The following is a 57,481-nucleotide window of genomic DNA, read 5'->3' as shown; positions in this document are numbered from 1 at the left end:
GGCCGCGCGTCGTTGGCGAACGTGCAGTCGATCGCCGCGGTGCCGATCCCCGAGGGCACGGCGATCGTGCCGGATGACCCGGTGCCGGTCGAGAGCGTCGTCTGCACGCCCGTGACGCGATCGGTGCGCACGCACGTCCAGGTGCTCGCGTAGGCGGCGAGCGCCGAGCCGGAGCCGGATGCCATCGCCTCGCGGAACGCGTAGGTCGATCCCGGCGTCACGACCACGGGACCGGCTGCCTGCGGCTGGACCCCGTTCGCCTGGCCGCTCGTGGTGGCGCTCGCAAGGGTCGACGAGCCCTGCGCCGCAGTGAGGACGAACTGGTCGGCGGCGACCGCGCGTCCGCCGACGACATCCTTGTGGACGGTGAGCGTCGGTCGGGGGCTGTTGGAGAAGGTGCACGTGATCGGCAGTCCCGACTGCGACGACGCGATCGTGAGCGTGCCGCTCGCGCCGCTTCCTGTCGCGAGCGTCTGCGTCGAGCCGGCGAGCGTCGTGACGGTGCAGGTCCACGACGACGCGTACCGCGCGAGAGGCGTCGTCGAGCCGGACGCCATCGTCTCGGAGAAGGTGTAGGTCGTGCCGACGGTCACGGGCACGGGCCCTGCAGACTCGGCCTGGACCCCGTTGGCCGACCCTGTCGTCGTCGCCGAGGTGATCGACGTGGAGCCGGCGGCGATGCCGAGCGTGAACTGGTCGCTCGCGGCGGAGCGCGCGACGACGTCCTTCTTGACGGTGAGCGTCGGCGGCGTCGCGCAGCTCGAGAGGTCGGTGCTCGACGTGCCGTTCACGGTGAGGCCGGTCGTGACCGTCGCGAGGTACTGCCAGGTCGAGGGATTGTAGCGCACCATGGTCGTGCCGTTGGAGAGCAGGATGTTGCCGTCGGTGTCGAAGGCCACGCCGTTGACGGACGTGATGCGCGACGACACGTCGCCCGAGTTCAAGCGCGTGGCGGTGAGGGTGCGGGTGGCGGAGGGCGTCGCGACGGCGGTCGCGATCGTCGCGGACGTGATCGTGAAGATCGTCGTCGAGGTCGTCGATCCGACGACGTAGAGGTTGCCCTGCGCGTCGAACGCCATGTCGCCGTTGAGGGATCCCGTGATGCCGGTGTCGAAGCCGCCGAGCGCCTGGTAGGCGGCGGTGGTGGGGTTGAAGCTGTAGAGCTGGAAACGGCCGTTGTTGAAGAGGCCGAACATGAACAGCCCTGTGGCGGGGTCGACGGCGCCCGCGACCACCTGGTACGACGACTGGTTGGTCGTCATTCCGCCCGTGGCTCCCGAGCCGTCGGCCCAGGTCCAGACGCCGGTCGACGCGGTGTAGACCATGGCGCGGACACGGTGCTGACCGCCCACCGTCCAGCGCTGCAGGGCGTACGCCCTCGATCCGTCGGAGACGATGCCGAGGCCGTTGGCCTCGTCGATGCCGGTCTTCGTCTGGCTTCCCACCGTCCACGTGAGAGAGCCGGGCGTCGCGACCTGCGTGATCGTGCCCGTGGACGACACGGACTGGAGCGCGCCGTTGGCGCGCAGCGAGTAGCTCGTGCCCGACGAGCACACGAGGTTGGCGGCGGCGGATGCCGGCGCCTGCGGTACGACGACGAGCAGCGTCACCAGCAGTGCGAACGCGGCGATGGCTGCCGCGACCCGTCCCCAGACGAGATCGTGAAAATGGCACGACAATTTACGCCCTCCCCTCCCCAGAACAAGGCGACGTGGGCCGCCGCGTGCCCCTCGGGTGGGGCGGATCGACGACCTCGGCCGAAGCTACCTGCGGAATAACGGCAATAGCAAATTCACGAGTCAAATTCACCCGGTATTCCGCAATGGCGGAAAACTTCTTCTCGTTTGCGAGAATTCTTTCTCGACTCGCGTAATGGAAGGGGGTTTCCGGAGTCCTGGAGACGTGACGGTCGCGGGTCGGCGGCCTCGACGGAGGGGCCTGCGGCGGGCTTCCATCGACCCGCGGTCGCCGTGCGGGTGAAGAGCGACGACCGCGATACGCTCGCGCGCGGCCCAGCTGGCGCGTGCGCCCGCGGCGCTTCTGGTCGTCGAACGAGCCGAGCGTCACGGCCCTGCCTTTCCGCTCGATCCCGTACTGCCCATCCGGTCGTCGAGCGAGCGGAGGGGCCGAGGCACAGCGACCCCGCATCCCGCCCCATCGGGTCGCTCGCTCGTCGTTTCAGCGGGCGGAAACGTCGCGGCCGAGCCTTCCCTCGGTCTCCGGCCTCGCCCCATCCGGTCGTTGAGCGAGCGGAGCGAGTCGAACGTCGTGACCGTCCCTCTGGATGCCGCCTCGTCTCGCCTCATCCGGTCGATGAGCGGGCGGAGCGAACTGACACGCCGTGACCTCGCCCTCCCGTGCGGCCATTTCGTGACCGTTCCGTGACCTTCTCGAGTGTGGATGCTCTCGTTCGGGTGTTCGAATGTCGGTGGCCGGTTGGATGATGGATGTATGGCATCACGGAAGCCGCGGTTCGTGGATGGCTCGTCGTGGGAGGCGACGCCGGCGGAGACGCGCACGCTCCGGAATGTGCGGGACCTCGTCTTGGAACTGCGCGCGGACAGGGCCCGACTGGACGGGCTGGAGGCGGGCGCGTTCGCCGCGGCCGCGCAGGTCGCGGACGCGCAGACCGCCCGCTGCGGGGACGCGTCCGAGTACGCGTTCCCGTGGCGGTCGATCGCGCTCGAACTCGCGACCGCCCTGCATCTGTCCCCCGGTGAGGTGGAGGCCCGTCTCCGGCACGACCATGTGTTGACGCACCGGTTCCCTCTTGTAGCGGGTGCCTTGTCGGGTCAGGTAATCACGCGGCGTCAGGCGGACATCATCCGAGAGCACGGAGAACCCCTCCCCGACCAGGTTGTCGAGGAGTACTCGCGTCGGTCGGTGACCTACGCCGAGGATGCGACACCGGGGCAGGTGCGGGTGTTCGTGAAACGCCTCGCCGCGCAGCTCGACCCCGCACCCCTCCCCGAGCGGCACCGGCGTGCCATCGACCGACGCGGCACTCGGGTGCGGGTCCTCGGAGACGGGCTGGCGGAGTTCGTCCTCACCGACGAAGTCATGAAAGTCGCCGCCATCCACGACCGACTCACCGCGATCGCGAAACCCATCGCGGCAGAGGAGAAGCGGATCGCGACCGAGGAACGGAAGCGGCGCGACGCGGAGGAGAAGCAACGGCGTGACGCGGCGGGTGCCAGTGCCGGTATGGGCGCGGCCGGGTCTGCGGGTGCGGTGAACCGCATCGTGCGGAACGCGTTCGGCATGTGGGTCAACGGCGACGGCGTCGCTGTCGACGCCAACGGATACGCCACCCACCCCGACGCCCGCCCCGGCACCGGCACCGGCGCGGATAGGACGACGTATCCGCGCGGGGGCTCTGCCGTGATGCCCGGCACCTCATCACCACGAGACACCGCCCGCAGCAACACCCACGGTCCCGCCACTGATCGCGACGCCCACCCCGACGATGCCGGCCCCACGAATGGCGACCGTCGCATCGTCCGTTCTCCCCTGCCGGGGTGTTCGATGGTCCGGGAGCGCACCGAGGTGTTCCACGACGGCACCTGGTACCCGTATGACCCCGCCCTCCCTCTGAAGCCGACGGATGAGCAGATCGCCGCGTCGGTCGAACGGACCCGGGATGCGCGGTCGCGGGATCAGATCCGCGCCGACCTCGCCACCGACCTCCTCCTCACCGGAGCACCCACCTCTCAAACAGTCGACGGCAGTGCCGAGAAGGCCGCCGCCATCCGCGGCACCGTCGCCGTCGTGATCCCCGCGACCTCGCTCGCCGGACTCGACGACGGGCCGGCGATGCTCGCCGGGTACGGGCCCCTGCCCGCGGATGTCGCACGCCGATTCGCGCGCGACGCCCCCGGATGGGAACGGGTGTTCCAGAACCCCGACACCGGCGCGTTGGTCACCGTCGACCACTACACCCCCACGGCCGCGATCCGCAGGCTCATCAACCTCCGCGACGACACCTGCCGTGCCCCCGGATGCCCCCAACCCGCCCACCGGTGCGAGAAAGACCACACCACCGAATGGGAACGCGGCGGACCCACCTGCGCCGGGAACCTCTCCGCGTTGTGCACACCCCACCACCAGCTCCGACATCACTCGCCGTGGCGCATCGCGCAGCCCGAACCGGGGGTGATCGTGTGGACCAGCCCCCTCGGCTACGAGTACGTCACCGACCCGCCACCCCAGGTCGCGCATACCGCCGCGCACGCACCGCTCCCACCCGACCTGGGCATGCCGGAGTGGGAATACGCACCCGTGACCCAGGCGGACCTCGACGACGCGTGGTGGTGGGAGTACGAGAACGGCCTCACCGACCAACCCCCACCCGGATGGGACCACCCCGACCCCGCCACCATCACCACAGCCACCGGAGAAGCGCCACCCGGAGGACCCCTGTCCGGAGACGCCGACCTCTGATCACCCGCGCACGGATCAGCTCTCCAGAGCGGCCGCCTCCAGATCGGCCGCCTCCGGAGCAGCTGTCTCCAGAGCAGCCGCCGTCGTCCCACGCGCGATGAGCCACGACAGCACCAGGTCAGTCGGCGGAGTCGAAACCGTCCAGGTCAGACATCGAGGCCTAAGTGGCCCAGGTCAGACATCGCGGCCCAAGCGGCCCAGGTCAGACATCGAGGTCGAAGCGGTCCCGCTCAGTCAGCGAGGTCGAAGCGATCTCGTGCCGCCTCGATCTCGGAGAGATGCGCGTCAGCCCAGGCGACGAGCACATCCACCGGGTGGCGCAGCGTCTTCCCGAGGGGAGTGATCCGATACTCGGCGATGAGTGGCCGGGTGCGGATGATCACCCGTTCGACGATGCCGTTGCGTTCCAGCCGCCGCAGCGTCGCCGTGAGCGACTTCTGCGTCACCGGCGGGATCGCGCGGCGGAGCGCGTTGAACCGCGCCGGCCCTTCGCAGAGTTCGTTGAGGACGGCCAGCGACCACTTGTCGAGCACCTGGTCGAGAAGCTCCCGATGCGGTGCAGCGATCTGCACCTCGGCTGGGTGCACGACCGGTGCGGACGGAGTATCGGGCATGAAACCTGGTCTCGTTGAAGTTTCCGGGATCGCCTAGGTATACAGATGATACCTACTCGCCGACCAGAGGAGATCCTCATGACCGTCACCCGCATCGCCCCCGAGGACATGACCCAGAACGTCCCGTATGCGCACGTCGCCGTCGGCACGGGAACCCGCCACGTCCACGTCGCCGGTCAGGTGGCGCGCACACGGGACGGGGCGCCCGTGGCGCCGGGCGATCTGGCCGGCCAGATCGCCCACGCACTGCGCAACACGCACCGGGGTCTGCGCAGCGCCGGAGCCGGTTTCCACGACGTCGTCCGCCTCACCTTCTACGTCACCGGCTGGAGCCCCGAGAAGATGGGCGACTTCATGGCCGGCCTGGCGCAGGTGTCGGATGAGATCGGCCTCGGGCTGCCGCTGCCGCCCGCGTCGCTCATCGGCGTGGACTATCTCTTCGAGCCCGACATCCTCGTCGAGGTGGAGGCGACGGCCGTGCTCGACTGACGCCCGCCAATCCCGCACGGCACAGCCGCCCGCCCGGCTCCGCAAGCCGCCCCGCAGAACGACGAAACCCCCTCTCAAGGAGGGGGTTTCTCTGGCGGTGACGGTGGGATTTGAACCCACGGTAGGGGGTTACCCTACACAACTTTTCGAGAGTTGCACCTTCGGCCGCTCGGACACGTCACCGCCGACAAGCTTAGGACAACTCCGCCGTCAGCGCGAATCGGGCGCCTGCCGGCGCGGCACCCGGGCGAGTCGCAGCGCGTGCGCCTCATCGGCCGACGAGACCCCCGACTGCGCCATGGCCGTCCGCAGCTCCTCCGCGAGGCCGTCGAGCAGCGCGCCGACCCCCTCCGCACCGCCCGCGGCGAGCGCCCACCACACCGGCCTTCCGACGAACACGGCACGCGCGCCGAGCGCGAGCGCGGCGAGCGCGTGCCGCCCGTCGCGAATGCCGCCGTCGACGTACACCTCGGCATCGGCCCCGACCGCATCGACCACCTCGCAGAGCGCGTCGGGCACGAGCACCGATCCCGCCATCCGCCTGTGGCCGTGCGTCGACACGAGGACACCCGCCGCCCCCGCATCCACCGCCCGGCGCGCATCGTCGCCCCGCAGCACGCCCTTCACGACGACGGGCAGGCCCGTCGCCTCGCGCAGCCGCGCGATCTCGTCGAGCCCCGGAGCGGTCGTCGGGCGCCCCTCGATGCGGGCGCGCTCATCCGCCGTGAGGTTCGCGAGCCGCGCACGCGCCCTCCCCTCCGGCCAGTTCACCGGCTCGACGTGCGCCGGAACACGCAGAGCCGTGAGCTCGACGGTCAGCAGGATGGCCGACGCGCCCGCCGAGGCCGCCCGCTCGGCGAGAACGTACGTCAGCTCCCGCTCGGCGAGCACGTACGTCTGGAACCACCACGGCGCCCCCTGCTCCGCGATGCGCGCGAACGGGATGGCCGTGTTCGTCGAGACGCCGAGCAGCGACCCCGATGACGCGACCGCACGCCCGGTGGCCGCCTCGCCATCCGGATGTGCCGCCACCTGCTGCGCCATGGGCGCGACGAGCAGCGGATGGTCGACCGACGTCCCGAGCACCGTCGTCGCGAGCGTCGGGCCCGCCCCGCCCCTCAGCGCCGTCGGCCGCAGCTCGACGGCGTCCCAGCGGCCCGCCTCGGCCTCGGCGACGCCGTCCGCCGTCGCGGCGACGTAGTCGACCACGTGCGAGGGGATCCGCCGCGCCGCACGGCGCCGCAGCATCTCGATCTCGGCGCGGCTCATGCGGCGAGCGTACGCCGGGCGCGCCTCACAGCGCCTCCGCCTCGAGCACGAGCGCCGAGGCCGGAGCGAGCAGCGGCGTGCGCACCCCGACGGTCTCCAGCAGAGCACCGCGCAGCGTCGCCTCGCCCTCGGCGACCCACGGCACCGGCACGACGTCGAGGAACCGCGCGGCCGTCAGCTCCCGCACGACGCGCACGCGGTAGGTCAGCGCGGGGTCGAGCCCCGGCAGCCGCACCGCGGGCGGCACGGCCCACTCCCCCGTCCGCTCGCGGGTGAGACGGTAGAGCCCGTGCCGTCGGTCATCCGAGACGGCACCCGTGAGCACTGTGCCCTCGTCGGCCGTCGCCCGGTGCAGCAGCCGGCCCGTGTGCATGAGCGGCCGCAGCCGCTTGTACGCGGCGATCCACGCGGCCAGCTCGCTCCGCTCCTCCGCGCCGAACCGCGTGATGTCGGTCTCGATCCCCGCGGAGGCGAACAGCGTCGCGGCCATCCGGAACCGCAGCTCCGTGACGCGATCGGTCGTGTGCGCGCGAGCGGGGCCGACGTGGCTCCCGATCAGCTCGGGCGGAAGGAGCGCCTCCGTCCACCGCTGGATGCGCGTCCGCTCGAGCGGGTCGTTCGTGTCGGATGCCCACACGCGGTCGGTGCGCGCGAGGATCCCGAGGTCGACCCTCGCCCCGCCAGAAGAGCACGACTCGATCTCGACGACCGGATGGCGACGGCGCAGCTCGTCGAGGAGGGCGTAGACAGCGCGCGTCTGCGCGTCGACGCCCGCCCGCCCCGCGTGCACCGCCTCGAGCAGATCGCGGTTGTGATCCCACTTGAGGTACTCGATCGGGTACTCCGTCAGCAGGGCGTCGAGCCGGTCGAGCACCCACGCCGACGCCTCCGGCCGCGCGAGGTCGAGCACGTGCTGCTGGCGCCAGGTGCGCGTCGCGCGATCGGATGGCGCGAGCAGCCAGTCGGGATGCGCACGCGCCAGCTCGGAGTCGGGGCTCGCCATCTCGGGCTCCACCCACAGGCCGAACCCCATCCCGCGCTCCTGCACGTGCGCGACGAGCGCGTGCAGGCCGTCTGGCCACACGTCGGGGTCGACGGCCCAGTCTCCGAGGCCCGCGTCGTCGCTGCGGCGTCCGAGGAACCATCCGTCGTCGAGGACGAACCGCTCGACGCCGACCTCCGCCGCGGCGTCGGCGAGGCGCACGAGCGGTTCCAGGGTGTGGTCGAAGTAGACCGCCTCCCACGTGTTGAGCACGACGGGCCGCGGCGAGCGCGGATGAGCCTCGCGCGCCCGGAGCGAGCGATGGAACCGATCGGAGACGCCGTCGAGCCCGGCGTCGCTCCACGCGAACCACGCCGTCGGCGCCGTGAACGAGTCGCCGGGGCCGAGCACGACCTCGCCCACGCGCAGCAGCTCACCCGCGCCCAGCACGCTGCGCCCCTCCGGCAACCGGTCGACGCGGAACACGGCATCGCCGCTCCACGCGAGGTGCACGGCCCACAGCTCGCCCGACGCGTCGCCGAATCCCGGCGTCCCGAGCACCGTCAGCAGCGGCGCATCGTGCCCCGTCCGGCCCCGCCGCGACTCGCGCGCCGTCGACCCCATCACGGCGGCCCGGCGCTGGGGTGCGCGCTCGCGCGTCCACCGCCCGCCGAAGTCGAGCAGCTCGTCCGCCCGCGCCGGCACGGGCAGCGTCGCGTCGAGCGCCGCGAGAGCCACGTCGCCGTCCCCCGCGTTCTCCACGCGGTGGTCGACGTGCAGGATGCCCGCGGCGTCGAACCGCAGCGAGCTCTCGAGCCGCAGCCCGCCGTCCTCCGCCGAGAGCGTGAAGCCGTGCTCGTCCTGCGAGACGGCGACGACGCGCCATCCCGGCAGCAGCGGAGCCCCGTCGAGCGAGCCCGCGATCCCGGGCCGCCCCTCCCACCCGTCGCGCTCGGTCGGGAGGATCGTGAGCGGCCACGGCACGTCGAGCGCGCTCGCCGACACCTGCCGCGCCGACGCGGCGTCGAGCGCCGCCAGGGCCTCCGCATCGACGGCACCGGGATCGGCGCCCCAGTGGAGCACCTCGGGCAGCTCCTCGCCGCGGAACGCCACGACGAGCGCCGCCCCGCCCGCGCGGAAGAGCTCCGTGGTGCGCGGCGGTGCCGCCACGGCGGTGGGGATCAGGGTCATGCGGTCCTCCGTCTCGACGACATCGTCGAAGACAGATTCCCCCGCGGCGGGCTAGTTTGTCAACTTCTGAAACAAAGATCAGGCCAGGAGGGTGCGGATGGCGAGCCCCGCCCCCGCACGCGCCCATTCCGAGAAGTCCCACGTGCGCACGTCGAGATCGACCTCGGCGGCGTCCTTGTCGAGGCGCTCCGCGAGCGAGCGGCGCACGGCGTCGTCGGCGAACTCGAACACGGCGATGCCGTCGCCCGTCACGACGACCTTCTGCGGGTCGACCAGGTTGACGACGGTCGCGATGAGCACGCCGAGCGCGCGGCCGGCGTCCTCGAAGGCGGCGAGCGCGATGGCGTCTCCCGCCCGTGCGGCCGACACGACATCGTCGTAGTCGGCGCCCGGCTGCCGGTAGGCGTTCACGATCGACGCGTTCACGAGCATGCTCGACGCGCAGCCGCGGTGCCTCAGGCCGCAGTGCGGCCCCGCCTCGTCGACGATGAGGTGGCTGATCTGCCCTGAGCGGGCGTGCGCCCCCTCGAGCGGGCGGCCGTTGGCGACGAGGCCGCAGCCGATCCCGACGCCGACCGTGATGAGCGCCATGTCGTCGATGCCCGCGCCCGCGCCGAACCAGTGCTCGGTGGCCGTGAGCGCCTGCACGTCGTTCTCCACGGCGCACGGCAGGCCCGTCGCCTCGCGCACGAGCGCACCGAGCGGCACGTCGGTCCAGTCGAGGAAGGCCGAGCGCTGCACGAGCGCGCCGTCGCGCGTCTGCACGACCTGGCCGGCGATCGCGATGCCCACGGAGACGAGCGAGGGGTGCTCCGCGGCGAACATACGGGCGACATCCGCGATCTCGGCGACGACGTCGGCGACCTCGCGAGACGGCAGCGCCCGCTCGAGCGAGGCGACGGGCTGCGCGCGCAGGTCGGTCACGACGGCGTAGAGCGTGTCGCCCGTGAGCTTGACGCCGAGGAAGTGGCGTGCGGACGCGCGCAGCTGCAGCATCTCGGACGGGCGGCCCGTCTGGGCCATGAGCCGCGTCTCGCCCTCCGCGAGGAGGCCCTCGTCGACGAGGGAGCGCGTGATGCGCGTGAGACTCGCGCGCGAGAGGTGCAGGCGGCGGGCGATCTCGGCGCGCGGCAGCTCCCCGTGGATGAGCACCTCGAGGAGGGCCGCGCGCATGGCGGGTGAGAGCTCGTCGATCGCGATGTTTGTCACTCTCCTGAACATAGTCTCTTGTGCCCGCTCTCGAGCGCTGAGAGGATCACCATATCTTTCCGCGATCAGCGAGGATCCCACCCCATGACGACCGTCATCTGGCACGCCCCGCGCGTCGCCCTCACCCTGTCCGCCCCGGCCGACGGCCCCGTCTCGGTGCTATCGCTCCGGCCTGCCGACGCCGCCGAGCCGGAGCCGCTCCTGCCGGAGGCCCACGGCGAGCAGCCCCTCGTCGAGCTCACGGCGTTCGGCCACGGCAGGTTCCCCGGCAGCTTCCGCCACGTCGACACGATCATCGGCCGCGCCCTGCGCTACGTGTCGCACGAGGAGCTGCCCGGCGAGCTGCGCGTCGTGCAGGAGGACGCGAGCCGGGGCCTGCGCGTCGTGAGCGTCTTCCAGGCCGCGGACGCTCCGGCCATCCGCACCTGGACGGAGGTGACGGCCGCGGACGACCTCGTCCTCGACGCCGTCTCGACGTTCGCGACGGGGTCGTTCCTCGCCGACGCGGGCCTCGGCTCGGTCGACGGGCTCGTCGTCGCGCACGCCGACAACGACTGGATCGCGGAGAGCCGCTGGCAGGTGGAGCCGCTGCGCACCGCGGGCCTCGTCGACGTGCGCCGCGCAGCCCACCACCACCAGCCGCCTCGCACGCGCCTCGTGCTCGGCAACCGGGGCTCGTGGTCGAGCGGCGAGAAGGCGCCCACGGCTGCCCTCGCCGCCGTGCACGGCGGCTACGCCCTCGCGTGGCAGGTCGAGCACAACGGGCCATGGCTCGCCGAGCTCGGCGAGAACGGGCGCGGCGCGTACCTGCTGCTGAGCGGGCCGACCGATCAGGAGCACCAGTGGAGCGTCCGCCTGCGCGGCGGGGAGACGTTCCGCACGGTGCCCGCGTCGATCGCGGTCGCCACGGGCGGAGTCGAAGAGGCGCTGCAGGCGCTCACGGAGCAGCGCCGCGCCATCCGGCTGCCGCGCGGAGCCGACGACGCGCTGCCGATCGTCTTCAACGACTACATGAACACGCTCATGGGCGACCCCACGACCGAGAAGCTCCGGCCGCTCGTCGACGCGGCGGCGGATGCCGGCGCCGACGCGTTCTGCATCGACGCCGGATGGTACGCCGACGGCCACTGGTGGGACGGCGTCGGCGCGTGGGAGCCGTCGGAGCGGCGCTTCCCCGGCGGCCTCGCCGAGGCGACGGGGTACATCCGCTCCCGCGGCATGACGCCGGGGCTCTGGCTCGAGCCGGAGGTCGTCGGCGTGCGGTCTCCGCTCGCGCGGACCCTCCCCGACGAGGCGTTCTTCTCGCGCGGCGGCGTGCGGATCGCCGAGCACGGGCGCCATCTGCTCGACCTCCGCCATCCCACCGCCCGCGCCCATCTCGACGCCGTCGTCGACCGCCTCGTCTCCGAGTACGGCGTGGGCTTCCTCAAGATGGACGAGAACACGATGACGGGTCCGGGAAGCGACCGCGACGGCCTCGCGCCGGGGCACGGCCTGCTCGAGCACGCCAGGGCCCTCCTCGACTGGATCGACGGCGTGCAGGAGCGCCATCCGCACCTCCTCGTCGAGAACTGCGCGTCCGGCGCCATGCGCATGGACTACGCCATGCTCTCGCGCCTGCACCTGCAGTCGACCTCCGACCAGCAGGATCCCATCCGCTACGCCACGATCGCGGCCGCCGCTCCGGCGTCGATCCTCCCCGAGCAGGCCGGAAACTGGGCGTACCCGCAGACGGGCATGAGCGACGAGCTGCGCACGTTCTGCCTCGTGAACGGCATTCTCGGCCGCCTGTACCTCTCGGGCTACCTCAACCGGATGGCGCCGCACGAGGTGGACGCCGTCCGCGAGGCGCTCGACGCCCACCGCGCCGTGCTCCGCGACGTCCGCGGCCGTCTGCCGATCTGGCCGCTCGGGCTCCCCGCCTGGGAGGACGAGTGGACCTCCCTCGGCCTGCAGATGGGCGGCCACGCCTACGTCTCGGTGTGGCGGAGGGATGGCGCGGACTCCGCGCGCCTGTCGCTCGCGTGGGCGCGGGGCCGCGCGCTCGAGGTCCGGCCGTTCTTCCCCGCGACCGCCGGCGGATGGTCGTGGTCGTGGGACGCGGACGCCGGCGAGCTCGAGATCACGGCGCCGGCCGACGAGCCGTCGGCGCGCGTGCTCGAGCTGCGGGCGGGATGACGCCGGGGCGCCCGGGCATCCGGGCGCCCCCGCATCCTCAGGCCGCCGCGGCGGCCTTCGCGCTCTCCCACTCTCCCGTGAAGTGGTTGAAGCACACCGTGTTGTCGAGCGTGGCGCGGTCGGGCGGCGCCTCGCCGCTCACGACCTTGCCGATGCGCTCCGGATCGGGCGCCGCCATCGCGAGCAGTCGCGTGTAGTCGTGATGCGGATCGAGGATGACGGCGTCGGACGGCCCCCGCTCGACGACGCGCCCCTTGTAGAGCACGAGGATCTCGTCGGAGAAGTGGCGCGCCGTGGCGAGGTCGTGCGTGATGTAGAGCACGGCGAGGTCGTCCTCGCGCTGCAGCCTGCCCAGCAGGTTCAGCACGCCGAGCCGGATGGAGACGTCGAGCATCGACACCGGCTCGTCGGCGAGCACGACCTGCGCACCCGGCGCGAGCGCTCGCGCGATCGCGACGCGCTGCCGCTGCCCGCCCGACAGCTCGTGCGGCCGGCGCGACGCGAACGACGCGTCGAGGTTCACGCGCTCGAGCATCTCGACGACGCGCTCGTGCGTCTCGTCGGCGCCGCGCGTGCGCTTGTGGATGCGCAGCGGACGGGCGATGTGGTGCTCGATCGAGTGGAACGGGTTGAGCGACGCGAACGGATCCTGGAAGACCATCTGCACGTGGCGGCGGTACTCCGCCGGCGGTACGGGGCGCCCGTCGTCGTGCGTCACCTCGATGACGCCCGATGTCGGCGTCTCGAGCTTCGAGAGGATGCGCGCGATCGTCGACTTGCCCGACCCCGACTCGCCGACGAGCGCGACGGTGCGGCCCGGCACGAGGTCGAACGACACCCCGCCCACGGCACGGAAGCGGCTGCGGCGCAGGCCGTCGCGCACGCTGAACTCCTTGACGAGATCCTTCACGCGGACGCCGGTCATGCCCGCACCTCCGCGTGGTCGATGCCGGATCGGATGAACGCGCCGCGCGAGCCGCTGAGGCTCGGGAACGAGCCGAGCAGCTTGCGCGTGTACTCATGGTGCGGGTCGCGGTACATGTCGTCGGCCTCGCGCAGCTCGACGATCTCGCCGCGCAGCATGACGGCGATGCGGTCGCTGATCTCGAGCAGCAGCGGCAGGTCGTGCGTGATGAAGATCACGGCGAAGCCGAGCTCGTCGCGCAGGCGCACGATCTCGCGCAGGATGTCGCGCTGCACGACGACGTCGAGCGCCGTCGTGGGCTCGTCCATGATCATGACCTGCGGCTCGAGGATCATCGCCATCGCGATCATGACGCGCTGGCGCATGCCGCCCGACAGCTCGTGCGGGTACGACGCGAGCCGCGACGGGTCGACGCCGACGCGGCGCAGCACGTCGGCGGCGCGCTCGCGCCGCTCGGCCTTCGCCATCTTCGGCCGGTGAGCCTGCAGCACGTCCTCCAGCTGCGCGCGCACGGTCAGCACGGGGTTCAGGGCGTTCATGGCACCCTGGAACACCATCGAGAGCTTCGACCAGCGGAACGCGCGCAGGCGCTCGTCGCCGAGCGAGAGCAGGTCGACGTCGTCGCCGTCGCGGTCGTGGAAGACGATGCGCCCGCTCGCGATGCGCGCCGGCGGCTTGTGCAGGCGGTTCACGGCGTAGGCGAGGGTCGTCTTGCCGCACCCCGACTCGCCGGCGAGGCCGAGGATCTCGCCCGCGCCGAGCGTGAACGTCGCCCCCTTCACGGCCGTGACGGGCTGCTCGACCTCGTAGACGACCGAGAGGTCGTCGACGGTGAGCACGGGGCGTTTCGTCGCGCTCATGCGGCGCGCTCCTTCCTGCGCGCCTCGCGGCGCGCACGGCGCTCGCGGCGCGCGTGCAAGCGCACGTTCTTGAGCTTGGGGTTGATGATCTCGTCGATCGAGAAGTTCACGAGCGAGAGGCCCATCCCGAACAGCGCGATGATGAGCCCGGGCGGCACGAACCACCACCACGCGCCGAGCGACAGCGCGAAGCCGTTCTGCGCGTAGAAGAGCATCGTGCCGAGCGTCGACGAGTTCGACGCCCCGAGGCCGAGGAACGACAGCCCCGCCTCCCCGAGGATCGCGGCGATGACGGCGAAGACGAACTGCGAGGCGAGGACGGGCAGGAGGTTCGGGAGGATCTCGACGGCGATGACGCGCCACGCGCGCTCGCCAGCGACCTTCGACGCCGAGACGTAGTCGCGGCTGCGGATGGACAGCGTCTGCGCGCGCAGCACGCGCGCCGACCCTGCCCAGCTCGTGATCGCGAGGACGACCGCGATGGTCCAGAGCCCGCGCGCCTCGGCGGGCACGAACCCCGAGATCACGATGACGAGCGGGAGGCCGGGGATGACGAGGAAGACGTTCGAGAACAGCGAGAACGCCTCGTCCGCGAACCCGCCGATGTAGGCGCCGAGGATGCCGAAGAAGGCCGACAGCACGGTCGCGAGCACGCCGACGATGAGGCCGATCTCGAGGGACCCGCGCGTCGCGAAGGCGAGCTGGGCGAAGACGTCCTGGCCCGTCTGCGTCGTGCCGAGGAGGAACTCGGCGCTCGGCGGCGTGAGCCCGATGCTGCGGATGGCCGCGGGATCGCTCACGAAGAGCGGCCCGAGCAGGCCGAACAGGGTGATGCCGCCGATGAGCGCGAGTCCGAGCGCGAGCCACGGCGTCATGGTGGGCAGCATCTGCCGGATCGCCGAGCGCGAGCGCTGCGCGCGGGCGGCGCGCTGCTCGCGCGCCGTGCGCGTCACGATGGTCTCGGTGGCGTCGGCGACCGACGGCTCCGTGGTGGGGGCGATGTTGGTCATGGCGATCAGCTCCGTGCCCGCGTGCGGGGGTCGATGAGGCCGTAGAACAGGTCGACGACGAGGTTGGCCCCCAGCACGGCGAGGGTGATGAAGAGGAACAGCCCCTGCATGAGCGCGTAGTCGTTGTTCGTCACGGCCGACAGCAGCTTCGATCCGATGCCGGGGTACGAGAACACCTGCTCGGTGACGACCGAGCCGGACACGACGAAGCCGAGCGAGATCGCGAAGCCCGCGATGGACGGCAGAACGGCGTTGCGCGCCGCGTAGCCGCGCAGGATGCGGCCGTCGGAGAGCCCCTTGGCGTGCGCCGTCAGGATGTAGTCCTCCGACAGCGTCGACACCATCATGTTGCGCATGCCGAGCAGCCACCCGCCGAGCGAGGCGATGACGATCGTGAGCGCCGGCAGGAATCCGTAGTAGAGGGCGGAGCCGATGAACTCGGCGTTCCAGCCCGGGTTCAGGACGACGTCGTACCCGCCCTGCGAGGGGAACAGACCCAGGATGGTCGCGAACAGGTAGACGAGGATGAGCGCGAGCCAGAAGTACGGGACGGCGGCGAGCAGCGTCGTCGCCGGCACGAGCGAGTCGAGCCACGTGCCCGGCTTCCATCCGACGACGGCGCCGAGCCCGACGCCGATGAGGAAGGACAGCACGGTGGCGATCCCGATGAGGGCGATCGTCCAGGGCAGGGACGTGCCGATCACCTCCGTCACCGGTGCCGGGAAGTACGTGACCGACACGCCCAGGTCGCCGCGCAGCACGTTGAGCAGGTAGCTGCCGTACTGCACGATGAGCGGATCGGACGTGTTGCCGCCGAGGAGGAGCTCGTAGGCCGCCCGGGTCTCGGCGTTCACCGTGCCGCCGCGCTGCTGGAGCTTGGCGAGCAGGATGTCGACCGGGTTGCCCGGCAGCAGCCGGGGGATCAGGAAGTTGAGCGTCAGCGCCGCCCACAGGGCGACGAGGTAGAAGCCCAGCTTCCGCAGGTAGTAGTTCACGCTGTCGATCCCTTCACGCGCTCCTCCTCGGCCACGCTCACTCGCCCGTCGGCTCGAGCGCCTTGAACACCTGGGCGTTGTCGGGCGATGCCCAGATCGCCGGGAAGGCGTACAGGTCGTCCTCCGTCGGCCATCCGGTGAACTTCTCGGCGTTGAACTCGCTCGTCGTCCCTCCCGTGAGGATCGGGATGTACGGCATGTCCTCGACGATCGCCGCCTGGATGATGTCGAACTGCTCCTGCCGCGTGGCGGTGTCCTCGGGGTTCGTCGCCTTCAGCACGGCGAGCGCCTCGTCGACGGCGGGGTCGCTGAACCGCGAGACGTTGACGGGGGCGGCCTCCCCCACGGGAGCGGTGTTCGCGGAGGAGAAGAAGTTGTTGTACAGGTAGTACGGGTCGGATGCCGCGCCCTGGCCGAGCGAGTCGATCGCGAGCTGGTAGGTGCCCTTGCTCTTCTTGTCCGTCCACTCGTTCCACGACGACTGCGACGCCGTCACGCCGATCCCGACGGCCTTCAGCTGCTGCGACATGGTGTCGATCGCCGTGATGTAGTCGGTCCAGCCGGTGACGACCTCGATCGTGAGGTTCAGCGCGACGCCGTCCTTGGCGTAGATGCCGTCGGCGCCCTTCTCGTAGCCGGCGCCCGTGAGGATCTCGTCGACCTTCGCCGCATCGGCCGTCTCCGGCACCGTGGTCTCGTCGATGTCGTCCGAGATGAACTGCTCCTGCGCGGGCAGCAGCGCGAACGTCGGCGACATGTCGCTCGCCGTGTTCTGGAACGCGAGGGAGTTCACCTGCTCGCGGTCGAGCGCGTAGTAGATCGCCTGGCGCACGGCGGGGTCGGTCTGCGGCCCCTCGCACCCGAGATCGGCGTTCGAGCACGTGAGGAGCGCCATCTGGTTCTGGCCGATCGTGATGGCGTCGTAGCCGGGGTAGTTCTCCGACACGTTCTGGATGTCGGGCACGGGGCCGGTCTGCCAGTCGATCGTCCCGGCGGCGAGCGCGTCGGCGCCCGCGGTATTGCCCGAGAGCGAGAGGTACCGCACGTTCTCGACGGCGGGGGCGCCGTCCCAGTAGTCCTCGTTCGCCGTGAGGGTGAACGCCTGCGGCTTGAAGTCGGCGAGCAGGTACGGGCCGGTGCCGACGGGCTCCGCCATGACCTCGGCGGTGGGGTCGATGCCGTTCCAGATGTGCTCGGGCACGATGAAGGTCTTGCCGAGGAGCTCGGGGCCGGTCACGAACGCGGGCTCGTCGAAGGTGATCGTGACGTGCGTGGCGTCGACCTTGGCGGGCGTCCCCGCGAAGCCGCCCGTGTTGAGGGCCGGGTTGTCGAGGATCATCTGGAACGTGAAGACGACGTCGTCGGCGTCGAACGCCTCCCCGTCCGACCACGTGACGCCCTCGCGGAGGGTGATGTCGAGCTGCGTGCCGTCGTCGTTCCACGCGTACTCCGTGGCGAGCAGGGGCACGTACGGGTCGGTGTTGACGTTGGTCACGAAGAAGAGCGATTCGTAGATCGTGCCGAGCCCGCCGATCTTCGTGGGCGAGTAGGGGTTGAAGTTGATCTGGTAGTCGCCCGACTGGCCCGTGTAGGCGACGAGCGTGGTCGCGTCGCTCGAGCCCGTCGAGGCGCTCGTGCCGCCGCCTGCGGGGGCGCAGGCGGTGAGGGCGAGGCCGATGGCGGCGACGCCTGCGGAGATGGCGACGGAGGCGCGTCGTCCGCGTGCTGTGCGAAGAAACATCGTTGTCCTTTCCTCACGCCGGGGGAAGACCGTCGGCGTTGACGAACCCGGAGGGGGCTGCTGCCATTGTTACGCACTGAAACGAACTCGGTCAAGCAGTTTCCGTATCCGCGGAACAAACTCGTGGGAGCGCTGCCACGACGGCGCGCGCAGCGCCCCGGCCGGGGACGGCCGGGGCGCTGCGGCGGGACCCCTGCGGTGCGCGGCTCAGCTCCGCAGGTCTCCTGCGTGCCGGAGCACGAGCGCATCCGCGAACACGTCGGGGGCGACGTCGTCGGGCACCCCCGAGACCGTGAAGACGTGCTCCTCGCCCGGCAGCAGCGTCACGAGGCCCGAGTCGACGACGGCAGCGGGATGACCGCGGTCGGCGAGCAGGAAGACGTCGCGCGCATAGGCGCGCGCCCGCACGCGGACGCGCACCGTGCCATCCGCCCGCTCGGCCTCGACCTCGAGCGGGCGCGCGTCGAGCGGCTGGTCGACGACCTCGGCGAAGTCGTGCACGGCGCGCGCGAAGCCGGGCGCCTCGACGACGAGCACCTCGCCGGCACCGCCGGAGGCGACCTCCTCGGGCAGCGGGACGGTCGTCGCGCCGCGCGCTGCGACCTCCGCCGCGAGCCGCACCCGGGCGCGCACCTCGCCCGCCAGCGACAGCCGGCGCACGACGAGATCGCCCGACCACGGCTCATCCGCGTCATCGAGAAGCACGGCCGCGAGGGCGCCGTCGCGCGGCTGGACCGTCACGAGCCGCGGCTCGTAGACCGCCTTGAGGGCGTACCAGAGGGGCTTCCTCCGCTCCGCGAAGTCGACGGCGGCCCAGGAGATGACGGGCCAGTCGTCGTTGAGCTGCCACACGATCGTGCCGGTGTTGTACGGCGCGAGCGAGCGGAAGTGGGCGATCCCGAAGCGCACGGCCGCCGCCTGGTTCAGCTGCGTCGCCCAGTGCCAGTCGTCGATCGTCGCGGGGGCCGGCAGGTGCGGGCCGTAGCCGCGCTCGAGCTTGACATTGCCCTCGTGCGCCTTCTGGTGCACGAGCATCTCGTGGCCGTGCGGCTCGAGGGGCGCGTCGTGCACCGCCTCGGTGAGCGTCGTCCACGCGGGCGGCCCCTGGAAGCCGAACTCCGCGACGAAGCGCGGCGTCCACTCGCGGTAGGCGGCGTAGTCCTTCGTGTTCCAGACGTCCCAGATGTGGACGGTGCCGTACGTGTCGAGGTTGGGGCTGAGGAACCGCGAGAACGAGTACGGGCTCCCCGGCGAGTAGAACCTCGTGCCGTCGAGCTCGGCCACGAGCCTCGGGAAGAGGCGGAAGTAGTAACCCTCGCCCCACGTGCGGCCCTCGAGGCGGTGGCGCCATCCCCAGTCGGCATAGCCGACGATGTTCTCGTTGTTGCCGTTCCAGATGACGAGCGACGGATGCGGCGACAGCCGGGTGATGGCCTCCCGCGCCTCCGCCTCGATCTCGCGCGCGAGCCACTCCTCCTCGGCGTAGGCGGCGCAGGCCAGCAGGAAGTCCTGCCAGACGAGCACCCCCTGCTCGTCGCACAGGTCGTAGAAGTCGTCCGACTCGTAGATGCCGCCGCCCCACACCCGCAGCAGGTTCATGTTCGCCTCGGTGGCGTCTGCGATGCGCCGTGCGTAGCGGTCGCGGCCGACCTCCGTCGTGAAGGCGTGGTCGGGGATCCAGTTCGCGCCGCGGATCTGGATGAGACGGCCGTTCACATGGACGGCGAACGGACTGCCCTGCTCGTCGGGGGCGACGTCGACGTGCACCGTGCGGAAGCCGACGCGGCCGTGCCATTCGTCGAGGCCCGGCAGGCGGACGGCGACGTCGTAGAGCGGCTGCGCGCCGTGACCGCGCGGCCACCAGAGCTCCGCGTCGGCGACGTCGACCCGCACGCGCGCGGCCGACCTGCCGGCGGGCACCTCGACGTCGGCCGTCGTCCCCGCGATCTCGACCTCGACACGCAGCGCGGCGGCCTCCACGCCATCCCCGCGCTCGATCTCGACGTGCGCGTCGAGCACGCCCGTAGTCCCGTCGACGTCGACCAGGGGGCGCACCGAGGCGATGCGCGCGGTCGACCACGACTCGACGCGGATGGGCTTCCAGATGCCGGCGCCCGCGACGTCGATGCCCCAGTCCCACCCGAAGCTCGACGCCATCTTGCGCAGCGCGTTGTACGGATGGTGGTTGACATGCGGGCGCGCGCCGTGCTCCTCCGAGCGCGCGTGCGCCGCCGGAACGGGCGCCGCGATGTCGATGCGCAGCGCGTTCTCGCCGTCGACGAGCGCGGCGCCGATGTCGAAGCGGTACGAGCGGTGCTGGTTCTCGGTCCGGCCGATCTCGACGCCGTTGAGCACGACGGTCGCGAGCGTGTCGAGCCCCTCGGCCACGAGCTGCTGACGCTCGGAGCCGTCCGGCGTCCAGCGGAACGTCGTCTCGAAGCGCCAGTCGACGTCGCCGATCCACTGCTGCGCGTCCTCGTTCGCGCCGTCGAAGGGTTCGTCGATGAGGCCGGCGCGCAACAGGTCCAGGTGCACCGTGCCGGGGACGACCGCGGGGATGCCCCGCCCCCTCACCCCCTCGGGGGCGGGCCCGGTGATCGCCGTGACGGTCCAGTCGTCGGTGAGAGGGATGACGGTCATGCGGCTCCTTCGCCTCGATGTACTTAGTTACATCTTGGTACAAAGTGCCGCCGAGGGGAAGAGGGTGCTCACCCCTCCCAGCGGAACCGGCCGCCGAGGGCGGCGAACTCCTCCGAGACCGCGTCGCGAAGGCGCGCGTCGGCGAGGTAGTCGATCGCCGCCGCCCCGAGCGCCGCCGCCGCGTCGGCCATCGCGGCGAACGCCGCAGGCCGCACGGTCGCGTCGGCGAACGCCGCGTTGTGGGGCTGCACGCCGGCGGGGGCGCCGAGGCCGATGGACGGGTGGATCGACGGCACGTACCGCGAGACGTTGCCCATGTCGGTCGACGGTCCGCCCTGGGCCGGCACGAGGGGCGGCGCCGGCACGGCGCGACCGCGCGAGCGGATGGTCGCGGCCCAGCGCTTCGTGAGCGCCACGTTCGCCTCGAGCGGGAGGTACGGGGGCACGGGGTCGACCTCGATCTCGGCGGTCGCGCCCGTCGAGACGGCGGCGCCCTCGAGCACCGCGACCACGCGGTCGGTGAGCGCGCGGAGCGTGTCGACCTCGCCCGAGCGCACGTAGAACAGCGCCGACGCGCGCTCGGGGACGATGTTCGGCGCGGCGCCGCCGTCGGTGATGATGCCGTGCACGCGGTCGATCGGCAGGATGTGCTGCCGCAGCTGCGCCACGCCCTGGTACGCCGTCACCACGGCGTCGAGGGCATTGAGGCCCAGCCACGGCGCCCCTGCCGCATGCGCGGCACGCCCGCGGTACGTCACCGCGACGCGGCGCACGCCCGTCGTGCGCTGGCCGACGATCGACGAGACCTCGTCGCCGCCGGCCGGATGGACCATCCCCGCCGCGTCGACGTCGTCGAACCCGCCCGCGCGGATGATGTGCTCCTTGCCGCCGCCGTTCTCCTCCGCGGGCGTGCCGATGAGCGAGAGCCGGCCGCCCCGCCGGGCGACGAGCGGGGCGGCCGCGAGGAAGGCCCCCACGCCGATGCCGGCGATGATGTTGTGGCCGCAGGCCTGGCCGATGCCGGGGAGGGCGTCGTACTCGGCGATGACGGCGAAGTGGGGGCCGTCGCCCTCCCCCACCGTGGCGCGCAGGGCCGTGTCGAGCCCGAAGGCCCCGACCTCGGCCTCCACGCCGTGCGCGGCGAGCAGGTCCGCGATGCGGCGCACCGATCGGTGCTCGTCGAAGCCCGTCTCCGGATCGTCGTGGAGCGCGACGGCGAGCGCCTCCAGTTCGGGTCGCAGGTCGTCGACCGCCGCGCCGACGGCGGCACGGTCGGCGTCTCCTGCGCCCTCGAACGGCGACGACTCGTCGACGGTCGCAGGCGTCCGCCCCGCCGCTTCCTGCCACGCGAGGTACGCGTCGATGTGATCGGCCATGGTTCTCCCTCCCGCCGCGCGGCGATCGCTACAGGACGACGACCTCGCCGTCGGCCCGCCGCAGCGTGAGGCGGAAGCCGGCGGGCGCGCCCTCGACGACGTCGGCGCCGTGACCCAGCGCCGTCAGCACAGCGCGCAGCGGCGCCGGGTCGGGCTCGACCCGCTCGAACGAGAGCAGTTCGATGGCGGGAATCCCGCTCAGCCCCGGCTGCTCCGTGCCGCCCCAGTCGATGAGGAACGGCACGTCGAGGCGACGGCCCTCTCCGCGCGTCAGCCGCCACTCCAGCAGCGTGCCGTCGGGCTTGCGGCGCGAGAGATCGTGCACGTCGCCGGGATCGTAGCCGCGCTCGCGAGCCGAGGCGACGGCCTGGTCGATGTCGTCGGGATGGACGGCGTATGCCTGGATGCTCGGCGCCGTGAGCCCGTCGATTCCGAAGGTCGTCGGCACCTCGGGCGCCGTGCGCGCGGGGTCGGGCCCGATGAGCTCCACGTACTGCGGACCGCGCTCGCCGTCGACCGTGAGGGCGACGAGGGCGTTGGCGGTGCCGGTGGGATGCGCGCCCCCGGGCGCCGCCACGACGCCCGTGAGCTCGGCGAACCAGCGCACGACGGCGTCGAGGTCCGGCCCGGCGATGACGATGTGATCGAGGTGCGCGGGGATGGTCATGCGGATTCCTTCCGGCGGCGGGCGGGCACCTCGGGCTCCCCGAGGGACAGCATGAGGCGGTTGGCCCAGTTGAAGAACGCGGCGCCGTTCACGACGTCGACGATCTCCTCGTCTTCGAGCCCCGCATCGCGCAGGCGCTGCACGTCGGCCTCGCCGAAGGCGAGCGGCGTCTCGGCGAGGGCCACCGAGGACGCGGCGATCGCGTTCCAGGCCGCATCGCCGAGGTCGGCGCCGACCCCCTCGTCGAGGAGGCGCTGCACATCCGCCTCGCGGCCCGACTCGCGCGTCGCCGCCGCGGCGTGCACATGGGCGCAGAAGACGCAGCCGTTGTACCGGGAGGTCGCGGCCGCCGCCAGCTCGCGCTCGGCGCGGCCGACGCCGTCCGTGACGTTGAAGAAGATGTCGAGGTCGGTGAGCGTGCGCGCGCGGAGCGCCTCGGGGTCGCGCGCGAGCAGCCGGAAGTAGGGCATCTTCGCGCGAGCGGGCTCGATAAGCGCGGCGCGCTGGGGCTCGGTGAGGTCGTCCTCCGCCACCGGGAGCAGCCACGGCACCCAGCCGAGGCCCTGCTGGGTGAACGCGTCCGGACGGTCGAGGTCGGGGTACGCGGTGACGAGCTCGCTCATGCGCGGCTCCCTTCGGTCGAGGAGGTCGGGGCGGCGGAGGCCAGCGCGCGCAGCCCCCACGCGGTGCGCAGCTGGAACGACAGGAACGCGACGAGCTGCGACAGCGACACGATGTCGTCGGCGCTCCAGCCGGCGTCGACGAGCGCCTGCAGCGCCTCGGGTCGCGACTCGCGCGGGCGGAACACGAGCAGGTGCGCGTGGGTGAGGGCGGCGGCGAGGCGCTCGCCGAGGGCCGCGGCGTCGGCCGTCCACACGAGTCCGGGGGTGCTCTCCGTCGCGAGGCCCGGCTCCCGGTAGGCGCCGTAGGGACCCTGCGTCCTGCCCGAGAGCGCCGCCTCGTCGACGAGGGCGACGAGGCCAGGCGCCTCGTCGCCGAGCAGGTCGGCGTAGAAGTCCGTCGCGGCGTCGAAGCCGTGCAGGCGCGCGACGAAGGCCGCGACCGCATATCGCTCCGAGAGCGGGAACGTCCCCGGGTCCGCGGGCTCGAGCAGCGCCTCGAAGCTGCGCTGCGCGTTCTCCCGCGCCTGCGCCCGGTTGCCGCGGATGGCCGCGAGGCGGCTGCCGGGGGCGATGCCCGCGAGCAGGTCGATGATGTCGGCGTTGTCGGAACTCATGAGACTCCTTCTGCGGGGGCTTCCGCGAGAACGGCGTGGGCGGAGGGGGCGACGTGGGCGGAGCGCAGCGACGCGGCGGCGGCGTGCCCCGTCTCGTATCCGAGGCGCGGTGCGACCTCGGCGGAGAGCAGCTCGAGCGACCGCAGCGTCAGCTCGTGCGTCGCGGCGATCGAGTGGACCTGGAACGAGACGTCGGTCGCGGCGGGGATGGCCGCATCCGCCGACAGCGACGCGACCACCTCGTCGACGGTGCCGACGTGCGTGTCGGTGAGGCGCGCGACGTCCTCGATCCCGAGTCCCGACACGTCCCGCCCGAACATCGTCTGCGCCAGCCGGCGCAGCCCGTCCTCCGCGAGCTCCAGCGCGCGGGTGCGGTGCTCCGGGTCGACGACGAGCGCCGTGCGGGAGGCGAGGATGCGCGGGGCGGCGCCGTCGGGAAGCGCGGCGCGGTACGCCTCGATGATGGGCAGCTGGATGGCGTGGAGCGGAGCGTCGGGGTCGGCCTCGGTGCGCGGCTGCGTGCGCGAGAGCAGCAGGCCGTCGCCGCGGAGCCCGGCGCGGCGACCGCCGTCGACGGAGAACGTCGCCTGCCAGATGCGGTCGGCGAGATCGCCCGCCGGCGGATAGATCCGCGACGGCGTGCCGCGCACGCCGCGGCCCGAGAGCGCGTCGACGAACACGCCGAAGTGGTCGTCGAAGATCTCGCGCCGACGCGACGGATCCTGCCCGAACGCCGCGAACGACGAGGGCGTCCCGCCCGATGCGACCCCGAGCTGCACGCGTCCGCCGCTCAGCTGATCGAGCACGGCCGCATCCTCGGCGGCGCGCAGGGGGTCGTCGATCGGCAGCGTAAGCACGGCGGTGCCGAGACCGATGCGCTCGGTCCGCTCGGCCGCGGCGGCCAGGAGCACGAACGGCGACGGGAGGCCTCCCTCGTGCTCGCCGAAGTGATGCTGCGCGACCCACGCCGATGCGAAGCCGGATGCCTCGGCGTGCGCGATCTGCTCGAGCGCGAACCGGTAGCGGTCGGCGGCGGGAGCCTCCTCGAGCAGGCGCGTGAAGAAGCCGAGCCGGGTCATGCGCCGCCTCGGAAAGCCGCGCCGGGGATGGCCGCGAGCAGCTGTCGCGTGTAGTCGTGCTGCGGGGCGTCGAACACCTGCCCCGCGGAGCCGAGCTCGACCTGGCGCCCGCGCCGGAGCACCGAGACGGTGTCGGCGATCTGCCGGACGACGGCGAGGTCGTGCGAGATGAACACGTAGGTCAGCCCGAGCTCCTCCTGCAGTCGCGCGAGCAGGCGGAGGATCTGCGCCTGCACGGTGACGTCGAGGGCCGAGACCGCCTCGTCGAGGACGACGAGCTCCGGCTCGAGGATGAGCGCACGGGCGATCGCGACGCGCTGGCGCTGGCCGCCCGACAGCTCGCGCGGGCGGCGGTTCGCGAGCTCCGGCGCGAGCGAGACGAGTTCGAGGTGGTGCGCGACGCGCTCGGCTCGCTCCGCCGACGTGCCGATGCCGAAGTTCGCGAGCGGCTCGGCGAGCACCTGCCCGATCGTCTGCCGCGGATCGAGCGAGCCGTACGGGTTCTGGTAGACGAGCTGCGTCGTGCGCCGGAACGCGCGGGCGGATCGGAGTGCCGTGACGTCGACGTCGCCCACGCGGATGGCACCGGACGTCGGGCGGTTGAGGCCCGCGATGCTGCGTCCGGTGGTCGTCTTGCCCGATCCCGACTCTCCCACGAGCGCGTGCGTCGTGCCGCGCGGCACCGTGAACGAGACGTCGTCGACGGCGACGAGCGGAGCCCGTCCGCCGCCGCGCGCGAACTCCTGGCGCAGCGCCGTCACCTCGACGAGGGGGCGCTCGCCGTCCGCGACGACCGGCGGCACGCGTTCGACGACCTGCGCGAGCGACGGGGCGTCGGCGAGGAGGGTGCGCGTGTACTCCGCGTCGGGCGCGGCGAGCACGGTGGCCGACGGGCCGGCCTCCTGCACCTCTCCCCCGCGCATGACGACGATCGAGTCCGAGCGGTCGGCTGCGACGGCGAGGTCGTGCGTGATGAAGAGGATGCCCGTCCCCGTCTCCGTGCGCAGGCGGTCGAGGAGGTCGAGCACGGTGCGCTGCACCGTGACGTCGAGGGCGCTCGTGGGCTCGTCGGCGATGATGAGCTCGGGTTCGAGGGCGAGCGCGGCGGCGATGAGCACGCGCTGGCGCATGCCGCCCGAGAGCTCGTGCGGATACTGCCGCGCGCGCGTCTCCGGGTCGTCGATGTCGACGCGCTCGAGCAGCTCGAGCACGCGGGAGCGGACCTTCCTCTGGTCGCGCCATCCGTGGATGCGCAGAGCCTCGCCGACGCTCGACCCGATCGTCGTGACGGGGTTCAGCGAGTTGCCGGGGTCCTGCGGGATGAGCGCGATGCAGCGGCCGCGCAGCGACCGCCAGCGGCGCTCGGAGAGGCCGACGAGCTCTGTGACGCCCTCGCGCCGCTCGTTCAGGCTGATGCTCCCGCCTGCGACGCGGCCGTTGGAGGCCAGCAGGCCGATGACCGACTGGGCGACGGTCGACTTGCCGGAGCCCGACTCGCCGACGAGCGCCGTCACCTCGCCCGCCGCCACGTCGAACGAGACGCCTCGCACGGCGTCGACGGGTCCGTGCGCCGTGCGGTACTGCACGGCGAGGTCGCGGATGGACAGCAGCGGTTCGCCGGTCATGCGGACTCCCCTCCCCGGATGGCCTGGCTGAGCCGGTTCGTCGCGAGCACGACGACCACGACGACGGCACCGGGCAGGACGGTCAGCCACCAGGCCGTGGCGACGTAGTTGCGCCCCTCCGCGATGAGGAGCCCCCACTCGGGTGTGGGCGGCGGGGCGCCGTACCCGAGGAAGCCGAGGGTCGAGATCTGCAGGATGGCCGAGCCGAGCTGCAGGGCCGCGAGCGCGATGACGGGCGTGAGCGAGTTCGGCAGGATGTGCCGCCACAGCACGCCGAAGAAGGTGCCGCCGGAGCCGTACGCGGCCTCGACGAACTCGCTCACGCGAACGCCGACGACCTGGGAGCGGGCGAGTCGCGCGAACGTCGCGATCGACGTCACGCCCACGGCGATGGCCGCGTTGGTCGTGCCGAACCCGAGCAGGATGACGACGCTGAGCGAGAGGAGGAGGGCGGGGATGGCCAGCAGCACGTCGACGACGCGCATGAGCACCTCGTCGAGCCAGCCGCCCACGGCGCCCGCCGCGACGCCGATGGCGGTTCCGACGACGAGCCCCACGAGCACGGCCACGAGGGCGCCCGTGATCGACTGGGACGCCCCGAAGACGACGCGAGCGTACACGTCGCGCCCCGTGGCATCCGTGCCGAACCAGTGCGCGGCGCTGGGCGCCTGCAGCGACGGGGCGACCGTCTCGGTCGGGCTCGCGCCGGTGAAGAGGGTGGGCGCGACGGCCGCGAGGACGGCGACGACGAGGACGAGACCGGGGACGAGGACGCCGGGTCGCACGAGGGGGCGCCACCATCCGGTGCGGGGGCGCGAGGCGGCGAGCGCGCTCATCGGACGGCTCCCTTCCGGGCCGGGGCCTGCGCCCGGCGCAGGCGCGCGTCGAGCACCGGGTAGAGCAGGTCGACGACGAGGTTGATGACGACGAACGTGACCGTCGTGATGAGGACGACCGCGAGCAGCACAGGGGTGTCGCGGTTGGCGACGGCCTGGGCCGTGATCTGCCCGATGCCGTTGCGGGCGAACACGGCCTCCGTGACGACGGCGCCGCCGACAAGCTCGCCGAAGAGGAGGCCGGCCATCGTGAGCGTCGGCAGGAGGGCGTTGCGGGCGACGTTGCGCCAGAGCAGCCACGCGGTGCTCGCCCCCCGCGCGCGCACGACGGTGACGAAGGGCTGGTCGCGCACCTCGTCGATGCTGCGCATGAGCACCTGCGCGAGCGGCGCGGCGATGGGGATGGCGAGGGTCGCGACCGGGAGGATGAGCGACTGCAGCTCTGACGCGCCGATCGTGGGCACGAGGCGGAGCTGGAAGGAGAAGATCTGGATGAGGATGATGCCGATCCAGAACACCGGCAGCGACACGAAGAACGGCGGGATGGTGCGGAACAGGCGGCGCAGCCATGCGCCCTTGCCGTAGGTCGCGGTGAACGCGATGACGACGGCGAGGAAGATGGCCACGGCGAGACCCGCGACGGCGAGCACGAGCGTGTCGGGCAGGTTCGCGGCGATGAGGTCGGACACCGCCGCACCGCTCTGCACGGAGTAGCCGAAGTCGCCGCGCAGGAACGCGGCGGCGGAGTCGAGGTACCGCACGATGAGCGGCTGGTCGGCGCCGTAGGCGACGCGGATGGCCTCCAGCTGCTCGGGCGTGAGGCCGAGGTCGGGATTGCCGTAGCGCGCGAGGACGGCGTCTCCCGGGAGGGCGGCGAGCAGCACGTACGCCGCCGTGTAGGCGAGCACGAGCACGAGCACCGCCTGCCCGGCGCGTCGCAGGACGTAGAGCATGGTCACCTTCCGAGGTCCCCTTCATCGAAACCAGCCCCCGTCGCCGAGGCCGACGCGCGGAGCGCGGGTCTCGACGGCGAGGGCCGTCTCGGTGCTACTGGGCGAGCCAGGTGTCGTAGAACGACGGACGGCCGACCGACTCCGTGCGGAAGCCCTGGACGGCGTCGATGTAGCCGAACACCTGCGGCTCCTCGAAGATCGGCAGGATGTACGCCTGCTCGGCGAGACGCTGCTGCGCGGCGGCCGAGGCCTCGGCGCGGCCGTCCTCGGTGGGAGACGACGCGATCTGCAGGAGCAGGTCGTCGAGTTCCTGATCGCCCACCGTGCCGTCGGGGTAGCCGTTCAGCAGGGTGTTGCGGTTCTTCGAGAAGTACTGCGACTTCAGGACGTCGTAGTCGGCACGGCCGACCATGGAGTGGTACACCTGCAGCGCGCCGACCTCGATGCGGGCGGCGTCCTGCGCCGCCTGGTCGCCGGGCAGCAGCTCGACGTCGATGCCGAGCTCGGCGAGCTGCTCCTGGATGAGGGTCACGACCTCCCTCGAGCGCGGCTGCGGCAGCGCCTCGTTGAAGGTCAGGGCGAGGGTCTGGCCGTCCTTCTCGCGCAGTCCGTCGGCGTTCAGCTCCCAGCCCGCCTCGTCGAGCAGGTCGGCGGCCTTCTCGGGGTCGTAGGCGTAGTACGACGACGTGTCGGTGTACCCGAGCGCCGTCGATGCGAGCGCTCCCGTCGCGAGCGGGTAGCTGTCGGTGAAGAGCGTCTCGACGATCTGCTCGCGGTCGATGCCAGCGATGAGCGCCTGGCGCACGCGGACGTCCTCGAGGAGCGGGTCGCGGAAGCGGAAGCTCAGGCCGTTGTTGACGCCGTTCGTCGACGCGGCGAGGAGCGAGAGCCCGTCCGCGGAGAACTGCGCCTCGTCGGGCGCCTCGATCTGACGCGCGATCTGCGCCTGCTGCGAGACGACGTTGCCGACGCGCACGCTGTCCTCGCCGACGACGAGGTAGTCGATGGCGTCGAGGTACGCGCGGCCGTCGTGCTCGAACGACTCGGGCGCCCAGTCGTAGTCCTCGCGGACCGCGAGGCTGATCTCGGTCCCGATCTCCTCGCTCGCGATCGTGAACGGGCCGGAGCCGACGATCTCGGCGGCGTTCCCCGGGCCGAACTCCTCGCTCGTGCGGTCGAGCGTCTCGTTCGAGAGCAGGCCGGAGTTGATGGTCGACACGGCCTGCGCGAAGCCGGGGGACGGCGCCGTGAAGAAGAACTTCACCGTGGTCGCGTCGACGGCCTCGCCGTGGTCGTAGTTGTTGATGGCCTCGGAGACCGTGAGGGCGCGGTCGGTGTCGCCCAGGCCGTAGAGGTCGAAGTTCTTCACGACGTTCTCGGCGTCGATGGGCGTGCCATCGGAGTAGGTGGCGTCATCGCGCAGCGTGAAGGTGTACTCCGTCGCGTCGTCGTTCACCTCCCAGCTCGTCGCGATCCAGGGCTCGAGCTCGAGGGTCTCGGGGTCCTGGTAGAGCAGCCGGTCGGTGATGTTGTTGACGATGCCGCCGTTGGGGTAGAAGCCGGCGGACGGCGGATAGAGGGTGTTCCACGTCTGCGGCTCGAGGTACGTGAGCGTGCCGCCTTCGACGGGGTCGCCCGATGCCGCGGAGTCGGACGGCGCGGAGCCGCCGGCGCTGCAGCCGGCGAGCAGCGCGGCTGCCGTGACGGCGGATGCCGCGGCGAGCGCGATGCGGGGGATGCGGGACATGGATGTCTCCTCAGGACGGGGCAGGGGGATCGGCGCTGCTGTGAACCGATGGGATCAAGTCCACCACAGCCGGACGGCGACGGGCCCCGTGAGGGTCACGGAGCGTAAAGTGCGACGCGATCGCACGCGCGCATGGCATGATGACCGACTCGCGCCCGGCGCGCGGTGTCGGCGGCCCTGCCTACGCTGGGGGGATGGCCACCAAGCGCGCCCCCGCCCCCGCCTTCGTCTGCTCGGAGTGCGGGTGGACCTCGCCCAAGTGGGTCGGCCGGTGCGGCGAGTGCCAGCAGTGGAACACCGTCGTCGAGGCGGCCGCGCCCGACGCCGCCCGCCGCGTCGCCCCCATGATCCCGACGTCGTCCGCACGCCCGATCACGAGCATCGACACGTCGGAGACGCCGCGCCGTGCGAGCGGTGTGGGCGAGTTCGACCGCGTGCTGGGCGGAGGCATCGTACCGGGCGCGGCCATCCTGCTCTCCGGCGAGCCGGGTGTCGGCAAGTCGACCCTGCTGCTCGAGGTCGCGGCGCGCTCCGCCCGCGAGGGCAGGCGCGTGCTGTACGTGAGCGCCGAGGAGTCGCCAGGGCAGGTGCGGCTGCGCGCGGAGCGGACGGGCGCCCTCCACGACGAGCTCTTCCTCGCGAGCGAGACCGATCTCGCGAAGATCCTCGGCCACGTCGACGCCGTGAAGCCCTCGCTCCTCGTCGTCGACTCCGTGCAGACCGTGTCGTCGTCGCTGAACGACGGCGCGGCGGGGATGCCGGGCCAGGTGCGCGAGGTCGCCTCCACCCTCATCCGGGTCGCGAAGGAGCGGGACCTCCCCGTCATCCTCGTGGGCCATGTCACGAAGGACGGCCAGGTCGCCGGTCCCCGGCTGCTCGAGCACCTCGTCGACGTCGTCTGCCATTTCGAGGGCGACCGGCAGACGAGTCTCCGCTTCATCCGCGCGCTCAAGAACCGCTTCGGCGCCGCCGACGAGGTGGGGTGCTTCGAGATGGCGGGCGACGGCATCGTCGAGGTGCCCGATCCCAGCGCGCTCTTCCTCTCCCACGGGACGCCCGAACCGGGCACCTGCATCGCGATCGCGCTCGAGGGGCGCCGCGCGCTGCCCGTGGAGGTCCAGGCGCTCGCGGTGCCGACGACGGCGGCGAACCCGCGCCGGGTCGTGAACGGGCTCGATCCGTCGCGCGTGGCGATGGTGCTCGCCGTCCTCGAGATGCGCGCGGGCGTCAAGACGAGCCAGCTCGACGTGTACGTGTCGACGGTCGGCGGCGTGCGGTTCACCGAGCCGGCGGCCGACCTCGCGATCGCGATCGCCGTGGCGGGCTTCGTCCGGGGGCACGCCGTCGCACGGTCGGTCGCGGCCGTGGGCGAGCTCAGCCTCGCGGGCGAGGTGCGTCCCGTCACGCAGGGCGCGCAGCGGCGCGCGGAGGCCGGGCGCCTCGGCTATCGCAGCGTGGTCGACGACGGTGCGGGCAGCCTCAGGGCCGCGCTGGAGGAGATCAGGGCCCGGCACACCGCCTGACGCACACCGCCTGACGCGCGAGGGGGACGCGTCAGGCGTCGAGCACGGCGAGCAGGTCGGCGGGCGCGGCCTGCATGGGGTGAGGACCCGCGATGTCGAGGAACACGGTCGTGATGGCGTCGCGGTGCTGCGTGAGGAACGCGCGGAGCCAGGCGGGCGAGTACACCCCGACCTGGGGCGGCAGGTTCGCGGGCTTGTGGCGGGCGTCGCTGAAGAGCAGGAGCGCCACATCGCCCGTCGCGGCGTCGCGGTAGGTCCACACCTCTCCCCCGTCGAGCGGGTTGTCGCGCGGGCCGGGCGCGAGCAGCGGGACCACGGTGTTGCCGTTGCGGAGGGCGAGGGCGACAGCCGCCATGTCCTGCTTCTCGAGCGCGCGCGCGAGGGCCTCGGAGCGGAACGCCGACGGGTCGGCGGCGACGGACTTCCTGCGCTTCGAGCTGGCCATCCGACCAGCCTACGTTCCGGAAGAGGCCCCCCGCGCTCCGGATGACCGGAGCCACGAGGGGCCGACGCTCTCCGGAGCGAGATGGTCGAGGTGCTGGGGACACCGTGTTCGACAGGCCGCTGGGGACAGCCGTCACGAGCTCCGGAGGTACTTCGACGGTAGTCGAACGACCGTGATCCCGTCTGTCCCCCGTTCGGAGGACAAGACGGGATCACGCGGCATGACGGCCGGACGGATATCGCTGAGAGGGCGACATACCGGGCCTGTTCGGCTACCTTGTCTCTCAGCTTGAAGATGTCATCCAAGCACCATCCGGCTGAGTCCCCAGCGAAGCCGGCTCCGGCCCCCGGCGGTGTCCCCAGCTCCGCCGGGGGCATCTTCGTGTCGTCAGTACAGCAGGAAGGTCGCCGGCTCCGCCGCGTCGACTCCACCGATCGACACGGCCAGGTTGTAGGTCGCGCCGCCGCCGGCGGCCGCCGGACGCTCCTCGCTGTCGCAGGTCTCAGTGCTCGACCGCGTGCGGTCCCAGATGACGGGCTCCGCACTCTGCACCGTCTGCCCGGCCGCGAGGGTGACCTCCATGTCGCTCGGCTCGCTCTGGCAGTCCGTCGACTGCCACCACGTGTCGGCGCCGCTCGTCACGACGAACCGCTGGGTCGTGGTGCCGACGTTGAGCACGCAGTCGACGTCGCCCGTGTTCGCGAGCGAGATGGAGAACTGCGGCAGCTCGCCCGCGGCGTACTCGGTCTTGTCGGTCACGGCCGTCACCTCGAGAACGGCGGGATCGCACGCCTCGGCCGCAGGGACCGCCGTCTCGGTCGCCGTCGGCTGGGGCGTGGCGGACGGCGTCGGCTCGGACGTCGTCATGGTGGCGGTGGGGGTGGGCGCGGGAGTCGAGGTCGGCTCCGCGTCGTCGTCGCCGGCGAACAGCGCGGACCACGGCTGGGCGACGACGAGCCACACGATGCCGCCGATGACGACGAGCGCGAGCAGCAGCACGGCGAGGCGCCGACGGCGGTAGACGGCGGGCGACGGGCGACGGCGCTTCGGCGTGCTCACGGGCTCTCCCTCAGAGGTGCTTGAGCATCCGGGTGTTGCCGAGGGTGTTCGGCTTCACATGGGCGAGGTCGAGGAACTCCGCCACGCCCTCGTCGGGGCTGCGGACGAGCTGCGAGTAGACGTCGGGCGACACGACCTGCTCGCCGATGGGCGAGAACCCGCGGCGGGTGAAGAAGTCGACCTCGAACGTGAGGCAGAACAGGCGGGTGAGCCCGAGCTCGCGCGCCTTGCCCTCGAGCGCCTCGACGATCGCCCGGCCGACGCCGCGATGCAGCCACTCGTCGGCCACGAGCAGGGTGCGCACCTCGCCGAGGTCCTCCCACATGACGTGCAGGGCGCCGCAGCCGATGACGCGGCCGGAATCGTCGACGGCGACGAGGAACTCCTGCGTCGCCTCGTACAGCACGACGAGGTCCTTGCCGAGCAGGATGCGTCGCATCACGAGCGGCTGGAGCATCCGATGGACCTGCTCCATGTCGGCCGCGCGGGCCGGGCGCACCGTGTAGTCGGTCATCCCCCCACCATAGGCGCGGACGCCTCGACCTCTCCTGAGCGCCGCCGCGGCACGCGGAAGGGCGGGGGCCGGAGCCCCCGCCCTTCCGTGTGCGGTCAGTCGCCGAGCGCCGCGAGATCGGGCGTCGCGGAGATGTCGCCGCCCGAGTTGACGCCCACCGACACGCGCTCACCGCGCGGCGCGCTGTCGAACCGGAACGCGCCGTCCGAGAAGTCGACCTTCACGTGGTGGCCCGAGTCGAGCTGGCCGTTGAGCAGCAGCTCCGACAGCCGGTCCTCGACCTCGCGCTGCATGGCGCGGCGCAGCGGGCGGGCACCGAGCGCAGGGTCGAACCCGACGTCGATGAGGCGCTCCTTGGCGGCATCCGACAGCTCGATCGTGATGTCGCGGTCGAGCAGCCGCTCGGCGAGACGCTTCGTGAACAGGTCGACGATCTGGATGAGCTCCGTCTTCGACAGCTGCGGGAAGACGATGATGTCGTCCACGCGGTTGAGGAACTCGGGCTTGAAGTGCCGCTTCAGCTCCTCGTCGACCTTGCCCTTCATGCGCTCGTACGTCGTCTGCTGGTTGCCCTCGACCTGGAAGCCGACGGGGCCGCCCGCGATGGCCGACGAGCCGAGGTTCGTCGTCATGATGATGACCGTGTTCTTGAAGTCGACGACGCGGCCCTGGCCATCCGTCAGACGTCCCTCCTCCAGGATCTGGAGGAGCGAGTTGAAGATGTCGGGGTGCGCCTTCTCGATCTCGTCGAACAGCACGACCGAGAACGGCTTGCGGCGCACCTTCTCGGTGAGCTGGCCGCCCTCCTCGAAGCCCACGAAGCCGGGAGGGGCTCCGAACAGGCGCGAGACGGTGTGCTTCTCGCCGAACTCCGACATGTCGAGGGAGATCAGGGCGCCCTCGTCGTCGAAGAGGAACTCCGCGAGGGCCTTCGCGAGCTCGGTCTTTCCGACGCCCGTGGGGCCGGCGAAGATGAACGAGCCCGAGGGGCGCTTCGGGTCCTTGAGGCCGGCGCGCTGACGGCGGATGGTCTTCGACAGTGCCGCGATCGCCTCCTCCTGGCCGATGACGCGCTCGTGCAGCGCCTTCTCCATGAAGACGAGGCGGCTCGTCTCCTCCTCCGTGAGCTTGAACACGGGGATGCCGGTGGCCTGCGCGAGCACCTCGGCGATCAGTCCCTCGTCGACGACGGCGTGCGACGCGATGTCGCCCGACCGCCACTGCTTCTCGAGGCGCAGGCGCTCGCCGAGGAGCGCCTTCTCCTCGTCGCGCAGCGACGCGGCCTTCTCGAAGTCCTGCTCCTCGGAGGCGATCTCCTTGGCCTCGCGGACCTTGGCGATCTTCTCGTCGAACTCGCGCAGCTCCGGCGGCGACGACAGGATCGACAGGCGCAGGCGGGCGCCGGCCTCGTCGATCAGGTCGATGGCCTTGTCGGGGAGGAAGCGATCGCTGATGTAGCGGTCGGCGAGGTTCGCGGCCGCCACGATCGCGCCATCCGTGATCTGCACCTTGTGGTGCGCCTCGTAGCGGTCGCGCAGGCCCTTGAGGATGTTGATGGCGTGCGGGAGCGAGGGCTCCTGCACCTGCACGGGCTGGAAGCGGCGCTCGAGGGCGGCGTCCTTCTCGAAGTGCTTGCGGTACTCGTCGAGCGTCGTCGCGCCGATCGTCTGCAGCTCGCCGCGGGCGAGGAGCGGCTTCAGGATCGAGGCGGCGTCGATCGCGCCCTCCGCGGCGCCCGCACCCACGAGGGTGTGGATCTCGTCGATGAAGACGATGATGTCGCCGCGCGTGCGGATCTCCTTGGTGACCTTCTTGAGGCGCTCCTCGAAGTCTCCGCGGTAGCGGGAGCCGGCGATGAGCGAGCCGAGGTCGAGCGAGTACAGCTGCTTGTCCTTGAGCGTCTCGGGCACGTCGCCCTTGACGATCGCCTGGGCGAGGCCCTCGACGACGGCGGTCTTGCCGACGCCGGGCTCGCCGATGAGGACGGGGTTGTTCTTCGAGCGGCGCGAGAGGATCTGCATGACCCGCTCGGCCTCCTTCTCGCGGCCGATGACCGGGTCGAGCTTGTTCTCGCGCGCCGCCTGCGTGAGGTTGCGGCCGAACTGGTCGAGCACCTGCGAGCCGCCCTGCGCCGCCTGCTGCGACTCCTGACCGCTGGGGGCGACGCCCACGGGCTCCTTGCCCTGGTAGCCCGAGAGCAGCTGGATGACCTGCTGGCGCACCTTGTTGAGGTCGGCGCCGAGCTTCACGAGCACCTGGGCGGCGACGCCCTCGCCCTCGCGGATGAGGCCGAGCAGGATGTGCTCCGTGCCGATGTAGTTGTGGCCGAGCTGCAGCGCCTCGCGCAGCGACAGCTCCAGCACCTTCTTCGCGCGCGGCGTGAAGGGGATGTGGCCCGTGGGCTGCTGCTGCCCCTGGCCGATGATGTCCTGCACCTGCTCGCGCACGGCGTCGAGCGAGATGCCGAGGGACTCGAGCGCCTTGGCTGCGACGCCCTCGCCCTCGTGGATGAGGCCGAGCAGGATGTGCTCCGTGCCGATGTAGTTGTGGTTGAGCATCTTCGCCTCTTCTTGGGCGAGGACGACGACCCGACGGGCGCGGTCGGTGAATCTCTCGAACATGTCACTCCTCTGGGCCGTGGGCCAAGGGACGCGTCGACGAAGGACTGCGGCGCGCCGTGGTTCCACCGTAACGAGCCGCCGATGCGCCCGGCGCCGTGTTCGCCGTGGGCATAGTCGGGGGCGCGAGGCTTCTTGGGGACGGTGCGGGGGAGGAGCGGCATGCGGGATGCATGCGGGTTCGCGCCCGAGTGCGGGCGAGCGCCGTCGGTGCGGTTGAGCGCTGCCGGTGCGTGTGCCACATGCACCGCCGTGCAGCACGCGCGCCGCTGTGCACCATCGGCACCGCAATCACCCCGCGCGGGATGACGCTGACCCGGCTCAGCGAGCTCGTGGGCGTCAGCATCGTGAACCTGTCGATCCTCAAGAACGATCGGGCGAAGGCCATCCGCTTCTCGACGCTCGTCGCGATCTGCCGCGCGCTCGACTGCGAGATCGGAGATCTGCTCGTCCGGGCGGATGGCTCGGGATCGTGAAACGCGATGGCCGGGACGCAGACTGATCAGCACACGCGAGCGACAACGCGACGGTCCTGACCTCGTCCGACGTCGGCGAAGATGCCCGCCTCGCCGAAGGAGATGCGAGGCGTTCAGACGCAGGTGATGCCGAGCGTCTCGGCGACGGCGCGCATCTGAGCATCGGATGTCAGAAGGTCGGCGTCGAAGAGCGCGCAGGTGGCGAGGTGGATGGCGTAGAGCGTGCGCACGTGCGGTCGGATCGCGTGTGCGCCGCGCCAGACGTCGTCGTCGTCGTCATCCGCCGGATGCGCCCGCCGGTCTCCGCGCGAGCGGGGAGCAAGTCGATCGCCGGCCCCGGCTCAAGCATGTGCACGCGGTGCCGACGGCAGCAGGCAGAGCAGATACCGTCGGGGGATGACCGTCGCACCGCGCACCGTGCTCATCACCGGAGCGAGCTCCGGGCTCGGCGCCGAGTTCGCCCGCCGCTTCGCGGCGCGAGGCAGCGCCCTCGTGCTCGTCGCCCGGCGGGAGGACCGGCTGCAGTCGCTCGCCGACGACCTCCGCCGCGACCACGGCGCCGAGGTGCACGTGCTCCCCGCCGACCTCGCGCAGGAGGGCGCCGCGCGGGCGCTGCGCGAACGGCTCGACGCCGAGGGCCTGCGGATCGACGGACTCGTCAACAACGCGGGCTTCGGCGTCCGCGGTCCCGCCGCGATGACCGACCCCGTGCGCGTGTCCGAGATGGTCCGCGTCGACGTCGCGGCCCTCGTCGACCTCACGCAGGAGTTCCTCGCCGACATCCTCGACGCCGACGGCGCCCTCGTGAACATCGCGAGCACCGCGGCGTACCAGCCCTGCCCCGGACTCGCCGCCTACGGTGCCGCCAAGGCGTTCGTCCTCAGCTACACCGAGGCCCTCGCGTATGAGAACCGCGGCAGCGCGGCGCGCATCCTCGCCGTGTCACCCGGCCCGACCGCGACCGAGTTCTTCGACGTCGTCGGCAGCTCCTTCCTCTCCGCACCCCGCACCCAGAGCGCGGCGCAGGTCGTCGACCGCGCACTCCGCGCCCTCGACTCCGCCTCGCGCCCGGCGACCGTCGTCACGGGATGGGTCAACGCGGCCGCCGCGACCATCGTCCGCCTCCTGCCGCGCCGGTTCGCCGTCGCGCTCAGCGCCCGCGCCCTCGCCTGACCCCGCCGCCCCGGCCATCCCCTCGCCGAAGACGAGGGAGAAGAAGGCGACGTTCTCCGCGAACCCCTCGGACATGCGCATCCCGTCGGCGTACGCCCCCGCGACCGCCGCGCCGTCGGGCCGCCGACCCGTCACCGCCGCCTCGATGCGAGGACGCGTGATGCGCCGGAAGACGCCCTGAGCCTCCCACTGCGCGTCGCCCGGGCGCAGTCCCGCTGTCCTCATCCGCGCCGCATCCGCCGCACCCACATCGTTGTTGGTGACGCTGATCGACCGGCGCCGCCCTCCGTCGTGACGATTGAGCCGCATGACGGCGTGCGCCGTCGTCCCCGACCCCGCGAAGAAGTCGAGCACGGTCGCCTCCGGCTTGTCGGCGAGGAAGAACCGCAGCGCGTCCTCGACAGCATGGAGCGACTTCGGGTAGGGGAAGTGCCGGTCGCCGAGCAGTCGCGCCAGGAGGTTGCTGCCATGGCGCGACGCATCATGCCGCGAGATGTTCCACTGCGTCGTCGGCAGGAACCGTGTCGTCGCGCCCGCGTCGTCGATCACGGCGACGCCGTTCTCGTCACGACCGCGGAGCACGTACTCCCCCGCCTGCACCTTGTCGCGCTCTCCCTGCGAGAGGTAGTACAGCGGCGTCGCCGCGCCCGCATACCGCCCCGTCCGCACGAACCCGTCCGCCATGAGCTCCCGCAGATGCTCCGGCGTCGTCGACCAGCGCCCGTCCGCACCGTCCGGCCGCGCCGGCGGCCAGACCGCGACGACCCCGACGGGAGCCCGGGGACGCTCGGCCGCTTCGGCGAGCGCCTCCCCCACCCCGACGATGCGCGCTCCGGTCGCCGTCTGCTCCACCAAGACCGGGTAGAAGCAGCCGGGGCTGCGCGTGCGCACACCGTCGGCTCCTCGCCGATGGAGCTGATTCCAGTGAACGCGGCCCCGCGTCGACCGGCCCGCCGTCCCGCCCCACTCCCGCCCGAGTTCCTGGGGCCGCGGTGCCGCCGAGCCGAGCATGACGAAGAAGACGAACTCGTCCGAGCGCGCGAACGCGCCGCCGCGCGCGACCCCTCCCGGCTTGATGACGGTGGAGACCATCTGGATCCGCGCGTCGGGGAAGACCTGCTCGAGAAGGAGCCCCAGCCGCAGATACTCCTTCTCGTCGATCGTGACGATGAGCACGCTGTCGCGCGGGTCGAGCAGGCCCCGCGCGAGCACCAGCCGGCGTTCCATGAAGGCGAGCCAGGCGGAGTGCCGGTCGCCGCCCTGCGCGAAGTCGTTGTCGTACATCCAGTCGCGCGCACCCGTGTTGTAGGGCGGATCGATGTAGATGGCGTCGACCGCGCCCGCGTGCGCATCATGGAGAACGCGCAGTGCATGGACGTTCTCCGACTCGATCACGACATGCCACGGCCGGTCTCCTCCGCGCGCCACGCGCCCCGTCTGCACGAGCCCCGCCCGCCGTGGGTCATCGTCTCCGATGAGGACGACGAGGTCGTCGACGCCCACTGTCCGGATGGCCGTGCCGCGGCCGTCCGAACACGGCACGACGCACGCCCGGTCGATCTCGACAGACAGCACCCGCCACGAATCCTCGGGGACGGCGATCCCGCGCGGCGGGAGGAGGCGGACGATGTCGCCCGGCGCCGCGCGCAGCCCCGGCGCGGCAAGGCGCTCGGACACCACGGGAACGCCCAGTTGCCGCGTCGGCAGTGCCGCAACCTCGCGTGCGACCGCCTCCGCCAGCTCCGGGCGCGTCTCGCGGAGGTGCGCGATGAGGGCGGCAAGACGCGGCATCTATCCCCCTTCCGTGATCCCCTTTCCGTAGTGTATTAGTACCCGGTGTTTATCACCCTGGTGCGCAAAACCGGTGCCGACGACGCTTGATCGGGTGCCCCGCGTCCCCTCCCCTGCCGCCGCATACGTCGGCCAGAGGATCGCGGCCATCCGCGTCCGTCAGACGATGACGCAGGACCAGCTCGCCGTGCGCAGCGATATCGACTCGTCGAACATCCGCAGCTACGAGAGCGGGCGGTCGATGATGAACGTGCAGTCGCTCGTGCGCATCGCGACGGCGCTCGGCGTCGAGCCGGGAGAGCTCGTCGACGGGCTCACGCCGGAGATGTTCGCGACGCCGTCGTCCGACAAGCGGCGCAAGGCGGGCTGAGCCCGCGGGCGCGAGACGGCGTCAGCCCCGCGTCGGTCCGGCGTCGCGTACCGGGGCGGCCGGCGGCCGCAGCGCGCCGCGCGCGTCGAGCGCGAGCTCCTCTGCATCCATCGCGGTGATGAGCTCGCGCATGACCTCCTCGTTGAGCGCTCCCTTGTCGCGCTCCTCGAGGAGCACCCGCCTGCGCACCTCGAGCCATCCCTTCGACAGGTCGCGCATGCTCTCGTACGACGGGCGCTCACGGGCGGCGGGCGCGTCGTCGAGCTCGCGCTCGGCCTTGTCGGCGTCCTTCTCGACCCGCAGCAGCGACCGTGCGATCCTGTTGAACTTCGCGATCGACTCCTCGCCGTAGAGCTCCGTCCACTCCTCCTGCTTGCCGCGCAGGTAGTCGCGTCCCGCCTCCGCCGTGCGCCGGCGCACGGCCTCGAGCTGGCGCTCGTCCGACGCGTGCTCGGCGTCGGCGTTCACGCCCAGCACCCGGATGAGCGGCGCGAGCGTGAGCCCCTGCAGCAGCAGCGTGCCGACCGTCACGACGAAGGCGCACACGACGATCACCTCGACGTTGCCGGTCGACATCGACCGCTCGGTGAGGTCGGGCAGGGCGGCCGCCATCGCGAGCGTCACCACCCCGCGCATGCCGGCCCACGACACGACGGCGCGCTCGCGCACGGTCATGGGCGGCTCGATGATCCGCTGCCGGATGGCCCGCTCGTCGATCGCGCGGCCCTTGCGCTCGAGCTTCTCCCTGCGTCTGCGCACCGCGCGGGCGCGGGGGCTGTCGGGGTTGCGGCGGTACTCCTCGGCGGCATGCTTCCACCGCATGATCCGACCGCGCTGCCACAGCTGTCCCCACGCGTAGCTCGCGTAGACGAACACGGGCCTCACGAGCAGGACGACGGCGAGCACCGCCATCGCGAGGAGCAGCGTCCGCGTGCCCGACACGTCGCCGAGCTCGCTCAGCACGTCGGGCAGCTGCAGGCCGATGTACGCGAACACGAAGCTCTCCAGCAGGAAGTCCATCGACGACCACAGCGGACCGTCCTGCTGGCGCGTCGCGTAGCTCGTCTTCGGAGCATGGAACCCGACGTAGAGCCCCATCGCGACGACGGCGAGAACGCCCGACCCGTGCAGCTGCTCGGCGATGGCGTAGGCCCCGAACGGCACGAGCAGGCCGAAGGTCCCGGTCACGACGGGATCGCTGATCCGCAGGCGCAGCTGGTGCAGCACGATGCCGAACACGAGTCCCACCGCGACGCCCACGACGACGGCGAGCACGAACTCGACGATGCCGTCCCAGACGGTGACGGTCGCGCCCGCGACGATGGCCGCGAACACGCGCACGAGGGTGAGCGACGTGGCGTCGTTGATGAGGCTCTCGCCCGACATCACGGTCATGACGCGTCGCGGCAGCCCGAGCTTGCGGGCGACCGCCGCCGCTGAGACGGCATCGGGCGGGCCGACGATGGCGCCGAGGAGCAGGGCGCCGGCGATGGTCAGCTCCGGCATGATCCAGAACGCCACGCAGCCGACGGCGGCGGCGGTGACCGCCACGAGGCCGATCCCGAGACGGCGGATGTGCGGGAGCGACCGCTTGAAGCTCACGAACGACACCTCGAGCGACGCGGAGTACAGCAGCGGCGGCAGCGTCAGGTTCAGCAGCAGATGTCCGTCGAGCTCGATCGCGGGGACGAACGGCAGCAGCGACGCGGCGAGCGCGACGCCCGTCACGACGAGCGGCGCCGGCCATCCGCGCCATCGCGCGAAGGCCGCGACCGCGACGGAACAGACGAGAACCACGAACACCTCGACGCCCATGCCCGCCAGGCTATCGGGGCGCCCAGCCGGATGGCCGAGCCGGCACCCAGCCGGACGGCCGAGCCGTCCGGCTCGGAATAGCCCGCCCGCGCACGGGGTTGCACGAGGGGATGTCTGCCGCACCCGCACCCGCCCTCTCCGTCCTCGATCTCGTCTCGGTGCGCACGCACCAGTCGAGCGCGCAGGCGATGACCGCCTCCCTCGCGCTCGCGCGACGCGCCGACGAGCTGGGCTACCGGCGGTACTGGTTCGCGGAGCACCACAACATGCCGGCCGTCGCCTCGACGGCGCCGCCCGTCCTCATCGCCGCCGCCGCTGCCCGCACGCAGCGCATCCGCGTCGGCTCGGGCGGCGTCATGCTGCCGAACCACTCCCCGCTCGTCGTCGCCGAGCAGTTCGCCGCGCTCGAGGCGCTCGCACCCGGGCGCATCGATCTCGGCCTCGGCCGCGCGCCCGGCAGCGACCCCGTCATCACGCAGCTGCTGCGCCGCAGCGGAACGACGAGCGAGGCCGAGCGCTTCCCCGACAACGTCGCCGACATCCTGTCGATCATGAGCCCCGACGGCGCCACCGTGCGCTTCACCTCGGGTGGCGAGTACGGCGTGCACGCCACGCCAGCGGCGACGAGCACCCCCGACGTGTGGCTGCTCGGATCGAGCGACTACTCCGCCCAGCTCGCGGCGAGCATGGGCCTCCCCTACGTCTTCGCGAACCACTTCGCGGGCGAGGGACTCGAGCGCGCCATGTCGCTCTACCGAGCGCAGTTCCAGCCCAGCGCCTGGCTGGACGCCCCGCGGTCGTTCATCACCGCGAACGTCGTCGTCGCGACGACGCAGGACGAGGCCGAGCGCCGCGCCCTGCCCCAGCTGCGCCAGTTCGCGCGGCTGCGCACCAACAAGCCCATGCGTCCCATCGAGACGGTCGACGAGGTGCTCGCGAATCCGTCCGATCCGCTCGAGGACTCGCTCGTGCAGAAGGGGCGCGCCCGCTGGTTCGTCGGCACGCCCGACGGCGTCGCCGACGACCTGCGCGCCTTCGCCGCGACGCACGGCGTGGACGAGGTCATGATCTCGCCCGCCGCAGGGAGCTACGACACCGACGCGCTCGACGCCGCGCCCGGCCGTCTGGAGACGATCGAGATGCTCGCGGCCGCCCTGCGCTGAGCGGTCGTCGGGCTCGCGCTGCGCCGCGCTGGCCCGGTTCCTACGCGCCCGGCTCGCCGGCGACGAGCGCGCGCAGCCAGTCGCGTGCCTCGACGAACGCCTCGTCCCCGTATCGGTGCGGGTAGTGCACGACCTGCCGGTCGGCGCGAGGGTACGAGCCGAGGAAGACGACGTTGGGACTGAATCGCCGCACGCCCATGAGCGCATCGGCGACGCGCTCGTCGAACACGTGGCCGTCGGCGTCGATGACGAACCGGTACCGCCCGAGCGCGTCGCCGATGGGCCGCGACTCGAGCAGGCTGAGGTTGATGCCGCGCGTGGAGAACTGCTCGAGGAGCTCGAGCAGTGCGCCGGGCTCGTCCTTCGGAAGCTCCGCGACGAGGGAGGTCTTGTCGGCGCCGGTGGGCGCCGCGGGCGCGACGGTTCCCGTCACGAGCACGAAGCGCGTGACGGCGTTCTGGTTGTCGCCGATGTTCTCGGCGAGCACCTCGACGTCGTAGTGCTCTGCCACCCCCGGCGCGACGATCGCGACCTGCGCGGGCAGCGAGCCGTCGAGCATCCCGAGGGCGCTCGCGACATTGCTCGACGCCACGACGTGCTCGTGATGCGGGATGGTCTCCCCGAGCCACGTGAGGCACTGCGCGTACGCCACGGGATGGCCCGCGACCGCGACGAGATCGCGGGCGACCACGTCGGCGAGGGCCGTGCCGCGCGGGGCCACGAGCGAGAACCGCACCGGCACGAGGTACTCCCCCACGATGCGGAGCCCCGGGATGGTCGACAGCGCGTCCTGTGCGCTCGACACCCCTCCTTCGACGGAGTTCTCGATCGCGATCATGGCGGCGTCGCTGCGTCCCGTCACGACGTCGTCGAGCGCCTGCCCGACGTTGCTCACGGCCTTCCAGATCTGGCCGCGCGCCTCGGGAACCTGAGCGAGCGCGGCCTCCGTGAAGGTGCCGGCCGGCCCCAGATAGCTGTACGTGCGGCGTTCCGGGGCATCCGTCGACATGCGCTTCAGCCTAGACCGTGACGTCGGCTGTGCACGATGCGCCGCAAGCAGGCAGACTGGGCACATGACGAGCCGAGCCGGTCTCCCCGCAGAAGCCTCCGACCTCATCGACGTCGACGAGCTGATCAACGCCTACTACGACCGCGTGCCCGATCCCGCAGTTCCGGCTCAGCAGGTCGCCTTCGGCACGAGCGGCCATCGCGGCTCGAGCCTGACGACGAGCTTCAACGAGCACCACATCCTCGCGACGACGCAGGCCATCGTCGACTACCGCACCGCGCAGGGCATCGCGGGCCCCCTCTTCCTCGGTCGCGACACGCACGGCCTGTCGCTGCCCGCCGAGCGCAGCGCCGTCGAGGTGCTCGTCGCCAACGGCGTCGACGTCCGCGTCGACTCGCGCGACGCCTGGGTGCCGACCCCCGCGCTCAGCCACGCCATCCTCGCGTACAACCGCGGGCGCGACGAGTCCGATCCCGGACGCGCCGACGGCATCGTCGTGACGCCCAGCCACAACCCGCCCGCCGACGGCGGGTTCAAGTACAACCCGCCCCACGGCGGACCGGCCGACACCGACGCCACCGGATGGATCGCCGATCGCGCGAACGCGCTCATCGCGGGCGGGCTCGAGGGCGTCAAGCGCGTGAAGCACGCCGACATCGATCTCGATGCGCTCGGACAGCACGACTTCCGCGACGCCTACGTGCGCGACCTCTCGACGATCATCGACGTCGACGCCATCCGGGAGGCGGGTGTGCGCATCGGCGCCGATCCCCTGGGAGGGGCGTCGGTCGAGTACTGGGCCCTCATCGCCGAGGTTCACGGCCTCGACCTCACGGTCGTCAACCCCGACGTCGACCCGACGTGGCGCTTCATGACGCTCGACTGGGACGAGAAGATCCGCATGGACCCGTCGTCGCCGTCGGCCATGGCCTCGCTCGTCGCGAAGCGCGCCGAGTACGACATCCTCACGGGCAACGACGCCGACGCCGACCGTCACGGCATCGTCACGCCGGATGCGGGGCTCATGAACCCGAACCACTACCTCGCCGTCGCGATCGACTACCTCTTCTCGCACCGGCCGGGATGGTCGGCCGACGCCGCCGTCGGCAAGACCCTCGTGTCGTCGATGATGATCGACAAGGTCACGGCGGCGCTCGGCCGCACGCTCCTGGAGGTCCCCGTCGGATTCAAGTGGTTCGTGCCCGGTCTCCTCGACGGGTCCGTCGCATTCGGCGGCGAGGAGTCGGCCGGCGCGTCGTTCCTGCGCCGCGACGGATCGGTCTGGACGACCGACAAGGACGGCATCCTCCTCTGCCTCCTCGCCGCGGAGATCCTCGCCGTCACGGGCAAGACGCCGTCGCAGCGGTACGCCGAGCTCGAGGCTGAGTACGGCTCGTCGGCCTACCAGCGCGTCGACGCCGCCGCGACGCCCGAGCAGAAGGCCGCGCTCAAGGCGCTCTCGCCCGACGACGTCACCGCGTCCGAGCTCGCCGGCGAGGCCATCACGGCGAAGCTGTCGCACGCGCCGGGGAACGGCGCCGCCATCGGCGGGCTCAAGGTGCAGACGGCGCACGCGTGGTTCGCGGCGCGGCCGTCCGGCACAGAGGACGTCTACAAGCTGTATGCCGAGTCCCTGCGGGGCGAGGAGCACCTCCGCCTGGTTCAGGAGGAGGCGCGCGCCGTCGTGACGGCCGCCCTCGGCGGCTGACGCAGTCGGGAGATCGCGAGAGGGCCCCGGACGATCGTCCGGGGCCCTCTCGCGATCTGTCTCACGCCTCGATCGCGCGATTCTTCCGGCGCGCCCAGCGGGCGGGCGTGTGCGGGCCGTCCCACACCTGCACGATGCCCCAGACGACGGCGGCGAACGGGGCGGCCAGGATGGCGCCGAGGATGCCGCCCAGCACGGTGCCGATGGTCAGGGCGATGAGGATGACGAGCGAGTGCAGCTTGAGCGCGCGCCCCATGAGGACGGGCTGCAGCAGGTTGCCCTCCAGCTGGTTCACGAGCACGACGACGCCCACGACGATGATGGCGTTGACCGGTCCGTTCGCGACGAGCGCGACGAGCGCCGCGAGGATGCCCGCGACGGTCGCGCCGACGATGGGGATGAAGGCCAGCAGGAAGACGAGCAGCGTGAGCGGGAACCACAGCGGCACCCCGAGGATGACGAGCCCGATCCCGATGCCGATCGCGTCGACCGCCGCGACGGCGGCCGTCCCCCGGATGTAGGAGCCGAACGTCTCGACCGTCTTCGTGCCGGCGCGGCGGACCCGCCCGTACCACTCGCCCTCGAAGGGGCGCGTGAGGAACGCCCACAGCTGCGGGCCGTCCTTGAGGAAGAAGAACAGCACGACGACCATGAGCACGAGGCCCGTCACGAAGTTCGCGACCCAGCTGACGCCCGCGACGGCGCCGGAGCCGAACTGCGCGCTCGTGAGGAAGTCGGTGAGGGCCGCGACCCACTCGTCGATCTGCTCCTGGTCGGGGGCGAAGGGCAGCGTGTTCACCCACGCCAGCACCTGCTGGAAGCCCTCCTGCGCGCTCTCGTACAGCTCGTCCCACTGGCTGCGCACGGCCCACACCATGGCCCATCCGACGCCGCCGAGCACGACGACGATGCCGAGGAGGAGCAGCACCGTGCCGAGCGTGGCGTTGAGGTGCGCGCGCAGCCACCGCATGACGGGTTCGAAGGCGCACGCGATGATGAGCGCGAGCAGCACGGGGATGACGACGACCGTGAGCGACTGGTAGGCGAACACGAGCCCCGCCGCGAGCACGACGACCGCGATGATCTGGATGGACCGGGTCGCGAGCGTCCCGAGTCCGTCCGTCCACAGGGCGCGCGCCTTCGACGGCGGCGCCTCCCGCACGACCATCTCGACCCTGCGTCGTCCGAACATGCGCGTCTCCCCCGGTCGTCGGATCAGTCCCACCCATCCTGCCCGACCGAGCGGCGCCATCCGCGAAGGTTGACGCCGTGGATCAGCTGTGCCAGTCGCTCCGCGCCGTGAGGGGCACGGCCGCCGGCCGCTCCGTGGTCGTCGTCAGCGCGACACGGGCGCCCGTCTCCGCGGCGCGGAGCACGCCCGTCATGATGTCGAGCACGTGCAGCGCCATCGCGCCGCCCGCTCTCGCCTCGACGTCGGAGGGCGTCGCGACGAAGTCGACGAGCCCGACGCCGCGCGCGCCGTCCGCGTAGCCCGCCGACACCGCGAGCGTCTCGGCCGTCTCCCCCGTGCGATGCAGCACGACATCGCCGTCGAACCGGTTCGGGTCGGGCACGAGGAGCGTGCCCTCCGTGCCGTGCACCTCGAGGGGCGACGCCGTCGTGGCCGTGCCGTCGAAGCTCGTCACGATCGTCGAGATCGCGCCGCCCTCGTGCTCGAGGATCCCCGTGACGTGCGTGTCGACGGCGACGGGGATGGTCTCGCCCGCGCGCGGGCCCGAGCCGATGACGCGCGTGTCGCGGATGCGGGACGCCGCCCCGCCCACCGCCACGACGGGGCCGAGCAGCGTCACGAGGGCCGAGACGTAGTACGGGCCCATGTCGAGCATGGGGCCGCCGCCCGGCTGGTAGTAGAAATCGGGGTTCGGATGCCACCGCTCGTGCCCCGGGGTGATCATCGTCGCCGATGCGGCGAGGGGACGGCCGATGCGGCCGTCGTCGATCGCACGTCGGGCGGTCTGGATGCCCGTGCCCAGCACGGTGTCGGGGGCGGAGCCGATCGCGACGCCCGCGGCGCGCGCCGCCGCGACCATGGCCTCGCCCTCCGCGACGTCGAGCGCGAGGGGCTTCTCGCCGTAGACGGCCTTCCCTGCGGAGATCGCGGCATGCGCGATCTCGGCGTGCACGGCGGGGATGGTGAGGTTGAGGACCGTCTCCACCCCCGGGTGGGCGACGAGCTCGTCGACGCCGACCGCGACCGCGCCGGTCTGCGCGGCGACCTCGGCCGCGCGCTCCGCCGACAGGTCGGCGACGGCGACGATGCGGATACCGGGGTGGCCCTCGAGAGCCTCGAGGTACTGGCGCGAGATGTTCCCGAGCCCGACGATGCCTACGCCGTGCGGCTGGCCCACAGCAGTCCCCTCTCCACGATGGTGCGGACGTTCTCGTCCCGCAGCACCTCCGGGCTGTGCCCGGGGGTCGCGACGAACACGCGCCCCTCTCCCCACAACCGGGTCCAGACGACGGGCGAGGTGATCGGCCGGTGCCACGGGTGCCACAGCCTTACGGGGTGGGTCGTCGTGGCGAGCACGTCGATGAGGTCGTCGTGCAGCACCCAGTACTGCTCGGTCTCGAGCGCGAAGTCGTCGATGCCCGCCGTGATCTCGTGCGCGCGGCCGAGCTCGGTGATCTCCACCGTGTACGGCAGGTAGTTGTCGCTCGCGTCGCCGACGACGAGCGACGGCTCCTTGCCCGGGTGGGTCGCGAACTGCCCTCCGACGAGCTGCAGGTAGTCGGAGGAGTTGCGGAACGAATCGGCGATGCCGCCGTGCCATCCCGCGAACCCGGTGCCGGCGCGGACGGCCGCGATGAGCCCCTGCAGCTCGTCGCGCTCGATGGTCGACATCGTCACGCTCTGCAGGATCAGGTCGGTCGCGGCCATCTCGTCGGCGTCGGCGTAGACGGCCGTCGACTCCTCGACGCGCACGTCGAAGCCGTTCGCCTCGAGGAAGGGGAGGAAGAGGTCGGTGGCTTCGACGGGACGGTGGCCGTCCCATCCGCCGCGGACGACGAGGGCCCTGCTCATGCTGCTCCGTTCACGGGGGTGAGGATGGACGAGGCGCCGGCGCTGCGCTCGACGGCGTCGAGCACGCGCTGCACGCGCAGCGCCTCCTCGAACGTCGGCGACGGATCGACGCCCGACGCGATGGCCGCGACGAGGTCGGCCGCCTGGTGGGTGAAGAGGTGCTCGTAGCCGAGGCCGTGGCCGGTGGGCCACCAGCGGGCCGCGTAGGGATGGACGGGCTCGGTCACCTGGATGCGCCGGAAGCCCTGCGCGCCGTCGTCGTCGGACGCGTCGTAGAACTCGAGCTCGTTCATCCGCTCGAAGTCGAACGCGATCGAGCCGCGGTCGCCGTTGATCTCGATGCGGTTGGCGTTGCGGCGTCCGAGGGCGAAGCGCGTCGCCTCGAAGACGCCCAGTGCGCCGCCCGCGAACGAGGCCGTGAAGGCCACGGCGTCGTCGACCGTCACGGGGCCGCGCTCGGCGTCGGCGGCGGCCCTGCCGCCGAGGCCGCGCTGCTCCGACAGGATGGGCCGCTCCGCGACGAAGGTGCGCAGCTGCGCCGAGACGGCGGCGATGTCGTCGCCGAGGAGCCACTGCGCCGTGTCGATGCTGTGCGCGCCGATGTCGCCGAGCGTGCCGGAGCCCGCGACGTCCTTGTCGAGGCGCCACGTGAGCGGTGCCTCGGGGTCCGTCAGCCAGTCCTGCAGGTACTGCGCGCGCACATGCCGGATGGCGCCCAGGCGGCCGTCTGCGATGAGCTGCCTGGCGTAGGCGAGAGCGGGAGTACGCCGGTAGCTGAACCCGCACATGGCGCGCGTGCCGGCGGGCGCCGTGCGAGCCGCCTCGGCCATCCGCTCGGCCTCGGCGACCGTCCGCGCGAGCGGCTTCTCGCACAGCACGTGCTTGCCCGCGGCGAGCGCGGCGATCGCCACCTCGGCGTGGACGTCGCCGGGCGCGCACACGTCGACGATGTCGATGTCGTCGCGCGCGATCACCTCGCGCCAGTCCGCCGACGACTCCGCGGCGCCGAGCTCGTGCGCCGCGGTGGCGGCGCGAGCGGCGTCGCGGCCCACGACGACGGCCAGCTCGGGGTCGCGGGGGAGGTCGAAGAACCGCGGCGCCGTGCGCCAGGCGTGCGCGTGGGCGCGGCCCATGAAGGCGTGGCCGACGAGGGCGACGCGCAGCGGTGCGGACGAGGTCGTCATGGTGTGCTCCTTTGCTCCCGTGCCATCGTGCCATAACGCGGGGGTATCAACAAATAAAGGGCGCGCCGATCCCGGTGAACGTCGACTCCGCCCGCAGGGCGGCCCGGATCGCGTCCTCGACCCCCCTGACGACGCGGTGCCGGCCCTCCTCGTCGTCCACGTCGCTCCAGTGCGCCGCATCGATCGCGCGCGGGTCCGGTGCGGCCATCACGCCGTCGACGAGGCGCATGAAGGCACCGCTCTCGGCGAGTGGGGACAGCAGCGGCGCCCCCGTCGCGCGAGCGTCGAGCAGGTTCTCGAGCAGGGGCCGGCGGCCGTGGAGCCGCGTGAAGGGCGCGTCGTCGCGCTCGACCTGGACGAGGTCGAGCGTGTAGTAGAGACGGAGGCGTCCGCTCGTGCCCACGACCTCGACGTACGGCTCCTCGCGCACGGCTCCGCACAGGGTCACCGCCGTCGTGAGCGAGGGCGCATCGCGCAGGGCGAACCGCGCGACCGAGGTGTCGTCGGCCTCGATGTCGTTGGCGTGCAGCATCTCGAGATCGAGCCCCGAGACGTCGTCCTCATGCTGACGCCCGGCGACCGCGAGCGCCGTGGCGGTGGCGTGGGCGAGGGGGTTCGTCAGCGCACCGTCCGCGACGACGCGTCCGGCCATCCGCCGCCTGCCGGCCCACGGCGACCGCGTGAAGTAGCGGTCGGCCCGCACCCACGTGCCCGTCGCGCCGTAGCGTCGCACCTCGCCCACCGCGCCCTCCGCGATGAGCGCACGGACGGCGGGGACCGCGTCGGAGCCCAGGCTCTGGAACCCGACCTGCACGAGCGCCCCGCGGGCGTCGGCGCGCGAAAGGAGGTCGCGGAACTCCGCGAGGGTCGCCGTGGGGGGCTTCTCGAGCAGGACGTCGCAGCCCGCGTCGACGGCGGCCCCGGCGATCGCGGCGTGCGTGTGGATGGGCGTCGCGACGATGACGACGTCGAGGCCGCCCGCCGCGATCATCGCGTCCGCGTCGGCGTGGTGGACGGCGCCGCCCGGCAGCGCGCCGGGGTCGGGAGGGGCGGGATCCGCCGTCGCGGCGAGCACGACCCTCCCCTGCTCCTGCAGCGCGGCGACGCGGCGCACATGCTGCGCCCCGTACCCGTGCACTCCGACGATGCCGATGCGCGGTGTCTTCACTGGGGTCCCTTCTTCATGGCCGCCCGGGCGGCCGAGGCGCGGGCGTGCGCAACGCGGGCGTGGCGAACGACCATCTGTGTGCCGAGCGGCCACCGGATTGCGAGCTTTCGGGTGTGCTTTCGTCCAACGGATATCCGTTGGACGAAAACACACCCGAAAACGTGGAAACGAGTGCGGATTCGGCACGCGGATGGGCTCTCGGCGGCCGGGCGGGCGGGGGTCATGCGACCGCGACGCCGGCCTGCGCGGCGATGCGCGCTGCATGCTCCGGGTCGACGGGGCCATCCCGCACCACGACCTCCAGGTCGAGCACGAGCTCCTCCCCCGCCGCGAGCACCCGACGCTCCTCGACGGCGACCGCGGGCCCGAACCCCGCGTACCCGCCCGTGCGCACGAACCACGGCATGCCCCCGCGCGTGACCGCGACGAGCGACGCCGCCGGCGTCGACACCCCGAGCCACGGCGAGCGCGAGCCGTGCACGACGTCGGTGCCGCCGCCGTCGGCGGAGAAGACGTCGGCGTCGCCGAATGGCGTCCGCCAGAACACGCCGCCGTAGAACGCCCCGTCGCGTCCGTTCGTCTGCGGGCTGCCGAACTCGACGCCGTCGGCCGCTGCGAAGAGTCGCGAGACCCAGCGCAGCCGCCATCCGCCCGCCGCGGCGCCGACGCGGATCGCACGCTCCTCCGTGATGAGCTCCCGACCATCCGCCCCGTGCCACGCGAGAGTCTCGTCGACACCGTCCTCGACGGCCTCGTGCGCGACGACGCGCTGCACGCCGTGGTTGTCGAGCAGGGTCGAGCCGGTGCCGCGCACGAACGTGCGGCCGCCCCAGAACGACGAGCGCGAGACATCGGGGATGGCGGTGCTGAGCCCGAGATGGTGGAGGTGGTCGTCGGGGCCGACCTCGGTGACCGCGACGCCGCCGCGTGTCCACGCCTCCAGATACGGGCGAGGCGACAGCACGGGTGCGACGTCCGCCCCGTCGCGGTATCGGGCGACGACCTCGCCGTCGAGGCGCAGGGCCGTCATGCCCGCGGACCCGTCGATCCGCGCACGGTGAGCACGGGCATGAAGACGACGGGATCGCGGCGCTCCTCGCCCGTCATCTCAGCGTGCAGCTCCCGCCAGGCAGCGGCCCCGACGCCGGACAGGTCGACCGTCATGGTCGTGAGGGGCGGCGCGGAGAAGCGCGAGAACGGGATGTCGTCGAACCCCGTCACCGAGAGCTCCTCCGGCACGTGCACGCCCTCCTCGTCGAGCCGGCCGAGGAGACCGAGCGCGACGATGTCGTTGAAGGCGATCACGGCCGTCGCGCCGCTCGCGCGGATCGCCTCCCAGGCGTCGTAGCCGTGCTCAAAGCTCGATCCGCCCGCGAGCTCCATGATCTCGATGCCGGGATGCTCCTCGCGGAAGGCCGTGAGACCGTGCTGGCGCTCGTGGTTGGAGCGCGAGGCCTCCGGCCCCGACAGGAACGCGATGCGGGAGTGCCCGAGCGAGACGAGGTGGCGGGCGAGCACCTGGATGCCCGCGGCGTAGTCGACCTGCGCGACGACCGCGTTGCGCCCCGTCGTGCGGTTGACGACGGCGACGGGCTGAACCCTCGGGAGCAGATCGAGCAGCTCGGGGCGCGTCATGCGGGGGGCGATGAGCACGAGCGCGTCCGTTCGATTGCGGATGTCCTGGGCCGCGCCCGTCTCCCCCGCCTCGTCTTCGAGGGTGTCGGCGACGAGGACGCGGTACCCGTCGGCGGCGGCCGCGCGGTGCACGCCGTGCAGCACCTGCTGGAACATCGGGTTCGCGAGGTCGGGGGCGAGGACGCCGATCGTCCGGCTCACCCCGAGAGAGAGCGATCGGGCCGTCTGGCTGGGCGTGTACCCGAGCTCGGCGACCGATGCGCGCACGCGCTCGGCGATGTCCTCCGCCACGGTCGGGACGCCGTTGACGACCCGCGACACGGTCGCCTTCGAGACGCCGGCGTGCGCCGCGATGTCCTGGATGGTGGTCTCGCGGACGGGGTGCTTCCTTGCGCGCTTGGCGGCCATGGCTCATCTTCCCCCGTCCGCGAGCGCGATCTCGAACGCCTCGAAGCGCCCGCGCGCCGCCTGCCCGGCGCCCGTCCCCGCGAACAGCACGTACTCGGCGCCGATCCACTGCCCCTCCGAGGCGCGGAAGCCCGTGAGCACGGTGCGCTCGCCCTCCCCCGTGTCGACGCTCACGGCGATGTCGGCGCTCTCGCTCGTGCGCAGCGTGATGCGGACCGCGTCGCCGAGCGCCTCGTCGCGCACGACGGTCTCCGACGCGTCGTCGCGGTGGCGCAGCGCGACGACGAGGCGTCCGCCCGCCGCCCCTCGCCGCACGCCCGCCCACAGGTAGTCGAGCCCGAGCACGCCGATCCCCGCTCGCGATCCCTCCGGGCCGTCGAGCGCGACCGTCACCGACGCGGCCGAGGCCATCCCGGGCAGCGGCTGCCCGATGACGCGCGGCAGCGTGCGCAGGTTGCCCGCGTCGACGCCGGCCTCGATGACGAGCGCGTGCTCGGCGTCGGCGAGCCAGTCCGCCTCGGCGTTCGCCTGCCACGCCCATTGCCCACCGGGGCGGCCCTCTGCGAAGTCGTCGGAACGGGCGAGGGATCGGGAACCCTGTGCGGTCCCGAAGGGAGTCGGATGCTCCACGACGGGCTGGGCGGGTCCGCCCGCGACGGCCTCGCCCATGACGGGCCATCCGTCGTCGCCCCATGCCATCGGCTGGAGGTGGAGGACGCGTCCGAACACCCCCCTGTCCTGGAAGTGGAGGAACCAGTGCGTGCCGCCCGGGCCTTCGACCCATCCGCCCTGGTGCGGCCCGTTGACGGGCGTCGAGCCCTGCGCGAGGACGACGCGGTGCTCGTAGGGCCCGTGGATGGTCGGGGAACGGAAGACGCTCTGCCATCCCGTCGCGACACCGCCGGCCGGCGCGAAGATCCAGTACCAGCCGTCTCGGCGGTAGATCTTCGGTCCCTCGAGCGTCGTGCAGCCCTCGATGACGGCGCCGTCGATGACGTCGCGGGATGGCCCGAGCACGCGGGTGAGGCCGGCGTCGACCTCGGCGATGCTGAGCACGTTCTTGCGGCCTGCGCGGCTGCGTGCCCACCCGTGCACGAGCCAGGTGCGGCCGTCCTCGTCCCACAGCGGACACGGATCGATGACGCCGAGACCCGGCAGCAGCAGTCGCGGCGCGCTCCAGGGGCCTCGCGCGTCGATCGCCGAGACGACGAAGACGTCCTGGTCGGGATCGGGGTAGACGACGTGGAAGTGCCCGGCGTGATGGCGGATGGACGGAGCCCACACGCCGCCGCCGTGTCGCGGCTGCGCGAACCAGGCCGTCGGCACGCTGCCCGCGAGCGCGTGCGAGGCGAGCTCCCAGTTCACGAGGTCGTCGGAGACGAGGACGGGAAGGCCCGGCGAGCGATTGAAGCTCGAGGCCACGAGGTAGTAGCGGTCGCCGACGCGGATCGCGTCGGGGTCGGGCACATCGCCGTCGATGATGGGATTGCGATAGCGGGGTGTGCTCATGACATGTCCTCGACAGTGAGAAACCGGTTACTCTGCCATCGTACGCACACTCTCGCGAATCCAGGAAGGATGACCCCGTGACACGGCGCGATCTCCGGGGGCTCGAGGGCCTCGACGCCCTCCTCGGCCATCCGTTCTCGGCACCCGCGGAGGCCGTCGACCCCGCAACGCTGCGCAGCCGCCTCCGCGACGAGCTGGGGGTGCCGCCCGCGCCTGCGGCCATCCGCGTCGTGGAGGACGGGAGCTGGACCCGAGACGGCGTCGACGGCGTCGCCCTGCGCTGGAGCGCGGGATTCGGCGCCGACGTCGAGGGCTGGCTGCTACGCCCGGCCGGCGAGCGGCGCGCGCTGCCCGGGATCCTCGCGCTGCACTGCCACGGCGGGATGAAGTTCCACGGCAAGGAGAAGATCGCCGACGGGCCGGTCTCGCCGCGTTTCGCGGCGAACGATGGCCGGGTCGCCGCGTTTCGCGGCGACGCATACGACGGCGTCGCCGTCGCGAACGTCTTCGCCCGCGCCGGATACGCCGTCCTCGCCCACGACGCCTTCGGATGGGGCGGCCGCCGTCAGCGGATCGCCGACATGCCGGAGCGGGTGCGGCGCGCGGCCGAGCGCGACCCCGCCTCGGGCTCGTCCGACGAGTCGGAGCGCTACGACGCCCACGCCGGCGCCGCGGAGGACGCCGTGGCGAAGACGCTCGGTGTGCTCGGCACGTCCTGGGGCGGAATCATCGCGCAGGGCGACCTCGTCGCGGCACGCATCCTCGCGGAACGGGCGGCACCGGGAGGGGTCGTCGCCGTCGGGCACTCCGGCGGCGGCGCCCGAGCGGGCCTGCTCTCCGCGCTCGCCGACGACGCCGTGCGGGGCGCCGGGGTCGTGTCGATGATGTCGACCATCGACGCGGTCCTCGACGGATACGTCCACACCCACACGTGGGCTCTCATGACCCCCGGGCTCGGACGCGTCGGCGAGTGGCCCGACATCGTCGCCGCGCGAGCACCGCGTCCGCTGTTCGTCGGATACGCGACGGGCGATCGCCTCTTCCCGCTCGAGGGGATGCGCGCAGCGGATGCGCGCATCCGTGCGCGCTACCGCGTCGCCGGGGCACCCGATGCCTACCGGGCGCACTGGGCGGACGCGCCGCACTCGTTCCGCGCACCCGCGCAGCACGCCTTCCTCGACTGGGCGTCCGAGCTGTTCGCGAGCTGAGGGGTCAGCGCGGCGAGAGGGCGCGCGCGAACAGCGCGCGCGACCGCGTCAGCACGTCGGCCTGCTCCTCGGGCGCGGCCGCGGCGACCGTGCGGGCGAGCATCGTGACGACGAGGAGGACGTCCTCGCGCGCGATGGCGCCGTCCACCCGCCCCGCCGCCTGGTCGGCTGCGAGAAGCGCGCCGACGAGCACGGCCATCCGCTCGCCGATGTGCTGCACAGCCGGGACGTCGCGCGCCGAGACGACGGCATCGAGGAAAGCTGCCGACATGCGCGCTTGCGCGACGATGGCGTCGAACAGCGCGTCGAGGCTGCCGGCGCGCTCGAGCTCGTCGATGTTGTCCTCGAAGACGGCCGCGGCGAGCTCGATCTTCGTCGGGAAGTGGCGGTAGAGGCTGCCCTGGCCGACTCCCGCACGCCGCGCGATGGCGCTGAACGCGACCTCGAGACCGCCCGCGGCGAACTCCTCCCGCGCGGCCGCGATGAGGGCGCGGCGATTGTCCGCCGCGGCGGCGGGGCCGCGGTTCGGGCGGGGCCCTTCCCTCTCGTCTGCCACAGGGCTATCGTATAACCGGACAGCATCGTCCGGTTGCTGTCCGGCGGACGATGGATCGTCTGCGATCAGCAGGGAAAGGATGGCCGTCATGAGCGACGCCGCAACGCAGGGACCCCGGCTCCAGAGCTGGGAGGAGAGGATCACGGCAGGCCGCTTCGCCGGCAGGACGGTCGTCGTGACGGGTGCCGGTTCCGGCATCGGCCGCGCCACGGCCTCGCGCATCGCGCGAGAGGGCGGACACGTCGTCGCCGTCGACGTCAGCCAGGAGCGCCTCGACGCGTTGGCAGCGGAGCTCCCCGACGCGGAGATCACGACGATCGTCGCCGACATCACCGACGACGCGGGCGTCGCGGCGATCGTCGGGGCCGCGGGCGACCGCATCGACGGGCTCGCGAACATCGCCGGGATCATGGACCGCATGCAGCCCGCGCACGAGGTCGACCAGGACGTGTGGGACCGCGTCATCTCGGTCAACCTCACCGGGACGTTCAAGCTCATGAAGGCCGTCGTCCCCGCGATGCTCGCGGCCGGATCGGGAGCCATCGTCAACGTCGCATCCGAGGCCGGGCTGCGCGGCTCCGCCGCCGGCGCCGCCTACACCGCGTCGAAGCACGCCGTCGTGGGCCTGACGAAGAGCAGCGCGTTCATGTACGCCGACTCGGGCCTGCGCATCAACGCCGTCGCGCCGGGCGCCGTCGCGACGAACATCGAGTCGGTGTTCGCCTCCGAGCTCGGCGCCGCGCGCGTGCAGCGCGGCATGGCGCTCATCCCGAGCATCGCTCAGTCCGCTCAGCTGGCGTCGTCGATCGCGTACCTGCTGAGCGACGACGCCACGAACCTCAACGGCGTCATCCTGCCCTCGGACGGCGGCTGGTCGGCGGCCTGAGACGATCGCCGCGACGACGCCGCATCACCCGCCGAGCGGATGGTCCTGCCTCGTCGACGGGCCACCGATCGGCTCCGCGGCATCGAGGTCCGTCGAGGGCCCGTGCCCGAGGACGACGGATGCGTCGTCCTCGGGTGCGAAGCCGATCGCCTCGCCA

47 protein-coding genes, 1 tRNA gene and 1 pseudogene (2 of these 49 running past the window's edge) are annotated in these 57,481 nt (G+C 72.2%); 11 read left to right on the top strand and 38 right to left on the bottom strand.

Annotation, left to right across the window (positions count from 1 at the left end):
- A protein-coding gene (locus ABD998_RS10475) for a prealbumin-like fold domain-containing protein (protein ID WP_345438831.1) crosses the window boundary here: on the bottom strand, positions 1–1,610 show its 5' portion. The gene continues 1,192 nt to the left of window position 1, outside the view; 1,610 of the gene's 2,802 nt are visible here — the first part of the coding sequence; it begins with the start codon at positions 1,608–1,610; its stop codon lies off the left edge, out of view.
- 841 nt (positions 1,611–2,451) lie between these two features.
- On the opposite strand from ABD998_RS10475, the gene ABD998_RS10470 reads away from it, so the two are divergent.
- Positions 2,452–4,440 carry an HNH endonuclease signature motif containing protein gene (locus ABD998_RS10470; protein ID WP_345438829.1) on the top strand — a complete coding sequence of 663 codons (1,989 nt, stop codon included), beginning with the start codon at positions 2,452–2,454 and terminating at the stop codon, positions 4,438–4,440.
- A 230-nt stretch (positions 4,441–4,670) separates the two neighbouring features.
- On the opposite strand, the gene ABD998_RS10465 is transcribed toward ABD998_RS10470, so the two are convergent.
- On the bottom strand, positions 4,671–5,012 hold the full coding sequence (locus tag ABD998_RS10465) for a winged helix-turn-helix transcriptional regulator (protein WP_345438827.1): 342 nt from the start codon (positions 5,010–5,012) through the stop codon (positions 4,671–4,673).
- Between the two features lie 120 nt (positions 5,013–5,132).
- On the opposite strand from ABD998_RS10465, the gene ABD998_RS10460 reads away from it, so the two are divergent.
- On the top strand, positions 5,133–5,543 hold the full coding sequence (locus tag ABD998_RS10460) for a RidA family protein (protein WP_345438825.1): 411 nt from the start codon (positions 5,133–5,135) through the stop codon (positions 5,541–5,543).
- A 92-nt stretch (positions 5,544–5,635) separates the two neighbouring features.
- On the opposite strand, the gene ABD998_RS10455 is transcribed toward ABD998_RS10460, so the two are convergent.
- The 4 genes from ABD998_RS10455 to ABD998_RS10440 form a co-directional block, all read right to left on the bottom strand.
- A tRNA-Ser gene (locus ABD998_RS10455) sits at positions 5,636–5,726 on the bottom strand.
- A 27-nt stretch (positions 5,727–5,753) separates the two neighbouring features.
- Positions 5,754–6,812: an alpha-hydroxy acid oxidase gene (locus ABD998_RS10450; RefSeq protein ID WP_345438824.1), complete on the bottom strand. Its 1,059-nt coding sequence runs from the start codon at positions 6,810–6,812 to the stop codon at positions 5,754–5,756.
- Between the two features lie 25 nt (positions 6,813–6,837).
- Entirely contained in the window at positions 6,838–8,985 is a 2,148-nt protein-coding gene (locus ABD998_RS10445; protein ID WP_345438822.1) for an alpha-galactosidase, read from the bottom strand.
- 78 nt (positions 8,986–9,063) lie between these two features.
- Positions 9,064–10,194 (bottom strand): ROK family transcriptional regulator, encoded by a 1,131-nt coding sequence (locus tag ABD998_RS10440; RefSeq protein ID WP_345438820.1) that lies wholly within the window; start codon positions 10,192–10,194, stop codon positions 9,064–9,066.
- Between the two features lie 84 nt (positions 10,195–10,278).
- Here ABD998_RS10440 and ABD998_RS10435 point away from each other — a divergent pair, with 84 nt between their 5' ends.
- Positions 10,279–12,372 (top strand): glycoside hydrolase family 36 protein, encoded by a 2,094-nt coding sequence (locus ABD998_RS10435; protein WP_345438818.1) that lies wholly within the window; start codon positions 10,279–10,281, stop codon positions 12,370–12,372.
- 37 nt (positions 12,373–12,409) lie between these two features.
- Here the strand turns inward: ABD998_RS10435 and ABD998_RS10430 are convergent, their stop codons facing one another.
- The 15 genes from ABD998_RS10430 to ABD998_RS10360 form a co-directional block, all read right to left on the bottom strand.
- Positions 12,410–13,297 carry an ABC transporter ATP-binding protein gene (locus tag ABD998_RS10430; RefSeq protein WP_345438816.1) on the bottom strand — a complete coding sequence of 296 codons (888 nt, stop codon included), beginning with the start codon at positions 13,295–13,297 and terminating at the stop codon, positions 12,410–12,412.
- Complete coding sequence (locus tag ABD998_RS10425; RefSeq protein ID WP_345438814.1) at positions 13,294–14,157, bottom strand: ABC transporter ATP-binding protein; 864 nt, start codon at positions 14,155–14,157, stop codon at positions 13,294–13,296. The genes ABD998_RS10430 and ABD998_RS10425 overlap by 4 nt, the downstream gene beginning before the upstream one ends.
- The gene (locus tag ABD998_RS10420) at positions 14,154–15,167 is read right to left on the bottom strand and encodes an ABC transporter permease (RefSeq protein ID WP_345438812.1); all 1,014 of its coding nucleotides are present in this window, start codon (positions 15,165–15,167) and stop codon (positions 14,154–14,156) included. The genes ABD998_RS10425 and ABD998_RS10420 overlap by 4 nt, the downstream gene beginning before the upstream one ends.
- Before the next feature lie 5 nt (positions 15,168–15,172).
- Positions 15,173–16,162 carry an ABC transporter permease gene (locus ABD998_RS10415; protein ID WP_345438810.1) on the bottom strand — a complete coding sequence of 330 codons (990 nt, stop codon included), beginning with the start codon at positions 16,160–16,162 and terminating at the stop codon, positions 15,173–15,175.
- 37 nt (positions 16,163–16,199) lie between these two features.
- Positions 16,200–17,903, bottom strand: coding sequence for an ABC transporter substrate-binding protein (locus ABD998_RS10410; protein WP_345438808.1), 1,704 nt, complete (start codon positions 17,901–17,903; stop codon positions 16,200–16,202).
- 207 nt (positions 17,904–18,110) lie between these two features.
- Positions 18,111–20,543, bottom strand: a complete 2,433-nt coding sequence (locus tag ABD998_RS10405) for a glycoside hydrolase family 2 protein (protein WP_345438806.1) — start codon at positions 20,541–20,543, stop codon at positions 18,111–18,113.
- 68 nt (positions 20,544–20,611) lie between these two features.
- Complete coding sequence (locus ABD998_RS10400) at positions 20,612–21,919, bottom strand: amidohydrolase (protein WP_345438804.1); 1,308 nt, start codon at positions 21,917–21,919, stop codon at positions 20,612–20,614.
- Positions 21,920–21,947: 28 nt separating this feature from the next.
- On the bottom strand, positions 21,948–22,586 hold the full coding sequence (locus ABD998_RS10395; protein WP_345438803.1) for a VOC family protein: 639 nt from the start codon (positions 22,584–22,586) through the stop codon (positions 21,948–21,950).
- The gene (locus ABD998_RS10390) at positions 22,583–23,209 is read right to left on the bottom strand and encodes an alkylhydroperoxidase domain protein (RefSeq protein ID WP_345438801.1); all 627 of its coding nucleotides are present in this window, start codon (positions 23,207–23,209) and stop codon (positions 22,583–22,585) included. Before ABD998_RS10390 ends, ABD998_RS10395 begins: the two co-directional genes overlap by 4 nt.
- Entirely contained in the window at positions 23,206–23,823 is a 618-nt protein-coding gene (locus ABD998_RS10385) for a CMD domain protein (RefSeq protein ID WP_345438799.1), read from the bottom strand. Before ABD998_RS10385 ends, ABD998_RS10390 begins: the two co-directional genes overlap by 4 nt.
- Positions 23,820–24,902, bottom strand: a complete 1,083-nt coding sequence (locus ABD998_RS10380) for a putative FMN-dependent luciferase-like monooxygenase (protein WP_345438797.1) — start codon at positions 24,900–24,902, stop codon at positions 23,820–23,822. Before ABD998_RS10380 ends, ABD998_RS10385 begins: the two co-directional genes overlap by 4 nt.
- Positions 24,899–26,527, bottom strand: a complete 1,629-nt coding sequence (locus ABD998_RS10375) for an ABC transporter ATP-binding protein (protein ID WP_345438795.1) — start codon at positions 26,525–26,527, stop codon at positions 24,899–24,901. The genes ABD998_RS10380 and ABD998_RS10375 overlap by 4 nt, the downstream gene beginning before the upstream one ends.
- Positions 26,524–27,363: an ABC transporter permease gene (locus ABD998_RS10370; RefSeq protein ID WP_345438793.1), complete on the bottom strand. Its 840-nt coding sequence runs from the start codon at positions 27,361–27,363 to the stop codon at positions 26,524–26,526. The genes ABD998_RS10375 and ABD998_RS10370 overlap by 4 nt, the downstream gene beginning before the upstream one ends.
- On the bottom strand, positions 27,360–28,316 hold the full coding sequence (locus ABD998_RS10365; protein ID WP_345439113.1) for an ABC transporter permease: 957 nt from the start codon (positions 28,314–28,316) through the stop codon (positions 27,360–27,362). The genes ABD998_RS10370 and ABD998_RS10365 overlap by 4 nt, the downstream gene beginning before the upstream one ends.
- A 94-nt stretch (positions 28,317–28,410) precedes the next feature.
- On the bottom strand, positions 28,411–30,063 hold the full coding sequence (locus ABD998_RS10360) for a TIGR04028 family ABC transporter substrate-binding protein (protein ID WP_345438791.1): 1,653 nt from the start codon (positions 30,061–30,063) through the stop codon (positions 28,411–28,413).
- Between the two features lie 194 nt (positions 30,064–30,257).
- On the opposite strand from ABD998_RS10360, the gene radA reads away from it, so the two are divergent.
- Entirely contained in the window at positions 30,258–31,586 is a 1,329-nt protein-coding gene (radA, locus tag ABD998_RS10355) for a DNA repair protein RadA (RefSeq protein WP_345438789.1), read from the top strand.
- A 31-nt stretch (positions 31,587–31,617) separates the two neighbouring features.
- Here the strand turns inward: radA and ABD998_RS10350 are convergent, their stop codons facing one another.
- From ABD998_RS10350 to ABD998_RS10335, 4 genes are all read right to left on the bottom strand, one after another.
- Positions 31,618–32,031: a dehydrogenase gene (locus ABD998_RS10350; protein WP_345438787.1), complete on the bottom strand. Its 414-nt coding sequence runs from the start codon at positions 32,029–32,031 to the stop codon at positions 31,618–31,620.
- A 387-nt stretch (positions 32,032–32,418) separates the two neighbouring features.
- Positions 32,419–33,090 (bottom strand): hypothetical protein, encoded by a 672-nt coding sequence (locus ABD998_RS10345; RefSeq protein ID WP_345438785.1) that lies wholly within the window; start codon positions 33,088–33,090, stop codon positions 32,419–32,421.
- Between the two features lie 10 nt (positions 33,091–33,100).
- A complete protein-coding gene (locus ABD998_RS10340; protein ID WP_345438783.1) occupies positions 33,101–33,604 on the bottom strand; it encodes an amino-acid N-acetyltransferase in 504 nt (167 codons plus the stop codon).
- Between the two features lie 95 nt (positions 33,605–33,699).
- Positions 33,700–36,225: an ATP-dependent Clp protease ATP-binding subunit gene (locus tag ABD998_RS10335; RefSeq protein ID WP_345438781.1), complete on the bottom strand. Its 2,526-nt coding sequence runs from the start codon at positions 36,223–36,225 to the stop codon at positions 33,700–33,702.
- A 239-nt stretch (positions 36,226–36,464) separates the two neighbouring features.
- On the opposite strand from ABD998_RS10335, the gene ABD998_RS10330 reads away from it, so the two are divergent.
- Together ABD998_RS10330 and ABD998_RS10325 are read left to right on the top strand one after the other, a co-directional pair.
- Positions 36,465–36,698, top strand: a complete 234-nt coding sequence (locus ABD998_RS10330; RefSeq protein WP_345438779.1) for a helix-turn-helix domain-containing protein — start codon at positions 36,465–36,467, stop codon at positions 36,696–36,698.
- A gap of 396 nt (positions 36,699–37,094) precedes the next feature.
- Positions 37,095–37,871: an SDR family NAD(P)-dependent oxidoreductase gene (locus tag ABD998_RS10325; RefSeq protein ID WP_345438777.1), complete on the top strand. Its 777-nt coding sequence runs from the start codon at positions 37,095–37,097 to the stop codon at positions 37,869–37,871.
- A 303-nt stretch (positions 37,872–38,174) separates the two neighbouring features.
- Here ABD998_RS10325 and ABD998_RS10320 read toward each other — a convergent pair.
- Positions 38,175–39,662 (bottom strand): annotated as a pseudogene (locus ABD998_RS10320) (DNA methyltransferase); the annotation flags it as partial.
- A gap of 94 nt (positions 39,663–39,756) precedes the next feature.
- Here ABD998_RS10320 and ABD998_RS10315 point away from each other — a divergent pair.
- Positions 39,757–40,032 carry a helix-turn-helix domain-containing protein gene (locus ABD998_RS10315; protein WP_345438775.1) on the top strand — a complete coding sequence of 92 codons (276 nt, stop codon included), beginning with the start codon at positions 39,757–39,759 and terminating at the stop codon, positions 40,030–40,032.
- Between the two features lie 21 nt (positions 40,033–40,053).
- Here ABD998_RS10315 and ABD998_RS10310 read toward each other — a convergent pair whose 3' ends face one another.
- On the bottom strand, positions 40,054–41,847 hold the full coding sequence (locus tag ABD998_RS10310; protein ID WP_345438773.1) for a cation:proton antiporter: 1,794 nt from the start codon (positions 41,845–41,847) through the stop codon (positions 40,054–40,056).
- 110 nt (positions 41,848–41,957) lie between these two features.
- Here ABD998_RS10310 and ABD998_RS10305 point away from each other — a divergent pair, with 110 nt between their 5' ends.
- Positions 41,958–43,010, top strand: a complete 1,053-nt coding sequence (locus ABD998_RS10305) for an LLM class flavin-dependent oxidoreductase (RefSeq protein WP_345438771.1) — start codon at positions 41,958–41,960, stop codon at positions 43,008–43,010.
- Positions 43,011–43,050: 40 nt separating this feature from the next.
- Here the strand turns inward: ABD998_RS10305 and pheA are convergent, their stop codons facing one another.
- Entirely contained in the window at positions 43,051–44,019 is a 969-nt protein-coding gene (gene pheA, locus ABD998_RS10300) for a prephenate dehydratase (RefSeq protein ID WP_345438769.1), read from the bottom strand.
- A gap of 64 nt (positions 44,020–44,083) precedes the next feature.
- Between pheA and pgm the strand changes: the two genes are divergently transcribed.
- Positions 44,084–45,727, top strand: a complete 1,644-nt coding sequence (pgm, locus tag ABD998_RS10295; RefSeq protein WP_345438767.1) for a phosphoglucomutase (alpha-D-glucose-1,6-bisphosphate-dependent) — start codon at positions 44,084–44,086, stop codon at positions 45,725–45,727.
- A gap of 61 nt (positions 45,728–45,788) precedes the next feature.
- Here pgm and ABD998_RS10290 read toward each other — a convergent pair whose 3' ends face one another.
- The 8 genes from ABD998_RS10290 to ABD998_RS10255 all read right to left on the bottom strand — a co-directional run bounded on the left by ABD998_RS10290 (position 45,789) and on the right by ABD998_RS10255 (position 54,674).
- Positions 45,789–46,919 carry an AI-2E family transporter gene (locus ABD998_RS10290; protein ID WP_345438765.1) on the bottom strand — a complete coding sequence of 377 codons (1,131 nt, stop codon included), beginning with the start codon at positions 46,917–46,919 and terminating at the stop codon, positions 45,789–45,791.
- A gap of 82 nt (positions 46,920–47,001) precedes the next feature.
- Complete coding sequence (locus ABD998_RS10285; RefSeq protein WP_345438763.1) at positions 47,002–48,096, bottom strand: Gfo/Idh/MocA family protein; 1,095 nt, start codon at positions 48,094–48,096, stop codon at positions 47,002–47,004.
- A complete protein-coding gene (locus ABD998_RS10280) occupies positions 48,075–48,770 on the bottom strand; it encodes a ThuA domain-containing protein (protein WP_345438761.1) in 696 nt (231 codons plus the stop codon). The genes ABD998_RS10285 and ABD998_RS10280 overlap by 22 nt, the downstream gene beginning before the upstream one ends.
- Complete coding sequence (locus ABD998_RS10275; RefSeq protein ID WP_345438759.1) at positions 48,767–49,954, bottom strand: Gfo/Idh/MocA family protein; 1,188 nt, start codon at positions 49,952–49,954, stop codon at positions 48,767–48,769. Before ABD998_RS10275 ends, ABD998_RS10280 begins: the two co-directional genes overlap by 4 nt.
- A 46-nt stretch (positions 49,955–50,000) precedes the next feature.
- Complete coding sequence (locus ABD998_RS10270) at positions 50,001–51,122, bottom strand: Gfo/Idh/MocA family protein (RefSeq protein ID WP_345438757.1); 1,122 nt, start codon at positions 51,120–51,122, stop codon at positions 50,001–50,003.
- Positions 51,123–51,342: 220 nt separating this feature from the next.
- Positions 51,343–52,152, bottom strand: a complete 810-nt coding sequence (locus ABD998_RS10265; protein WP_345438755.1) for a DUF6807 domain-containing protein — start codon at positions 52,150–52,152, stop codon at positions 51,343–51,345.
- Positions 52,149–53,165: a LacI family DNA-binding transcriptional regulator gene (locus ABD998_RS10260; RefSeq protein WP_345438753.1), complete on the bottom strand. Its 1,017-nt coding sequence runs from the start codon at positions 53,163–53,165 to the stop codon at positions 52,149–52,151. The genes ABD998_RS10265 and ABD998_RS10260 overlap by 4 nt, the downstream gene beginning before the upstream one ends.
- 3 nt (positions 53,166–53,168) lie before the next feature.
- On the bottom strand, positions 53,169–54,674 hold the full coding sequence (locus ABD998_RS10255) for a glycoside hydrolase family 43 protein (RefSeq protein ID WP_345438751.1): 1,506 nt from the start codon (positions 54,672–54,674) through the stop codon (positions 53,169–53,171).
- 77 nt (positions 54,675–54,751) lie between these two features.
- Here ABD998_RS10255 and ABD998_RS10250 point away from each other — a divergent pair, with 77 nt between their 5' ends.
- Positions 54,752–55,882 carry an alpha/beta hydrolase family protein gene (locus ABD998_RS10250; RefSeq protein ID WP_345438749.1) on the top strand — a complete coding sequence of 377 codons (1,131 nt, stop codon included), beginning with the start codon at positions 54,752–54,754 and terminating at the stop codon, positions 55,880–55,882.
- A 4-nt stretch (positions 55,883–55,886) separates the two neighbouring features.
- Here ABD998_RS10250 and ABD998_RS10245 read toward each other — a convergent pair whose 3' ends face one another.
- On the bottom strand, positions 55,887–56,438 hold the full coding sequence (locus ABD998_RS10245) for a TetR/AcrR family transcriptional regulator (RefSeq protein ID WP_345438747.1): 552 nt from the start codon (positions 56,436–56,438) through the stop codon (positions 55,887–55,889).
- A gap of 88 nt (positions 56,439–56,526) precedes the next feature.
- Here ABD998_RS10245 and ABD998_RS10240 point away from each other — a divergent pair, with 88 nt between their 5' ends.
- Positions 56,527–57,324, top strand: coding sequence for an SDR family NAD(P)-dependent oxidoreductase (locus ABD998_RS10240; protein WP_345438745.1), 798 nt, complete (start codon positions 56,527–56,529; stop codon positions 57,322–57,324).
- A 24-nt stretch (positions 57,325–57,348) separates the two neighbouring features.
- Here the strand turns inward: ABD998_RS10240 and ABD998_RS10235 are convergent, their stop codons facing one another.
- Positions 57,349–57,481: the final stretch of an NAD-dependent epimerase/dehydratase family protein gene (locus tag ABD998_RS10235; protein WP_345438743.1), read on the bottom strand. It continues 668 nt past the right edge of the window; 133 of the gene's 801 nt are visible here — the last part of the coding sequence; its start codon lies off the right edge, out of view — the gene reads right to left on this strand; the stop codon is at positions 57,349–57,351.

It is taken from the genome of Microbacterium gilvum (assembly GCF_039543865.1).
Taxonomy (GTDB): domain Bacteria; phylum Actinomycetota; class Actinomycetes; order Actinomycetales; family Microbacteriaceae; genus Microbacterium; species Microbacterium gilvum.
This window is presented reverse-complemented; position numbering and strand designations above follow the sequence as displayed.

Coding starts and splice junctions, on each gene's coding strand:
- ABD998_RS10410 (WP_345438808.1), bottom strand. CDS start 17,903: ATGTTTCTTCGCACAGCACGCGGACGACGCGCCTCCGTCGCCATCTCC.
- ABD998_RS10450 (WP_345438824.1), bottom strand. CDS start 6,812: ATGAGCCGCGCCGAGATCGAGATGCTGCGGCGCCGTGCGGCGCGGCGG.
- ABD998_RS10265 (WP_345438755.1), bottom strand. CDS start 52,152: ATGACGGCCCTGCGCCTCGACGGCGAGGTCGTCGCCCGATACCGCGAC.
- ABD998_RS10435 (WP_345438818.1), top strand. CDS start 10,279: ATGACGACCGTCATCTGGCACGCCCCGCGCGTCGCCCTCACCCTGTCC.
- ABD998_RS10275 (WP_345438759.1), bottom strand. CDS start 49,954: ATGACGACCTCGTCCGCACCGCTGCGCGTCGCCCTCGTCGGCCACGCC.
- ABD998_RS10460 (WP_345438825.1), top strand. CDS start 5,133: ATGACCGTCACCCGCATCGCCCCCGAGGACATGACCCAGAACGTCCCG.
- ABD998_RS10240 (WP_345438745.1), top strand. CDS start 56,527: ATGAGCGACGCCGCAACGCAGGGACCCCGGCTCCAGAGCTGGGAGGAG.
- ABD998_RS10370 (WP_345438793.1), bottom strand. CDS start 27,363: ATGAGCGCGCTCGCCGCCTCGCGCCCCCGCACCGGATGGTGGCGCCCC.
- ABD998_RS10330 (WP_345438779.1), top strand. CDS start 36,465: ATGCACCGCCGTGCAGCACGCGCGCCGCTGTGCACCATCGGCACCGCA.
- ABD998_RS10255 (WP_345438751.1), bottom strand. CDS start 54,674: ATGAGCACACCCCGCTATCGCAATCCCATCATCGACGGCGATGTGCCC.
- ABD998_RS10280 (WP_345438761.1), bottom strand. CDS start 48,770: ATGAGCAGGGCCCTCGTCGTCCGCGGCGGATGGGACGGCCACCGTCCC.
- ABD998_RS10335 (WP_345438781.1), bottom strand. CDS start 36,225: ATGTTCGAGAGATTCACCGACCGCGCCCGTCGGGTCGTCGTCCTCGCC.
- ABD998_RS10385 (WP_345438799.1), bottom strand. CDS start 23,823: ATGAGTTCCGACAACGCCGACATCATCGACCTGCTCGCGGGCATCGCC.
- ABD998_RS10365 (WP_345439113.1), bottom strand. CDS start 28,316: ATGCTCTACGTCCTGCGACGCGCCGGGCAGGCGGTGCTCGTGCTCGTG.
- ABD998_RS10360 (WP_345438791.1), bottom strand. CDS start 30,063: ATGTCCCGCATCCCCCGCATCGCGCTCGCCGCGGCATCCGCCGTCACG.
- ABD998_RS10470 (WP_345438829.1), top strand. CDS start 2,452: ATGGCATCACGGAAGCCGCGGTTCGTGGATGGCTCGTCGTGGGAGGCG.
- ABD998_RS10375 (WP_345438795.1), bottom strand. CDS start 26,527: ATGACCGGCGAACCGCTGCTGTCCATCCGCGACCTCGCCGTGCAGTAC.
- ABD998_RS10425 (WP_345438814.1), bottom strand. CDS start 14,157: ATGAGCGCGACGAAACGCCCCGTGCTCACCGTCGACGACCTCTCGGTC.
- ABD998_RS10420 (WP_345438812.1), bottom strand. CDS start 15,167: ATGACCAACATCGCCCCCACCACGGAGCCGTCGGTCGCCGACGCCACC.
- ABD998_RS10260 (WP_345438753.1), bottom strand. CDS start 53,165: ATGGCCGCCAAGCGCGCAAGGAAGCACCCCGTCCGCGAGACCACCATC.
- ABD998_RS10400 (WP_345438804.1), bottom strand. CDS start 21,919: ATGGCCGATCACATCGACGCGTACCTCGCGTGGCAGGAAGCGGCGGGG.
- ABD998_RS10395 (WP_345438803.1), bottom strand. CDS start 22,586: ATGACCATCCCCGCGCACCTCGATCACATCGTCATCGCCGGGCCGGAC.
- ABD998_RS10405 (WP_345438806.1), bottom strand. CDS start 20,543: ATGACCGTCATCCCTCTCACCGACGACTGGACCGTCACGGCGATCACC.
- pheA (WP_345438769.1), bottom strand. CDS start 44,019: ATGTCGACGGATGCCCCGGAACGCCGCACGTACAGCTATCTGGGGCCG.
- ABD998_RS10445 (WP_345438822.1), bottom strand. CDS start 8,985: ATGACCCTGATCCCCACCGCCGTGGCGGCACCGCCGCGCACCACGGAG.
- pgm (WP_345438767.1), top strand. CDS start 44,084: ATGACGAGCCGAGCCGGTCTCCCCGCAGAAGCCTCCGACCTCATCGAC.
- ABD998_RS10430 (WP_345438816.1), bottom strand. CDS start 13,297: ATGACCGGCGTCCGCGTGAAGGATCTCGTCAAGGAGTTCAGCGTGCGC.
- ABD998_RS10305 (WP_345438771.1), top strand. CDS start 41,958: ATGTCTGCCGCACCCGCACCCGCCCTCTCCGTCCTCGATCTCGTCTCG.
- ABD998_RS10290 (WP_345438765.1), bottom strand. CDS start 46,919: ATGTTCGGACGACGCAGGGTCGAGATGGTCGTGCGGGAGGCGCCGCCG.
- ABD998_RS10310 (WP_345438773.1), bottom strand. CDS start 41,847: ATGGGCGTCGAGGTGTTCGTGGTTCTCGTCTGTTCCGTCGCGGTCGCG.
- ABD998_RS10380 (WP_345438797.1), bottom strand. CDS start 24,902: ATGACCCGGCTCGGCTTCTTCACGCGCCTGCTCGAGGAGGCTCCCGCC.
- ABD998_RS10350 (WP_345438787.1), bottom strand. CDS start 32,031: ATGGCCAGCTCGAAGCGCAGGAAGTCCGTCGCCGCCGACCCGTCGGCG.
- radA (WP_345438789.1), top strand. CDS start 30,258: ATGGCCACCAAGCGCGCCCCCGCCCCCGCCTTCGTCTGCTCGGAGTGC.
- ABD998_RS10340 (WP_345438783.1), bottom strand. CDS start 33,604: ATGACCGACTACACGGTGCGCCCGGCCCGCGCGGCCGACATGGAGCAG.
- ABD998_RS10390 (WP_345438801.1), bottom strand. CDS start 23,209: ATGAGCGAGCTCGTCACCGCGTACCCCGACCTCGACCGTCCGGACGCG.
- ABD998_RS10325 (WP_345438777.1), top strand. CDS start 37,095: ATGACCGTCGCACCGCGCACCGTGCTCATCACCGGAGCGAGCTCCGGG.